This is a genomic window from Palleniella muris, assembly GCF_004792655.1.
Classification (GTDB): Bacteria; Bacteroidota; Bacteroidia; order Bacteroidales; family Bacteroidaceae; genus Prevotella; species Prevotella muris_A.
On record NZ_SRZC01000006.1, the window covers coordinates 1 to 57,671 of the forward strand.

The window sequence follows — 57,671 nt, forward strand, 5'->3', positions numbered from 1 at the left end:
TTTTTTGTATTTTAGCGAATAATTAACGAATATAAATTAGTTTGAACAAGTTCATAGGAACATGACACCGGAAGAAAAAGCAAGAGTCAAGATTGACCGCTGGTTTGAGGATGCAGGTTGGGAGGTCACCGACCGCGACCATTATACCCCGGCATCAACTGCTGTTGCCATACGGGAGGGATTGCTTGAGAATAATCTTGAAGCCGACTATTTCCTCTTTATAAACGGGAAAGCGGTTGGTGTGCTTGAAGCCAAACGCAAAGAGGTGGATATAACTGCTGATTACGTGGCAGAACAAGCCGAGCACTACACTCGTGCCGTCCCCTGCTGTTACCAGACCCATTCTAATCCCTTGCCTCTCGTTTATCTGTCAAACGGCGAATCAGTACTTTTCAAAAATCAAGAAAAGGAGGATGCTGCCTACGATGAGATAAACCGCATCCACTCTCCCAAAGAGATAGTCAAGATGCTTGGCATCGAAGACCAGTTTGCAGGTCTCCCGGTGGTGAAGAAACGCGGATTGCGTGACTGTCAGTTTGAAGCAGTTACCGAACTTGAAAAATCGTTCCGCACCGGTCAGAATCGCGCTCTTATGGTATTGGCAACAGGAGCAGGAAAGACATATACTGCCGTTACCGCAGCCTATCGCTTTTTGAATTATGCCAAAATGCGCAGAGTGCTTTTCCTCGTTGACCGTAATAACCTTGGTAAACAGGCTGAAGGAGAATTTGGCACTTACCGATTGACGGAGACGGGAGACCCGTTTAATACAATCTTTGGTGTGTCCCGCCTTAAATCTGCGGTCATACCAAAAGATGCCAATGTTGTAATCTCTACCATTCAGCGACTTTTTGCTTTCCTGAAAGGTGAGCCGATTACGACCGACAATGACGATGACGAAGAATCCGGCACCAATGAAGAAATAGTCCTTCCTCCGAATCCGGCTTTGCCGCAGGATTATTTCGACCTAATCGTTATAGACGAATGTCACAGGTCGATTTATGGCAACTGGAAGAAAGTGCTGGAATATTTCAATACCGCACGGTTGATTGGCCTGACAGCAACCCCCGTGCCCGAAACCAAGGCATTCTTCAACAACAATATCGTTGTCAACTACACTCTTGAAAAGTCAATAGTCGATGGTGTCAATGTAGGCGCAAGAATCTATCGCATCAAGACTCAGGAAACCGAAAACGGAGGAGCGATCCGTGTCGGCGACAAACTGCGTCAGGTGACGCGCTACACGGGAAAGGTAGAGACTATCACCAACCGCGAATCGCAGAACTATACAAAGGAGGAACTGAACCGCTCCATTATCAATCCGGCACAGATTAAGCTTATTCTCCAGACGTTTAAGGATGCCGTTTATTCTGAATTGTTTATTGAGCCGCAGCGAGAACCTAATTTTGACTATCTTCCCAAGACACTGATTTTCGCCCTTAACGAGGCTCATGCCAACAACATTGTCAAGATTGTCAAAGAGGTGTTCGGCAAGGAAGATGATGATAAGTTCGTACAGAAAATAACGTATTCCTCCGGCGACAGCGATGCTCTTATCCGCTCTTTCCGAAACGACAAGGAGTTCCGCATTGCCGTTACCTGTACTCTCGTTGCCACCAGCACGGATGTAAAGCCGCTTGAAGTCCTGATTTTCATGCGTGATGTCCGCTCAGAACCACTGTATATCCAGATGAAGGGACGAGGCACACGCACCATCGGTGATGATGTGCTGCGAAACGTGACCCCGAATGCTTTCAGCAAGGACTGCTTCTTTCTGGTGGATGCTGTCGGCGTTACTGAATCTGAAAAGACAGTTCCGGCTCCCGGAGAAGATGAAGGCCCGACCGAGACAATAACATTCAAGAAACTCCTTGAACGTATGACGCACGGCGAACTTCCTGACGGTTATTTCAAACTTCTGGCAGCTCGATTGGCTCGTATTTCTTCCAAATCTACCGAGGGACAGCGCAATGAATTTACTGAACTGACCCACGGCATAACTATGGCCGATCTTTCGGAAAGGATGTTCAAGGCAATCGACCCCGAAACGTCTCCATCGTTGCCTCCGTATCGCAATGTCAATGAGCCTAATTTAGATCGTAAAGGTCTGTTTGCGCCGTTGGCAAATAATCCGAAGGCGCGTGAGCTTCTGCTTACTCTCAACGCAGGTTTCATCAAAACCTTGATGCCCGGTGAGGATACCCTTATATCCAAAGGATTCTCTATGGAGGAAGCACAGGAAACGACTTCCGCATTTGAGGATTACTGCAAGACACATGCTGATGAGATTGAAGCATTGCGCATAATCTATAATAACTCCGGCGAACCGTTGACCTATTCAATGCTTCGCGACCTCTCAGTCCAGCTTCGCAGGGCAAACTCCCAGTTCAATGTCTCTCAACTCTGGAATTGTTATTCTCTTCTCAATCGCGAGAAGGTAAAGCCACGCTCAACACAAGAGGAGAAGGAGGCATTGACAAATATAATCCAGCTTGTGCGTTATGCCCTCGGTCAGATTGACCGCCTCGACTCGCTCTGTTCGTCGGCCAACCAGTATTTCAACCTCTGGTACGGTCAGCTTCAGCGTAATATCTCCGACAAGCAGATTGAGGTCATCAAGCAGGTTGTAAGGTATATAGCATCAAATGGAGCTGTAACTATAAAGGATATCAGAGAGGAAGACAAATCTCAGGCGGCTCAGCTTGTTAAAGCATTTGGCAATCTCACAGAAGCGAACAAGGCTCTTTTGTCTCTCGCCGGATTCATAATCTATCACAGAAATGTAGCCTAAAATTTAACTCGGCAATGGCAAACAATACAGAACAATCAATCATAAAAAAAGTATGGACCCTCGCCACGACCCTTTCAGGTCAGGGTGTAGGCTTTACTGACTACATAACTCAATTGACATATCTCCTTTTTCTGAAAATGGATAAGGAGAACCGTGAACTCGGCGAGGAATCGGCCATACCGGAGGGGTATCAGTGGGAAGAACTGACTGCTCTCGACGGAACAGACCTTCTAATGCAATATGAAGAAACGCTCGATTTTTTGAGTCGTCAGGATAATCTTATCGGCACAATCTTCACAAAAGCTCAGAACAAGATTGACAAACCGGTCTATCTCAAAAAGGTCATCACGATGATAGATGAGGAAGACTGGCTTCTCGAAGGCGACGTGAAGGGTGCTATTTACGAAAGCATTTTGGAACGTAACGGTCAGGACAAGAAGAGCGGTGCTGGTCAATATTTTACACCTCGCCCCCTTATCAAGGCAATGGTTGATTGCGCCCGCCCTAAAATAACCGAAACAGTCTGTGACCCGGCTTGTGGCACCGGCGGCTTCCTCCTTGCCGCATTCGATTATATGAAAAATCAGAGTCAGGACAAGGAGAAACGGGAGTTTCTGCGAAACGAGGCATTGAGCGGAACTGATAACACCGCACTTGTTGTCACCCTCGCTTCAATGAACCTCTATCTGCATGGTATCGGCACTGACCGCAGTCCTATCATTTGTGCAGACTCTCTCGAAAAGCAGCCCGAGAAACTTTTTGATGTCATACTCGCAAATCCACCGTTCGGCACACGCCCTGCCGGTTCGGTCGATATTCAGCGCGATGACTTCATCACTGAGACAAAGAACAATCAGCTCAACTTTCTGCAACATATCATGATGTCGCTCCGCAATGGCGGTCGTGCCGCTGTCGTGCTGCCTGACAATGTTCTTTTCGAGGGTTCAGGCGAAGCGATACGCCGCAAATTGCTGACAGATTTCAATCTCCACACAATTCTGCGTCTTCCCACCGGTATATTTTATGCTCAGGGAGTTAAGGCAAACGTACTGTTCTTTACCAAAGGTGAGCCTACACGCGATGTATGGTTCTACGACTACCGCACCGGAGTGAAACATACTCTCGCCAACAACAAGCTCGAACGCCGCCACCTTAACGATTTCGTGTCCTGTTATAATCCCGACAACATTTCGGCACGAACGGAAACGTACAACGCCGAGACCGAACCAAACGGACGCTGGCGCAAATATCCGGCTGAAGATCTGCTCAAACGCGACAAGACCTCGCTTGACATCACATGGATGAAAATCGAGGACACCGACGACCGCACCCTTGCCGAGCTAATGGCTGACATTGAAACAAAAAGCAACAACATAGCCTCTGCGGTCGCTCAGTTAAAGGAATTGTTTTCCGAGCTTAACCTTAACGAAGTCAACGAATAAGCCATGGGTAAGACAGTAACTACATACCTCGTGGACGGAGATCCCAAAGGAACCCGCTATGCTTTTATCAGCAATAAGATATGCCAGATGTTTGTCGTGCCACGTTCAAATCTTGACTATCTCGACAAACAGAAGAAACTACACAAGCCGGCATTCTATATTCTTATTGGCGAAGATGAAATGGCAAAACCGCAGGCTTATATTGGAGAAACCGAAAACTTCAGGGAGAGGGTAAAAGACCATGACCAAAAGAAAACCTTTTGGCAGAAAGCTCTTATATTCGTTTCAAAAGATGCGGATATGACCAAAACAGATGTGCAATATCTGGAATATCTTGCCGTGCAACAGGCAAAGAATATCAACCGATATGGTCTTCAGGAAAACAAGCAGACTCCGAAAGAACCGAACCTTCCGGAATATCAGAAAGATGCTATGGATGAGTTCTTCGAGGACATCAAATTCCTGACATCTTTTATTGGGATAAGCATTTTTGAAACAGCTTCGGTTAATCAACTACCCGTTTTCCATTTTAAGCGTAGAGGCGCAAATGCAAAAGGTGTGTATGATGGAAATGGCTTTACTGTATTGCGAGGGAGTATATTATCCAAAGATACTGTAAACTCTTGCCATACCATCGAAAGACGGGAAATGATTATCAAGGATTACTCTCAGACAAATGAAAATGGCAACCCGGTTTTGACATCCGATATTTCATTTTCAAGTCCAAGTACAGCTGCGAGCATTTGCGGAGGATGCAGCTCAAATGGCTGGGTAGAATGGAAAAACGATAAGGGACAGACCCTTGATGAGATTTATCGTAATAAGTGACAATTATGGATACTCAGAAACTACGCCAGCGCATACTCGACCTCGCCATCCGTGGTAAACTCCTGCCACAAGACCCCAATGACGAACCGGCATCCGTCCTTCTCGACCGCATCCGCGCCGAGAAGGAACGTCTCATAGCCGAGGGCAAACTCAAACGCCCCAAAGCAAAAAAATCTACCGATAAATCCCACTATCAGAACTTCACCCCGCCTTTCGACATCCCCGAATCATGGCAGTGGGTAAGATTAGGTGATTATGTTATAAATCGAGATGGCGAAAGAGTTCCAATCGCTTCGACGATAAGGAGCAAACAAAGTAATAAAATTTATGATTATTACGGAGCGGCAGGAGCCATTGATAAAGTGGATAACTACATCTTTGATGAACGTCTTTTATTGATTGGTGAAGATGGTGCTAATTTATTGAGCCGCACAAAGGATAATGCGTTCTTTGCGGATGGTAAGTATTGGGTTAATAATCACGCACATGTTTTAGATTCCAGTGATAAATTCCTTTTAGAATTTGTTGCCCTTTATATCAATACCATACCATTAGACGATTATATAACAGGCTCTGCACAGCCTAAACTATCGCAAGACAATCTGAATAATATACATTTGCCAATTCCCCCGATAGAAGAACAAAGGCGTATCTTAACAATGATAGAATCGTTGATGTCTATTATTTGTGAAATTAGGGAATCTAAACAGCAATTATCTCAGTCTATAGCATTAACGAAATCCAAGATCCTTGACCTCGCGATGCAGGGAAAGCTCGTGCCGCAAGACCCGGCGGACGAACCTGCCGCCGAGATGCTCCGTCGCGTCAATCCAAAGGCAAAGATAATAACGGATAACCCACATTCTTGGAACATTCCAAATACCTGGACTTGGTGTCAGCTCGGAGATATTTTTCAGCATAACACAGGAAAGGCACTTAATTCCTCGAATCGCGATGGCATAGAGTATGAGTATATTACAACTTCCAATGTTTATTGGAATAGGTTTGAACTTGATGATTTGAAGAAAATGCCTTTCAAGAAGAATGAACTTGAAAAATGTACTGTACGTCATGGTGATTTACTCGTTTGTGAAGGTGGTGATGTTGGTAGAGCAGCGATATGGAATCTTGATAGAAATATTATGATTCAAAATCATTTACATAGACTGCGCCCGATTGCCAATGAAATTCATATTCCACTTTATTATCATGTGTTTAGGCATTATAAAGATAAGGATTTGATTGGAGGTAAGGGAATTGCTTTACAAGGATTTTCGTCAAAATCATTGCACCAATTAGCGATACCTCTTCCGCCATATAATGAGCAGAAGCGTATCGTTGCAAAAATTGAGGAGCTATATTCCGTTCTTGATCAGATAGAAGCGTCTTTGCAATCTTGAATGGTCAAGAGGGCAAAGACGCTTGTGAAAGGGAGTTGGTTACCAGTTGACTATCTTGTCAACTATGGCTTGCTGTTCGGTAGCGGTACGGCGGAGGTAGATGCGCGTGGTCTCAATGCTTTCATGACCCATAAGATCAGCGAGCAGAGCAAGATCGTTGAAGCGGTCAAGGAAGTTTTTGGCGAAGCGGTGACGGAATGAGTGGGGATAGACTACTGCTGTATTGATACCATACTTCTGGGCGAACAGTTTGAGTTGCTGGGCTATGCCTCGGGCTGTTATTCGTTCGCCGAAACGGTTGAGGAAGATATAGCCCGATTCGAGGTTTCGCTCTTTGAGCCACACTAATGCCTCGGCGCGGAGGCTCTTTGGAATGTAAAGCCTACGTAATTTCCCACCTTTGGAGTAGATGTCGAGATAGCCCTGCTGGACGTGCTCGGCTTTGATTTGCAGGAGTTCACTGACGCGGGCTCCAGTGGCTGTAAGGAACCACACCACGAAATACCATGAGGTGTGACCGTCTCGTTTCAGTCGGGTTTTGAGGAATTTATAATCAGCATCGCTGATTACGTTTTCGAGAAAGTTTTTCTGCTGCACTTTTACGAAGCGCATTTTGAGTTTCTCCTTTCTGATAAACTCCAGATACTTGTTGATGGCCTGTAGGCGCAGGTTGACGGTCTGAGGCTTGTGGTTCTCCACCAGATAGCCTTTATAGGCGAGCAGATTCTCGCGTGTCACCTCCTTGTATTTTTCAAGGAAGTGTGTCACCGTCCACACATACGAGCGGACAGTGTTCGCCGCCAAATCTTGGCGCGAAAGGAATGATTTGTACTTGGTTATCATATCACATTCAATTTAAGTTGAACATGATAATAAGATAACGCAACCCACATTATCCGCAATTGCCGGATAACTGGGTGCTGACCACCATTGATTCGGTCTGTGATTATGGCTATTCAGAGAATGTTAACGTTGATGAAATTGCCCTTTCTGAGTGGATACTTGAATTGGAAGATATCGAAAAAGATAGTGGGTGCGTTGTTGCTCAGAGGTCTAAGAAAGATAGAACAGTCAATGGAGTTCGACATAGATTCGTCAAGGGCGATGTTCTATACTCAAAACTCCGAACCTATCTCAACAAAGTATTGGTAGCTCCGACAGATGGTTATTGCACCACAGAGATAATCCCGGTAAAATCCTACGATTGTGTTATACCTGAATATCTCTGCGCATGGCTACGTTCGCCATTCTTTCTCTCTTATACTGCTGAATGTTGTTATGGAGTTAAGATGCCTCGATTAAGCACCACCGATGCTCGTAAAGGTATTATACCCATTCCTCCTATAAATGAACAGAAGCGTATCACTCAGAAATTAAGCAAAATTTCAGAATTATTATCAAATCTCTCTATTTCAATAGACTAACGATAATATTATCCAAACAATTAAACCACCCTTGAACACGTTCAATAATAGCACGCTGTGTGTTCAATGGTGGTATCGGGATATGTATATCCTCAACGATTGATTTTCCAACTCTTTGTTGGCCAACAACTCCATTAAAAGTTCCCGTACAACATTTAATGAAGTTATCTGACTTGAAGAATAGTAATGAGAACTCAGGAATCAATATTGTGCTTCTGAATATGAGCAGTTCTGTTGTTCCTGCGCCAATCCCATTTGGGAGATCTCGTAGAATCATAGATTTTCGATTCTCCAAACATGGTGATATTTTGGCTACCGCAATATCTCCGTCTGCAAAATGTGTGAATCCTGATTTTATTTCACCCCACTGTTTTACATCATAATGAAATTTGTTAGAGTAGCCGTCATGGATTGACGCCATCGGAACAAAGCCTGCTTGAATATTATCCGAAGCCTTGTTCTTCGGATTGATTTCAAATACATCTTTGATTCTGGTCAGCACCCAGTTATCCGGCAATTGCGGATAATGTGGGTTATCCGTTATTATCTTTGCCTTTGGATTGACGCGACGGAGCATCTCGGCGGCAGGCTCGTCCGCCGGGTCTTGCGGCACGAGTTTGCCCTGCATCGCAAGATCAAGGATCTTGGACTTCAGATTGGCAATACTTTCACTCAGATTTTTTTTACTTTGGTCGATACCATCTATAACACCTACGATAGAATGAAATGCTGAAATTATTCGACTTTGTTCTTCTTTTGGCGGTAAAGGTAAGATAAAGTCTAATAGCATCTTTTGCGTAATTTGATTGATAGCTGTAGAGTTAGATTCATCCAAATAGCTATTAAAATACGCAGAATCCAATAAAAGCTTTATCCACGGATTATAACAACTACGACATACAGCCATGAAAGCACCAAATGAAGTGGGACGTTCTAAATTTTCAATGATAACATTTTTCCCGACTAATCTTCTGCTGCCATTTCGAGCGCATATTAAAAGGTCTCCGTTGTTAAGATATTGTTTCTCAAGTATAGGGCAAGACACATAAACAATATCGTCCAAACAGATTTTGTTATCCCTGATATTATTAGAACGATAAACAGGGACACCATCATCTACGATGTCCTGAGGCGAGTATGTTAATCCAATATTCGATGATGCTATTTCATCTATTTTAACCCACTGCCATGATTCGGGGATGTCGAAAGGCGGGGTGAAGTTCTGATAGTGGGATTTATCACAATACAACAAATGGATACAACTCAATGAGTCATATCCATTTGTATATATTTTAGGGGACGTAAAGAGCTGCAAACTCCTGACAGCGACGTTTATATAGACCCTTATGGAATTTGCCTTTATATTTGCAGTGGGCAGTGTATGACTTGAAAATATTACGGTCACCGGCTTTTAGTTTACGAAAGACCGAACTTTTCATAACTGCCCCCGGACCGATATTGTATGACAACACACCTAAAAGGAGCGCATCCATCGGTTTGAATCCGGCAAAAAGTGCGATGAACTTGTTGAGGTCTTTGCGCAGAAGCGCATCAGCCTCCCGTTCATTCATCTTATAACCACGAAAGTATTTTTCTCCGGGGAGTTTTCTATGACCATATCCGAGGTAGGGCCAATGTTTCCGGGAGTCATGCAAGGTTTCATGGTGCTTGATGATTAGAACTGCTCTCTCGTATGGAGGTAAATCCATTATGCTTCGCTTTGCGGCGAAGGCTGGCGTAGTGACCGAGAGGGTCACTAACGCCATGAGGAATATCAGTAGTTTTTTCATAAGCCGATGGGTGTTATGGTTCCGGGATTGACAGGGTTGATGATGCCAGGTGTCTTGCCGCCGTCATTGTCACCACTGTCTTTGCTGTTGAACTCGAAGGTCTGCTGCCACGGGGTCGAATTGAACGAATCTTCTACGACTATTAGGAATTTGTGAGCCTCGGAAGACTGGGCGGTGTAGTTCAGGCGGAAGGTCTTGCTTTCGAGGAGCACGCGGTCGTTGTTGACCAGCACGGGACCGTCAACAAGTTTGAGCGTGCCTTCGCCGTCATACTGGAAGTAGCGGATGGTATAGAGGGTGTTGGCATAGTTTCCTTCGGGCTTTATCTCGAAGCGCAGTTCTACGGTCTGCCCTTTGGTAATTTTGTCGCCGTATGGCATGACTTCCACCGTGAACGGATAGGACTGCTGCACGTCGAGGTCGTCGGAGCAGGAAGTGAGAGCGAGAACGAGAGTGAAGAGGATTGCCCAGAAGCCGAAGAAACGGGCGGGAGTGACGCGGGTTGCGCCGATTTTATTCAGTATTGTATTCATTGTTTTTCAGAGTTTTAATTTTGAGTTGTTAGAAATTTTGGGTTGGGTAGCCACAAGGTAGTCGTTGAGATCCTTGTGGTCGGGATAGAGAGCTGACTTATCCATAATCTTATCGCCGAACTCCCTGCGGAGTCTGGCAAGGGCGGATCGTCCAGCCTCGTCGTTATCGAGGTAACAGGCGATTACGGAATAGTCCGGGAAGATGGTCAGGGCTTTGCCGACATTGGCAACGGAGTTGAGAACAACCGAGTCGGAACCGTCATTGAGTCCGAGGCGTTCCGCTGAAAGGAAGTCAATGAAGCCTTCAAACACGTTGCACCGGGTGTTACCATCGGCGATGTGGGTTATGTGCTTGGGTGGGTATGACCCCTTGTAGAAGGAGTTGCGAAGCTCAAAACCATGTGCGTTGTTCTCGAAACCGATGGCATAGTAGTCTTTGCCGTGAAGTCGGTAATCCACCTGCACACACCACCGCTGGGCGATGTTACGGGGAATACCTCTGTCGGCAAGATATTTCAGCAATGCCGGAGATTCCAGTTTTGAGACTTTCATATCTTCAAAGGTCGGTTGCTCGATGAACGGCTCAGGCTTATAGGGCATTGCTATAGGCATCTGCATCTTCTCGGCGATGAACTCCGCCTGTCTGATGAAGTCGCTGGAGTTGCACAGTTCTCCGGCAAGAGTGAAGATGTCGCCTCCGGCACCACTGCCAAAATCGAACCATACATCTTTGCGGGGATTGACGTGGAACGATGGCTTACGCTCACTTCGACATGGGGAGTAAAACCATAGACCTTTGCTGTCGCGTCCGGTAGGCTGATAGCCCAACTGATTGAGGAACTCGACAAGCGAGATTTTCTTGATGTCATCAATGTTCATAAGCGCATCCTCCGTTTGGGTTTGTCAGGCTCCTGTTCCTGTTTGGGCGGCTCTATCTTCTGTTCCTTGTCTTTGGTCTTATCCAAAGCCGACATTTCAGAGGCGATATATCGGTTAAGTTCCGACATATTACACGAGCCGGTCAACTCATAGGCGAGGTCATAGATTCCGCCGTATGCGCCGGACTTGGTATCACGCCAGAGATTAGTCTCGATGTTGATTACCATTGTCGGACCGAGTTTGTCATCGTAGGGAGCATTGTAAATACGGAGATTACCGTCAGCCGCCACCGGGTGTTCCTGACCGAGAGCTTTCATAAAGTCAGTGAGTTTCACTTTCCTTATGTCGAGGCTGATAACTATCGGCTCCTGCGGACGACGTGCCATTGCCGAAAGCTCCTTGCTTTGCTCATATTCATTCATATACTTCAAGATGAAGTCGCGTGGATCCGTGTAGAGGTTAGGGTTCATCTTCAAGGCGGCGAGGTCGATGATGTCGCCACTCTGGTCTGTGGCATGGTCATACCATCGGTTTGTATTGGTATCTACCACTAACATCGGTTCGGAGTCATCGCGCTGGGGAGCATAGTATAGTTTCATGTCCCCGAAAGCCTTGACAGGCTTTTCGCCGAGAGCGGCCATAAACTCTGTCAGCGGGATATTCCTGATGTCATTTTTTGTATATCTCATAGGCTATTCAATTATGAATTTGACACCGACACCATAGGTTGTATGGTATATCTGAACATCGCTTCCGAAAGTAAACCGGCCTTTGACATTGGCGGTCAGGGCTACTTTATCCGAGAGATAAAACTCCGCCTGCAAGTTGAGCGCACCGCCATAGATAAAGTTGTCGCCGTCATGTAGCGTAGAGCCGTCGGACAGCACATCCTTACCCCAGTTGACTGTCTCATACCCGGCAAGTGCGGAAATGCCGCCGTAGAGGTGGAATGTCATCGAGTAGTCGCTGAGGATATGGAGATTATATCCAGCCTCGCCAGTGAATTGAGCCACCGGGATGCGACCTTTCTCGCCGTATGGCTTGAAGGTCTGGAGATACTCGCCACCGAAAGACCATGTATTGCCATGACTTCCTGTGAATACTGAATAGATTACTCCGAGGTCATAACCGCAGTCGCGGGACTTTCCGGTGTAGAAACCGTCTGCCATGTTCGCCTTTATTTCAACCGCAGACATTCCGGGGAGGCATCGCTGGGCAAATGCCTTCCCTCCGAGGAGGGAAAACACTGCCACAGCGAAGATTGCAAAAATCTTCTTCATGGGATACTGTATTTACTGAATTGATAACTCGTCGATTACATTGGCCCTCACGATGTCCTCGTTATCCACCACGAAGAACTGATGGCGGCCGCCTTCCTTTTCGGCGACCTCGATAACGAGCTGCTTGTCGTCGGGGATGGTGAATTTCTCCAAAGCGAAGACCGTACGCTCCGACTGCTTGCCGTGTACCACAGTCACGTAATTCTGGGCGCGGAGCGGTTCGAGTACCTGCTCCTGCATGGCGGTTCGCTTGATAACCTTCTTATCCACAATCTTGAACGATACGTAGTCGATGTCGAAAGCGATATTGGAGGTGTTCTTCAGCTCTGTGTGGAAGTAGAGCATCCCGTTGTTGGTGTAAATGGATTTCAGGAGGAACTGCACCCCGAAACGCTTTGAGCCGATATGCTTGATCTCGCGCTTGTTCTGCTTGTAGATTGACTTCATAATCAGCTTGACAAGCATCGGCGACTCACTGCCCAATTTTTCGAGATATATCTCCTGAGCGTTATTTGGGCGATTGACAGCCTCGCCGTCATGGAGAAAATCGGTCATCTCAATGCTCAGAAGCAGAGGCTCTTTCGCAAATTTGACATTGAACGTGTAGTAGCTCCCATCATCGGTGATTACTGACAGATTCGTTTCGGTTTTGAAACGCTTAAACGCTGATTTAACGCGAAGTACATTCTTCGCTCCATCAGCGAGACCTGCCACAAGGTTTTCGTTTCCGAGGTCCACATAAATTATCTCCGCAGGGAAGATAATATGCGTGGTTTTCTCGTAGCAGACCTCCAGTGCGTGGGGCGGAATCATACGGTCGAAACCGACCTTTCGGGTCAGACCGTCGAACTTGTCGCCGTCGGTGTAGTTGGCTCCGTACACGTTCATGTCGTGTTCGGCGACTTGTTCAGTATCAGACGACACATTGTTATCGGTGTTTTTGGGTGCCTTGTCTTTTGCAAAGGCGGGGGTTGCCATGCCGATAACGGCAATGGCTGAGAGAATAATTGTTTTCAGTTTCATAAAAATTTACGTTGGATTTAAGTGGTTTTAGTTGTTTTCGGGCTGGTAAAGCATCACCCTGTACCCAGATTTAAGATGCACCTTGACAGTACGCATCTTCTTTGTGAGATACTGGCTCACACCGTTGATGAGGCCTCGACCCACATCGGATGCAATCTGCGCTCCGGCGTCGGTGGAGATATTTATTGAGCTGCCCATTGTTGACCCCATATTGGCGCCAATCTCGTGCAGCGCGTCAGTCTCCATTGAGTTGGGGATATTGATACCCTCCTGACCGTCGGAATCATAGACTTTCAGTTCTACATCATAAATTGAGCCTTGACACTCAATAGAGGAAATCTCAATCTCCAGACGCTCGTCCTGCAATCTCGCTGCACCGACAAGGACGGTGTTACGGGGTATGAGCCTGTTGCCTATCCACATCGGTTCGGTGGTTCTCAACTTCACTGACTGCCCGTTGGTAACGGACTGGTTGCCGGCAATGACGGCGGCGATTGTATTCTTGCCGACCGACCTTTTCATGCCGACCGATGTGTTGAAGCCTCTCTCGTTTGTGGCGGCACTCAACGTCGATACGACATTGTGGGTAACATTCTGCACCGGCTGGACATTCCGCTTTCCTTTCTCATCGACTTGTGGAGGCGGGACATTGCCAGCATTTCCATTACCCATATACTGCGCCGCCAACTGATACGACCTTTCAAGCAACTCCATTTCATTGGGTTGTTGCGACTGTTGCTGTGCCATAGAGTTCTGCATCTCCAGCTCATCGAGCCGTGCCTGCAACTTCGCTACCTGTGCCGATTCGTTGTACTCCGGGACATAGAAATCCTGCAACGATGCCTGAGCCTGTTGGTATGCCGCAGCCGAGTTCTGAATCTCATCGGGCAATGTCGGTTCCGCCGGAGCTGTAACGGTGTCGAGTTGTAGCGTCACGGCATTTATCGTGCTGTCATTACGCGCCTTGTCTTTCTGCGCCGCCTCCTGTTCGTATGCCTTCAGCTTGGTGTCGGGCATACCTGCGGAAGTCTGGTCTGGAAGTTCCATGTTCGCCTTTCCCTTGACGGCATCGTCATCGCCGCTTGGAGCGAAGATAATCCAGAAGCATACGAGGCACGAGAGAACCAGCAGCGTATAGACAGTTATCCGTTTCAACCGCTCACGTTCTGCCAGAGTTTTCGGGGCGAATTTCGCTTTGAGGTCATCGAGCAGTTTCATCTTCTACCGTTTTAGGTGAGACATCGGAGGTACTTTGGGTCGGGAGTTCAAGTTGTCGGATATGCTCTATCTCAATTGCCTGCCGAGCATGACCGGCGCCCATCTTGTAACAGGAGTGACCGAACACGAAGAAGGCTACAAGAATAAATGCCGATAAAAGAATGGTAACGACCATTAGGCGTTGCTTGTGGGGCATATCTTCACAGGCTTGTTTCACCCGTTCTTTGATTTTCCCTTTCGGGCCGTGCCACACCTTATTATATAAGGGCGACACGAGGTTGTGGATTTTCTGTTTTACACTCATTGGGACAATGTTCGTTTTGTGGTTATCAAATCTTTGTTTTCCAGAATCGTCAGACCCTCGATCATGAATCCGTTGGGGTTATCGTCGGAACGGCCGGTGTTAACCAGACGACAATTCGTGATAAGCGACCTTTCGGTCACGTTGCTCTGGCGGATGATCATCTGCCGGGCGTAGGTTCTGACCTGATAGGGGTAGTCGTTGAAATCGGCGACAATGCTGTCCACCTGAAGCACCTGCGTTATGTTTCCGGCTATGATGCGGTTGTAGTAGCCTTTCTCCACATAGTCGGAATAATAGTTGTAGGCACTTCTGTCGGCCAGCGACATGGCGCGGTTGATGTTGTGCTCAATCGCCGATTTGTCGGGCGACAGGGTGAAGAACAGCTCATGGAAGCGTCGCACGTGTTCCCGTGCCTCTGCCGGGCGGTTCTGCTCCATATCCTGCGACAAGGCTAGCATCAGGCTCTTGCCGTTGTCAAGGACATAGATTTTCTCCCTCTGTTTCTCGGCGAAGTTCAGCGACAGCACCACGGCACCGATTGCGATGAAGGCGCAGAGCGATACCATAACAATGCCGAACAGCCTTATCTGCCGAAAGGAGGTCTCGATGTTTTTTAATGACTTAAATTCCATTTGAATACTATTTTAAGAGTTTACCGGCACGACCTGCGACATTACCCGCTACTCCTCCGGCTATGCTGCCGGCCCATGAGCCTCCGGTCATGGCGGTGTTGTTGATCGAGCGGTTGTAGCTGCCCATGCCTCCGGCCTGTATAATCCAGCCTGCGACGGTCGGAATCGTGAAGTATCCGATGATGCCGATGATCATGAACACCGTGTAAGCGGTGTTGCTCCCGTCGAGATCAACATTCGGGTTATTCGCCAGCTCCGAAATGTCATTCTGCAACATCAGGACTTGGATTTTGGCAAGGATTGTGGAGAATAAATCAGCCACAGGCAACCATAGATAGGTCTGAATGTATCGGCATATCCACTGGACAAGGGTGTTCTGGAAACCATCCCAGACGGATATGGCAAACGCTATCGGTCCCAATATCGCCAGCACTATCAGGAAGAATGTCCTTATCGTGTCTATCGTGAGCGAGGCAGCCTGAAAGAGCATTTCCAATAATTCGCGGAAGAAATTCTGGATAGCCTTCTTGACCTTATACATACCTCTCTCGATATACATTCCGGCGGCTGTGCCAATCTCTGTCACACCGAGTTCATCAATCTGCCTGTCAAACTCTGCATCGTCAACGAGATAAGCAGTGGACGGGTCGTTCATCATCTGTTCGTATTCCAGCCTGTCCTTTTCCTCCCGGTACTTCTTCATGTCGAGGGTCTGCCCTTCGAGCATCGAGGCGGTACCTTGAACGATGGGCGACATTACCGAGTTGATGGTGCCAAGCACCACCGAGGGAAAGAACATTATACAGAAACCGATGACGAAGGGACGGAGCAGCGGGAACACATCAATCGGTTCGGCCCTCGCCAGCGACTGCCAGATGCGGTAAGCCACATAGAACAGGGCACCGAGACCGGCTATGCCCTGAGCCACTCCAGCCATGTCGCCGCACAGAGGCATCATCTCGTCGTAGAGCGACCGGAGTATGGAGTGGAGGTTTGAAAAATCTATCGCGCAGAGCATGGCTTACCAGTATTTTTCGGAGCCGTCACCATAGAGGTTCACAACACGCTGTGTGTCGGCTTTCTTCTTGGCGCGGAGATACGACACAGAGATGTTCTTGTTTGTATAATATGCCGTCAGGTTCTTCAGACGCTTCATCTCCTTGTGGCAACTGTCCACGATATCCATGCGATCCTTGTCGGTCATACTGAGCGTCGTGATGTTGACCACCTGCTTCAAGTCGCCCAGCACGCCGTTGGCTTCTTCGAGGATGCGGGTGTAGCCGGAGGCTATGGCCGATAGTTCGGAACTCGTGAAATTGGGGTCGGTCAGCATCTTCTTGAAGTTGTTGACGTAATAACCGGATATGTCGCCGAGCATCAGGACTGTCTGCTGCACCTTTCGGGCGTCGCGGACGAGGTTGTTCACCGATTGCAGGGCATCGTAATATTTCTTTGCCTGCTGGTAAATCTTGACCGTCTCCTTGAAGTTGTTAATCATATTTTGGGCGGTCGTTGATTCCTGCACGAGTGATTTTGAGGAATTTACGATAGACTGGGCAATGTTTGACGGGTCGATTACCGTCCATTGGGCGTTTGCCCTGCCCGTGCCTAACAGAAGGCACAGGGCGATAAGTGGAAATAGATATTTCAGTTGTCTCATTTTTGCTTTGGATTTTAGTTGATTATGTCTGTCGCACTGTTGTTCACCATCTGGGACTCAGCATTGTTGATGCTGATAGTCTGCGGCTTGCAACCGATTTGACCATAGGGATACAGGAATACTCCGATTGGAGAGAGAAACAGTTCTTCGCCGGTAGATGAAATGCCAACGGTGAATCGCCCATTGGGAGTGTCAAAAGCGAATACTTCGCTTTCAAGAGTGGGAAGCAGCAGGTACATGTGCTCTGATCTGTTATCTCCGCGTTCACGTACCTTTACCATGGAAAGACCTTTGTTGTCTTGGAAGATGAGCTGGATTTTCTCATCAGTGGTCAGCCATAATGAATGGCGTAGTTTTTTTATTTCTTCGTACATTTTTACTTTTGGTTTTGTGGTTAACGGATTGAGGTGGCTGCGCCGCCTATAATTTTGATTAGTGCGAAGGTGAACAGCAGCGGCAGCAGGAGCATGACTGCAAGTCCGGCTATCAGTCCGAAAGTGATTGCCATTAGTACCTTCACGATAGTTATTGCAATTTTCATAACGACAATATTCTGTGGATTAGAAGATGGAAACCTTTAACGAACTCCGCAAAGTATGGTGCGGCGTAATTGGCGGCCTTGACCATTCCGACAAAGACTATCGTCAGAATTGCAATACCGGCGAGGAAGAGAATAAAGCCTGTCAGCACTCCGAGAATCGGATGAAAGAATTTGGGTATCTTCATATGGCACCCTCCCTTCTTTCATTGGCGAGCAATCGAATTGCCGCCTCTACGCTGCCACCGAGTTGCCGGGCTTTGTTCAACACCTGCACTTTCTCCGTTTCCTCGGTTGTATAGCAGAGATATTCCTCCATCGACACCTCCGTGGCATAGACGGCGGATTGAGTGCCGCCTAAACCAATCCACACCTCTTTATAGAGGCGGTTCGGATTGTTAGCCATGTTTATGGAGAGTATCTGAGCCTTCTCCTTGTCGGTCAGACCGAGCAGCTCCTGAATCTGGTCGAAACGGTTCATGTACTTGCGCTGGTCAAGGAGAATCTTGCAGTCGGAGTTGTTGATGATGGTTTCCTTGACAATCGGCGACGATATTATGTCGTCAACCTCCTGCGTAACCACCACAGCCTCACCGAAATACTTTCTGACCGTCTTAAACATATACTTCATGTATTCAGCCATGTTAGCGGTCGAAAGTGCCTTCCATGCTTCCTCGCAGATAAGTACTTTGCGGATACCTTTGAGCCTTCGCATCTTGTTGATGAAAGCCTCCATGATGATAATCGTTACCACAGGGAAAAGGTCTTTATTGTCGCGGATAGCATCAATTTCAAAGACTACAAACCGCTTGTTGAGCAGGTCGATATTCTCTTTGGAATTGAGCAGGAAGTCGAAACGACCGCCGTGATAATACTGGCGCAGCGTAGTCAGGAAATTATCTATATCGAAGTCCTGTTTATAGATAGGGATAGGACGCTGTGCCATTTCAGCACGGTATTCATCACGCATGAACTCGTAGAACGAGTTGAAGCATGGAACAATATCAGGGTCGTTTCGCATCTTGTCAAGGAACATTGACAATGCCGAGCCAAGCTCACCGCTCTCCGTTTTTGTTACTCTGTCGTCCTCTGACTTCCAGAGCGTCAAGAGCAACGTCTTGATACTGTCCTTTTTCTCGACATCGAAAACACCGTCATCCGTGTAGAACGGATTGAAAGATATGGGGTTGTCTTCTGTGTAGGTGTAGTAGATTCCATCCTCACCGTGAGTACGGTTGTGGATAAGGTTGCAAAGACCTTCGTATGAATTACCCGTATCAATCAGCAACACATGGGCACCTTGTTCATAATACTGGCGCACCAGATGGTTGGTAAAGAACGACTTTCCGCTACCTGACGGCCCAAGTATGAACTTGTTGCGGTTGGTAGTAATACCGCGCTTCATAGGCTCGTCGCTAATATCCAGATGGATAGGCTTACCTGTCAATCTATCGACCATCTTTATTCCGAAGGGCGATAGCGAAGAACGATAGTTCGTTTCCGCTGTGAAGAAACAGGCCGCAGGCTCGATGAAAGTGTAGAAACTTTCCTCGGCAGGAAAATCAGCCTCGTTGCCGGGCATCGCCGACCAGAACAGTGTCGGGCAGTCAATAGTGTTATGCCGTGGCATACATCCCATTGTCGCCAGTTGGCCGCCGACATCATTCTTGACTCGCCGCAGTTCCTCGGTGTCATCACTCCATGTCATGACATTGAAATGGGCCCGTACTGAGGTCAGTCCGTATGAATGTGCCTCGTTGAGATAGCGGTCTATCCACTCCTTGTTAATGGCATTGCTACGGCTATACCGTGAGAGACTGTTCATGTTGCGGGCAGTCTTCTCGAACTTCACTAAGTTCTCGTCATGGTCGTCAATCAGGATATACTGGTTGTAGATGTGGTTGCATGGCAACAACAATCCGACGGGACTTGCAAACGAGAGGCGGCTGTCGCTTCGGTCAGTCGATAGACGCTCGTACCGGTTGTCAGTGCTGACCTTTGCGGGCAGATCTTCCGTGTCTGACAGTGTATGCAGACAGAGCATCTTGTCGCCGATTCTCATCTGCTGTGCCGAAAGGTCTATGTCCTCCAGACAGGTAACATCCTCCATAGAGAGCGACATATATTTCTCAATAAGACCGGAAGACTTTTCTGTACCGACAAGTTCATCATCGGAAAGACGGCGCAGCCTGATATAGCCGGTATCGTTGATGATACGCTCGAACTGCTCAACAGACTCCATGAACTTGACAACCATCTCGTGATTGAGTTCCTTCGGGGTTATCCTGCCTCGGCAGAGCGTCGAAAAGTTGCTCTGCTGACGCGCCCTTTCCTTCGTGGTCTTTGTCAGGAACAGATAACACTTGTGGGCGAGATACGGACGCTCGTTGAAATGACGCTCAAAGCTCCTGTCCAAAAAGGATAAATCATCCTTCTGGAGTTCCGGCTTATATCGCTCCGACACAAACCAGTCCTGCTTATGAAGCACCGAGAAGTGAGGCAGAACCTTGATTGCCTTGCACCATGCTCCGTGCATCGCCTCATATTCGGCAGAAGTAACGGTGAAAAGCTCCGGTAGGCAGACCTCAAAGGCAACCGTAATGTCGGCGTCTTTGCTGATGATGCAGCCATGTTCCACTGCCAACAAGGGCAGTTTCGATTCCAGTGTTGTGGCTTTTAGCGTGTTTCTCATTTTGTTCTTCCTTTAATCAGTCGGTTAAGGCGCGGACGGTTGATGATATAGCGGGGATGGTATTTGACAGCAGCTAACTTCATCAGACCGTATTGCCCATACTTGGCGTTGAGATGGAAGGTGAGCCAGACAAGGGCTGAGGCGGCAGTAACGCCGAATCCGATACATATCCATTGGGATACTCCGGCGATATACATGATGACGAACACCACGAACAGGGCGAGAAGCCCGCCGGCGAAAATGAACAGATACTGCGCCTTCAGTCCCTTGTACTCCACCGACCGTCCTATACCTTTGTTGATAGCATACTCGGCCATGTCGTCGAATTAGAGGAAGAACGAGCGGAGGATTGTGGCTGCCACGATGAGAAAGATACAGGCACCGAACCATGACGCGGCGGTCTTGCTGGTGTCGGGATCGCCCGACGACCACTTGGAATAGACCTTGATGCCGCCGATGAGACCCACCACGGCACCGATGGCGTAGATGAGCTTGGTGCCGGGGTCAAAATAACTGGTAACCATAGAGGTAGCCTCGTTGATACCGCTGAGGCCGTTACCTGCGGCGTATGCACGTATGCCCGTTGCAAGTGCCATGACAAAAAGCATGGCGAACTGGAAGCCACGGCTTCCGACGAGTTTACAGATAGTCTTGTTGAGATTCTTGATAGTCATTTTCATGTTTTTGTTTCAGTTTTTGAAGCATGGACAGCCCCGACCGCTCCACGGACGGGAGCAGCCACACTTCGGGTTGATAAATTGGGGTTGGGAATTTTGCCCTTTCGGACGTGGAATTTAGTGGAGTCTCAGAGAGACATGGATTCAGTGAATGGAGGAATTATCCTACGAACTCATCGAGATCGAAATCATCGGAATTCAATTTGTTGAAATCATATCCTGATTGTTTTGCCCTCTCTTCCGATTCAGTCTTTAGCTGGGTTGTCTGCTTATCCGATTCAGTTGGTGTAACTTTTTTTTTCTCGTTATTAGAATCGGCTTTGGAAGAAATGGGTTTCATTGATAATTCCGCTCGAAGAGCGAGTGTAAGACAGAGTTCTATCCGACGGTCTATTTCCTCGTTGGTCGTTATCGCGTCGAAGAGTTTCGTCACAGTAAAAGGCTCAATAACCTTACCGGCCTCGGCCAGCTCTTCCTCTGATGATTTATTATCCATAGCTACATCCATAGCTTTTTCCAATTCATCCATAGAAGTTCCGGTTGCAACAGGCTCTGAAGGAGGCGTGTCATCAATGTTTCGCAAATCAGTGCTGAAAGCGTCATCGGTTTCATCCGAGTTCAGAGCCTTGAATTTTCTTGGGACAAACTCTTCATCGGGTTCGGAGTCATCTTCAAAGCCGTCTTCAAATTTGACATCCGAAATCCTGACATCGCCAATAGCCTGCCTCAGTATTGTCGGAAGTTCTTTCCGAACATCGGAAATGACTTCCGATGAAATTTGAGCCATAAACTCGTCTACATTGAATTTGCTGGGTGCCACCACGTGAATGTTGTCGGATGCCGCTTCTTCTTTTGGAGGCAACTCCTCAGTCTTTTCTTCACTTGGCTTTTGAGATACAGGCTTGATGACGCCGGTCAAGAACAGCAGACAGAAAATCGCAGTCAGCAGAAATCCGCCACAGAAGAATATTTCAATACCGGTCATATCCTCTGAGCATTTTTTCAGTTCCCCGTTCAGTCAAAATGTTTATTTCCTCTGAATGGGAATTGAGGTGGTCATTGAGGATATTGAATGCGACAGCACTTATCGAAAGCGGCTCGATGTTCTGGCTACCGCTGGCATTGGCATACGCCAGTGACTGAATGGTATCCCACAACTGAGGGGGAATTGAAATGCGCTTGACACCGATATTGTTGAGGCAGATACCGGGCCGCTTAAGGAATTTCTCGGAGTAATCCTCTACCTTGTCGTTACTCACTTTCTTGACCGTTTCTTCAATCTTGCCCTCATCCAATGCCGCTTGGAATGCTTCATCCAAATCCTGAAAGCCAATTGGTTTGCTTTGTCCATCAGACATTCTGGCAAGGTAATCGTCTAGATTAAACGGCACGGGGTCTTGATTCTCGCATTGAGCCAAATCGTCAACCGGCTCCAAAAACTCAATATCCGAATAATCCTTTTTAACATTGCATTTCACACATTCCTTGATTGTCTGTTGGATTTCATACATGACAACCTTCTGAAAATCGGGAAGAATCTTGTCATTAAAATCAGCAAGACGCTCAGATATACATGACAGAATCCTCTTTACGTCGCCATAAGTAAATTGTTCTTTTACCTCCGCCATATCTTTTGCCGTTTTCTTACTCCACACCCGACATCTGTCGAGTACAAGGAAGATAAGAAATAGAAGTATCGGCATTATCAAGAGCGAGCCATAGAATATGTAAGCGTATATCGAGGGACTCATACCAGAACAGTTTTTGCGCCACGATCAGTCAGTTCATTGATGACATCGCGATTTGCCACGAGGTGGGTAATCAGGATATTTGTCACGAAAGCACCGATTGTAAGATCGGGATTGCCGAAAAGCGATACCGTCTTCGCCAGTTTGTCGACCAGTTCCCTCGGTACGAAGATGCCTTTTCTTGATCCTACGGTATAGGGGGCGAGATATTTGGCGCGATAGGCGGCAATATCTTTGTCTATGGGTTGGCCGGATTCGACCTCTTGGGCGACTTTTACACCACAGGCGTTCAAGTCGCAGAATCTTGGATTGTTCATGTTCTTTTTGGGGGAATTTAGCGGTTGTTTAGTTTGGTGTTCTTGTTGAGAAGGCCGGTTATTTCGGCTTCATGCAGGTCAAAATGTTCCTTCAGCATATTGTTGATTATGCCTCCGATTGTCACATTATTCCCATGCAAAGCCCGAAGTATCGTGATCAGTGAATGATATTCCACATCAATCGGTACTTGTTTTCCCGACCTCCCGAAACCTATATCTACATTGTCGACAAGAAAGGTTTCTACGTAATCAGCCTCCTTGTCGTTCAAAGGCGAGATTACAGTCGGTTTGTTTCTTCGTCGGCTTCCTCGTCTGCCACCGGAAGTTCTCTCTTCGACAGCGGAGGCACTCGTGTCGGCTGATGTCTCCTCCGGAGTGTCGACCTGGGGAGTCGCGCTTTGCGGCTCCCTCTTGCCGCCAATACTCGGAGAGAGATTGTCCTCGTACTCATCGAGGAACTTCTGGGGATCAAATTTTGACTTTTCATCTTTGGGCATAGATTTCAGACTTTGATTACTTCACGAATTTCCTTAATCAGCTCAGGGAGATTGCTGTCTTTGAGCAGCCGTCTGTCCGGCGGGAGCAAAGTGGAGCGGAAAATTGTCGGCGACGCACCGGCTATGACTCCGTCCTTGAAATACTTGGTCGCATAAGTCATGACAGTTTTCAGAGACGACAGTTGGAACTCCGACAGGTAGTTGTCAATCAGCTCGCAGATTTTCGTCTTCTGCCTTCCGGGGACTCTGTTCCAGACAAGTTTCATGTCTTTGATAGAGGTGTCACCGGAGTCGATCATCCGTTCCTTGACATTGACCGCAAAGCGTAGAGAACTTTTCAAGTCACCGGTATCCGGGGAGATGGGAACCAGCAGGTAGTGCATAGACGATATGAGATTTACAATCTCAAGGTCATTGATTGTTCCCGTGATGTCAAAGAGCACAACCTTGATTTCCGGATTCTGTCTTACATATTCTTCCGCGTCATCAACAGCAGCTCCCGGAGTTGAATAGATTATCTTGTAAGGCCGTTTGTTGAATTTCGTGTAGAATTTAGTGAATGTTTTGTTGATTGCAGGATTCTCCTTGGTAACGCGTTTATCGTTATCCCTGTAATCCTTTTGAGTGTGCTGACGAGGGTCACAGTCCATGACAAGCACGTCCACCCCGTCAAGGTAATAGAGGTAGCTTGCCGCGAGTGCCGTCAGCGTCGATTTGCCAGAGCCTCCCTTCTGGGAAGCAAAGGCGACGAATACGGTGTCGCTCATTTGAAGAATTTGAGGGTAAATAAAATGATGATTTGCAGGGCCGATGCCATTGGGTGTCTTCGGTCTCAGATTACCGACAGACAGGCTCATCACCGTCACGAGTGGGTCGGAGAATGTGACTTTGGAATGATGTAGCAAAAATAATCGCTTTCAATTCAATATATCCGAGAATTTCAGAACCGCTATACCATACACCAAAAATGCGGCTCATTTGATCTCATCAAGTATTTGATTTACTTGCGCTGTTCGCTTGATGGGCGTTTGTTAGGGAAACATAGCCGTTTGCGAAAAAGTTTATAATTTGATTCAGATTGTCATCCATAGCCAAAAGTAGTTCATGAGCGGTCATTTGAACGACTTTTCATTCATACGATTGAATGTTTGAATTATCAGTAATTCGATTGATTGACCGATAATCCGTCTGAACGTCTGAACAACTGAACGTCTGAACAACTGAACGTCTGAACAACTGAACGCTTGAACGTCTGAACCTTTGTTCAACTGAACGTCTGAACACTTGAACTGATGAACGGCAGAACATTCAACTGTATGTTCATTCGTAAAGTCAGACAGACATTCAGTCTTGCGAACACGGTTTTGAAACATTGTCTGTCTGAGAAAAGTTTAATTTTCATTCTCGATTTTCATCCATAGCCAAAAATAGTTCATGTCCGTGCATGTCAGCATTTTGCAGTGAACAATTTTCTGGGTATGCAGTTATTACTTTCACAAAGGAGATGCTCCCTTCGGGGCTTAAATAAAGCTTTTCAGATCTTCAATTACAACGCTCCATATCCAATTCAGTCATGGGTCGGACTGATTTCATTGTGAAAATCTTTCATTAAAGATGTGTTTTCGGAGACCGGAGTATTGTAATTATTCCCACAACGATTTTTCTATCGAACAGGATGCACAAACGTGCATTGCAAGGTATGGTTTACGCTGCATGAAACTCATTTTGCAGCATAAACCGCCTTGCCATTGCATGGGGCTTGCGATTACTCCAAAGTCGTAATCGCCGAAGGTCTCCCTGCGGGGCAGTATCTCTATTTACCCACTAAATTCCATCCAATTTATGAAACAAGTGAACTACCGTGGAGGGCGGCACAAGAAGGCCGACCCCTCCACAGCATTCCGTTGTTCGGTAAACTTTACCGCATCGGAACAGGCGAGATTACTCGAAATGCAGGAAAAAACCGGCATCGCATCTCTCTCGGCATTCATAAAAATGCAGCTCTTTGGAAAAACTTTCAAGGTACATTATATTGATGACAACAGCCGTATCTTCATCAGCAACCTTTCCGATTTCAATAATCAGTATCGTCAGATTGTGAACGATTACGACCTATTGGTGCAGACATTGAAAGAGAATTTCACCGAAAAGAAAGCCTTGAAATGCCTTTATGCACTGGAGCAGGAGACTATCAAACTGGTAAAGCTAAACCGTGAGATTGTCGCTCTCGCCAAAGACTTCGACGAGCAATGGTTGCAAAAATCTCAGTAGGAAATTCTCTTTACGGGAGTCTGGTATATAACGGCGAGAAAATCAACAAGGAGAAGGGCAAGGTGCTTGCCACTAATAAAATCTACAATGACGGCAGCGGCACCATCAACATCCACCGCGCTTTTGAAGACTTCAAGATGTGGATGCCTCAATCCACCAAAGCGGAGAAACCGATGATGCACATATCCTTGAATCCGCATCCAGACGACCGTCTTAGTGATGCCGAATATGCTCAATTGGCACACGAGTATATGGAAAAGATGGGCTTTGCAGATATGCCATATCTCATCGTCAAGCACGAAGACATTGATCGCCACCACATTCACATTGTTGCTCTTAGGGTACGACCGGACGGCACGGCAATATCTACCAAGAACAACTTTTACAAGAGTAAGGAGATAACCCGCGAACTTGAAAAGAAGTATGGTCTTCATTCTGCCGAACGTCAGAAGGTTACGCCGGATATGCCAATCAACAAGGTTGATCCGAATGGAGATGTCAAGCGTCAGGTGGCTATGGCTGTAAAGCTGGTCGGGATGCGCTATAAGTTCCAGACATTAGGCGAATACAATGCTGTCCTCTCCTTATATAATATAAGGTGTGAGGAAGCCGACGGCCGATATAACGGTCGTGAGTATCATGGTCTGGTCTATTTCGCAATGGACGATGACGGCAAAACTATCTCAACTCCGCTGAAGGCTTCACGACTTGGTAAGTTTGCCGGTCGTGAGGCTGTTGACCAGCGTTATCAGAATGCCAAAGAGAAGATAGATGTCAGACCCACGAAAAGAAAAGTCGCAGCGGTCATGGCGCAGTCATCCGGCAAGGACGATTTCATTGCCCGTCTGAAAACGGAGAATATAGACCTTGTGCTTCGATACACCGATGATGGCCGGATATATGGGGCCACCTATATCGACCACAATACCCGGACAGTTCTCAACGGCTCCCGTCTCGGCAAGGAGTTTTCTGCCAACGCCCTTGAAAAGTGGTTCAATAATCCGGCTGAGAAACCGATTGTCCAGACGCATAGTAACACTAAGGACAACGGAACGGCTCCTGACAATAGTCAGCATCAGTATCAGCATCAGGGTGGAGACAGCCAATCCGACGGCACAGCATCCGACAATCAATCCAACCGGCACGGGCATACTGCACAATCAACATCCGCTCAAAGCCAATCCCACGGATATGATGACACTTCCATGTTCGAGGGGCTGGGCGGTTTGTTCTCTGTCGGCCCGGCTTTCGATGCACAGGAAGAAGCCTTCTATCGCGAGATGCAACGGCGTAAGAAGAAAAAACGTCGTGGTCCGAAACTCTAATTCTAAATTTCTAAATCAAAACAAGTATGTCACAACAAGAAGATGACCTGCGGTCGCTTGCCAAAATCATGGATATGCTTCGTGGCGTAGCCATGATACTTGTGGTCGCTAATATCTATTGGTTCTGCCAGTCGCTTATAGGCGGCTGGCGGTTCCACGCCGAGACAATGAAGGTGCTCGGCAATCTCAATGAGGCCGGCGGACTGTTCAACAATCCGTGGAACGCCAAATGGTGGGCGCTACTTTTTCTTGCCCTTTCGTGCTTCGGCACGAAGGGTGTCAAGAATGAGAAAATCCAATGGCGCCAAATCTGGATTATCCTGTCGGTTGGTGTCTCTCTGTTCTTCCTCAATTGGTGGATGCTCTATATCCCTTTGACGGTTCTCTATATTATTACTACAGTGGCAGGTTTTATCTGTCTCTTGTTGGGAGGTGTATGGATAAGCCGTTTGTTGAAGAACAATATGATGGACGACCGCTTCAACGAGGAAAATGAATCGTTCATGCAGGAGACCGAGAAGAAGACAAATGAATATTCCATCAACCTCCCCACAAAATTCTTTTACAAAAAGAAGTGGAACAGAGGCTGGATTAACGTCGTAAACCCATTCAGGGCTACAATAGTGCTTGGCACCCCCGGCTCCGGCAAGTCATACGCGGTAGTCAATAACTTCATCAAGCAGCAGATTGAGAAGGGGTTCAGCTTGTACGTCTATGATTACAAAAGTCCTGATTTAACGATGATTGCATACAATCACATGTTGAACAACATGGATAAATATGGCCAATACCCGCCTCGGTTCTGCTTCATCAACTTCGATGACCCTGAACACTCTCACCGCTGCAATCCTATTCATCCCGATTTCATGACGGATATTGCCGACGCTTACGAGTCGGCATATACCATCATGATGAACTTGAACCGCACGTGGCTGCAAAAGCAGGGAGACTTCTTCGTCGAGTCGCCAATCGTCCTGTTCGCCGCTATCATCTGGTATTTGAAGCGATTTGAGAATGGTAAATATTGCACGTTCCCTCATGCGATAGAATTTCTTTGCCGGCCATACGAACAGATATTCCCGATTCTGACAAGCTATCCGGAACTGGAAAACTATCTTTCGCCATTCATCGACGCATGGCAGGGCAACGCGCAGGAACAGCTTCAGGGACAGATAGCATCGGCAAAGATTCCTCTTACCCGCATGATTTCGCCGCAGTTATACTGGATTATGACCGGGGATGATTTCACTCTCGACATCAACGATCCGAAAGAGCCGAAGATACTGTGTGTCGGCAATAATCCCGACCGTCAGAATATTTACGGGGCGGCTCTCGGTCTGTATAACAGCCGAATTGTCAAACTCATCAACAAGAAGGGAATGTTGAAGTCTGGAGTGATAATTGACGAATTACCAACTATTTACTTCAAGGGACTCGACAATCTCATAGCAACGGCACGAAGCAATAAGGTTGCCGTCTGCCTCGGCTTTCAAGATTTCTCACAGCTCAAACGCGACTATGGCGACAAGGAGGCGGCGGTGGTGATGAATACTGTCGGAAACATCTTCTCCGGACAGGTCGTTGGCGAAACCGCCAAGACACTTTCCGAAAGGTTCGGCAAGGTGTTGCAGAAGCGTCAGTCCATGAGCATCAACCGCAATGATGTGAGCCACTCGTTCAACACCCAGATGGACAGTCTGATTCCGCAGAGCAAAATCTCGACACTGACACAGGGTATGTTTGTAGGCTCCGTGTCCGATAATATCGACCAGCGTATTGACCAGAAAATCTTTCATGCCGAGATAGTGGTGGACTCCGAGAAAGTCAAGGCGGATGAAGCAAGATACCGGCCGATTCCGATTCTTACAGACTTCAAGGATGACACAGAGGACAAATCAAAAATGAAATTTGTGATTCAGAAGAATTACGAGCAGGTTAAGAAAGATGTCCGCGACCTTGTAGAACGAGAAATAGAACGCATCAAGGAAGATCCGGTTCTATGTAGATTGCTCCCCAAAGGTATATAAACAGCAATCCCGACTCATTCAGTTACTGAATGGGCCGGGATTATCATTTCATTGCGCTTTCACATAGTGATTTATGCGCTCAGGCTTTCATATTCTTCATATTGGTCGTATTCATCGAAGTCGTCATATTCGTCGAAATCATCTTCGATATATTCGATGTCGTCCTCCTCGTCATCCGGGTCGAAACCCTCGTAGTGACCGGTGGAGGTGATTGATTTGAACACTTCATCTTCGGGGCTGTCTGTGGTGACAGCGTCTGCGAAGATTCTTACGAGTTCTTCCTGCGGAATCTCTTCATTGAAGCATCCGTCTTCTTTCAGAGCGTGATACAGTTCGGCAAACTGTGCTCTGTTAAATTGTATAGATTCTTTCATACTGGGAATTTCGGATTTAGTGGATGGACATCAGGCTCTATCGTCTTCATTGTCAAGTCTGCGCTGCACGTCTTCTTCGACGCCCTTTTTGAGGCCGTCAAGAAATTCCGTAACGCTCTTGCTTGAATCCTTTGATTTGAGCGATGATATTATGTTGTTGACGTAGTGGACTGTTACATCGAGGTTGAGTGCTGCCGCCATGTTGCGTACCAGCTCTGAGAACGAATCATCGTCCATGATGCAGCCGCCTACCTTTATGGCATGGCACAGGTGGGCGAAGTGTGATTTGGGTTTGCGCCAGCGGAGGGTGCTTTTGATGTCCGGCACACCGGTTTCAGGGGTGAATCCGGTCATGGCAGAGAGCGACTGGAGCTTTCGCGACACATAACTGTGTGCGGTATTGAAGGCTGATGCCAACGCCTCGTTGACCTGATTGAGCATCATACGGCTCTTGATTTCCGATAACTGGATGTCGGCGATAGTAAGCAGTTCCAGCGCGTAGTTGTGCATGGGTGAGCCTGTTGCTGTGACCTCATGGATGGTTATGATGAGGTCTGTGAGTTGTGCAGGAAGCTCTGCTGAGAAAAGGCCCTGACGCAGATTCTTAAATACTTCAAGATTTGTCAGGTGGAACAGATCCAAACGTCTTGTTTCCATAAACAAATAGTTTTTTGTGGTTTCGAGGCATTCAACCGTGAATGCAGAATCATAACAAGCTGAATAGTCAATTTTGTTCGTTGTCGTCTATTAGTCAATGCGTTGAATTGCTGTGTTTTATGTAGTTGAGTGTATTCAGAATGTATTTTGAACTGTCTTTCTACATTCAAAAATGTCTAAAGTGTTTTCAACCAAAAGAACTTTATCTGCTGATAGAATGTTTCTTAATGTGTATTTGAGATTTCAAGACTTCATTTTCTCCCCCAAAATTGGATATATCGAAGAAAAAATGAAAAAACGACCGAAAAAGATGCCTTTATCCGAATGGAAGGTGCTCCTTTTTGCCTCAAAGGATGCGCCACTCGCGCTGCTGCTGGACTCAATCCCGGCAATGAGGTCACGTGTTACCATAACCCATGACTTCAAAAAAGCAATAGCGGAGATTAACGGCGGCAACTATACTCACGTTATGTCTGATGTCACTCAACAAGACCCGGTCGCCAGAAGAATCATGACGTGGGTTCATATAAACCATTCCGAGATCGAAACCTGTTTTCTTGGAGTAAATGGTCATCCAAGTGGGGAGATTGATATATGGGAACTCTCTAACGGTAAGATTTTCACTCACTCAATAACTGGAGTGGACCCGCTGACCGAGCCGTTGAGTGTCCTGTATTCCGAAGAAACGCCTCTGAAATGGCTCAGTCATGCAAAATGTGAGTGTCTGCAAGTCCGTGAAAGGCTGAATCCCCGAAAGAATAATGTGGTTTTGATAATGGGTGCCGGAGGAACCGGTAAGGCAGTCCTCGCGCAGATTGCCCATTTCAGTAGCCCGCGATGCGAAGGGTTGTTTGTATTTGCCAACTGTAGCTCAGACAGTAATATCCCCAATGATACTGTATGGACGGTGGAGTGTGAGAACCGATTCCGGAAAAGCGTCAGGCACATGTTCGACCAAGCCGACAAGGGCACCTTATATATTCATGACATTGACAAACTCGATCGGGTTGCTCAAAAAATTATGTATGAGGAAATCAATAAAGTTGTGGATGCTCCTGTCGCTGACAAGAATCCCCGTCTTATAATCTGCGCCACAAACAAATACCTTGAACACGAGGTAGGCAACGGAGACTTCTCCGCTGAGTTATACGCGCTTATCAGCGACTTTATCATCAACGTTCCTTCTTTAAGCCAGTTTAAGGAGGAATTGCCGATGCTGGCAGACAATCTATTGAGGGCATATTGCCTTACGGCAAAAATTTCAGAACGGAAATTCACTAAAGATGCACTGGAGACTATTCGCGCCCATGTGTGGGATGAGAATCTTCGAGGTCTTTATCAAGCTCTCAAACAAAGTTATATGATGGCTGACTCCATGTATATCAAGCCCTCTCACATGAACCTTACGCCACATCTTGACAGGAATGACTCGCTGATTGACCAGAGCCATAGCATCAAAACAGCTTTGCTGAATAACAAAGGGGTTGTTATAAGAGCCGCAAAAGAGCTTGGCATATCAAGAAGCCATTTGTATAATCTCATGACGTTATTAGAAATCACGCATGGATTTGGCTTGCCCCCTCTAAAGAAAAAACAACGACTGGAAATGAAAAAGAATAAAAACTCCGGAGAAAATAAATAGAAATCGCCGAGACCACGACCGCGCCTGGCGGCAGCTTCGCCACCTCGACTTTTGCCGCCTCCATCTTATCAACGGCAATCGGCTCGTATCCGGCTCGCGTGAGCAGGCCCGACATAAGCCGACGGTCGGATTCGGAGGCTTCTACAATGAGAATCTTGTTCATTGTTAGATAATTTTTGAATTATTAAAATACACAGTCAGATACGTTCCATGAAAGAGCATGAAACGTATCTGATTTTTTGTAGTTATTTGTCAGAATATCACATAAGTCATGTGTTATTTGGTGCGGTTTACTATATGGACCGTTTTGCCATCCTTATCAAGCATATTCAGTCTGAGATTATTTTTATCGGCGGTTAGGACTGAAAATCCGGGAGAATCATTGCAGAAAACAGTGCCATCAATTTTTTGCGGAGTCCTCGTGAGGGAGCTGGATGTATTGACCACATAGTCGATTTTTGAATCCGGGCGGCGGATGTGCTGGTAATTGTGGATATGGCCGCAGATATACATGTCCACATTGTGCTTCCGCAGAATTGTGTCAACTTTCTTCTGCATATCTGTTCGCTCAGATTCCGACTTGTCGGTATAGGCATAGATGGGATGATGACCGACCACAACGATCCAGTCTTCCGTCGCCTCTGTCAAAGTCTTTTCGAGCCATTGCAACTGGGCTTCGGTATCCTGATTCACAGCATCGGGATATGTGTCGGTCTTTTTCCTGTATTTGTCAATCAAAGGAGTGGTGTCGAGAAATACCACCTTGACAGTTGTCCCGTCATCTTCAAATGTTTTGGTGTAATATCTTGCAGGCATCTCCCAACGGCGGGATATGCCGGAATAGTCAATAACCGCCTGAGTGTTACCGCGATATTCATGGTTGCCGCAGACGGGATACCAGTTCACCATAAGCTCCGGGTGGTCGTAGATAAGCTCATAGTTGGTCATCCACAACGGGTCTGTCACACTTTCCACTCCGCCGTAGTGATGTGTGTCGCCAAGAGCAAGAATAGCATCGGGTCCTATTTGTTCTGCAATTCTGCCCATTGTCGCGGCAACAGGCTTCTGGTCATAGTGACCGTTGCGTCCGAGGTCTGACACTACCATCAGGTTCACATCGCCTTTGGCGATTTCAGTCTGGGCAATGGCTCCAAAAGAGGGGATGAGAGCCAAAGCCACGATAAGTAATTTACGAATCATTGTTTTGTATTTTTAGAATGTTACTTTTACACCGCCGTTGATTTTCACTCCGTAATATTCCTGCTGCATCGTGTAGTCCTTGCTACCTTGATAATAGCGCAGAGGCTGGTTGAGGAGATTATTGCAGTCGGCATATACTGTTATTTTTGTTTTACGCCCGAATGTGTAGCTGACGTTAAGGTCCAGATATTTCACGGCATCATAGTATCGGTCGTAGAACGAACTTGCGCCCATTTCGTCGATAAATGCCGAGGCATAGTTGAATGAGGCTCTTGCGGAGAAACCGCACTTGTCGAAATATAGCGAGAGATTGGCTGTATGCTCGGGAGAACCGGGCAAGCTAAGGCCCTTCTCGTTTTCACGACCCTCGAAGTTGAAGTCGGTAATGCGTGAGTGGGTATAGGTGTATGTAGCGTAAAGTCCGAGACACTTCATCGCCGGTGTGATGAAACTGAAATCGCGCTGCCATGCCATTTCCACTCCGAAAAGATTAGCGTTGCCACCGTTTTTAGGTTGTGTGAACTTAGTCCAGACAGTACCCTGATACTCCTTGTTATAAGCCACCTCATCAACGATGAATCCTTCTATTCTTTTATAGAAAATTCCGGCGGACACAAGTCCGATTGACTTCCAGTAATATTCAGCGTTGAGGTCGATATTGTGAGATGTCGTTGCTTTCAGACCGGGATTCCCGATCCTTATCTCATTGTCGCCACGTTTGATATTCATGCCGGGAACGAGTGCGGAATATTTTGGCCGGGATATGGACTGGTTATAACCGGCACGCAGCATGAAATCCTTGTTGATGTCCCATTTCAATAATAATGAGGGGAGGAAATTTATATAATTTGAGGTCTCAGGCTCGGTCTTGGAGACGCTGTTGGATTCATCATCGTAATTTCTGCCTATGTAACGCAGTGATGTGTTCTCGACACGCAGACCGCCCATAAAGTTAAGGTGGTCGGAAAGTCTGGAATCAATACGCACATAACCTGATGCCACATTCTCCCTCGCATGGAAATTGCCCGCAAGTTCCTCCGCAATCTGCTCTCGCTCAAACAAATTGGAATCGTCAAGATTGAGGGAGCCAAGAAATTTCTTGTCAACGAATGTGCCGGCCTGATATTTTGAGGAAGGCATGAATTTGTCGGTACTTTGGTCTGTGGTATGTGCAAGCGCATCTGCGTTAAATGCCTTTTTGTCAAGCGGAGTGTATTCGTAATAGTCTATCTCCTTATCTTTTGTCTTGTTCACGAACTTGAATCCGAACTTGATTTTTGAGCGTTCGCTAAGTCGGGCCTTGAAATCCAGTGCCGCCTTGAAGTCCTGCTCCACAATATCCTCCTGCTGCTGTGTAAGCTCTTTGAGCGAAAAGTCATCATTCAAGGTCATTGTATATCCTTCGTCGGGAGTGGCAAATGGCTCTCTCGGATTACTCAGGTCGAAGCTGAACCTCTGCGATTTGAGACGGTAGTCGATGTATCTCTCATTCGGGCGTTTCTCCGTAGCCCGTGCATATCCCAGTTTCCAGTCCATGCCAAGGATACCTAAACGGTTTTCACCTCCCAAAGTGAAATCCATTGTCCGTTGGCGTTCAAGACGGGCGTTTCGTTCGTCACCCGAACCTCCTTTTGTCTGGACACGCACATCGGCTTTCCCTTCGGGCGTAATGTCTTTGAGTGTTGTCCTGTAACGGTTTTCCCAATCATTGCGGTTGTTGAAAATACCCTTGAACCAGACCTTGTTGAAGTCATTGAACTTCCAGTCGAGCGACAATGAGTAGCTCTGTCGCTCTCGTGTGACATAATACTGCCTTATCTGATAGTCGTTGACATAGATTTTGCCGTCGTCATCCTTTTCCCATATAAATTCTGTATTATATGATCCGGCTGGCGCATTATTATAGGAGGCCGCAAGCATCACTCCGAAGCGGTCATTGAAGAAACGGTTACCGAGAGTGAGTCCGAAATTCATCTGCGCCTTACGGCTTATCCAGTTGTAGCCTGTTCCCGCTACGGCTCCGACAGTAAATCTGTGTGGCGAATTTTTCGTAACGAGGTTGATAGAACCGCCGATGGCATCGCCGTCCTGATCCGGCATAAGTGTCTTGCTGACCTCTATTGTCTGAATCATATCGGACGGTATAAGGTCAAGCTGAATATTGCGAATGTCTCCCTCGGCTGATGGCAGTCTTGACCCGTTGATTGTCACTGAACTGAACTCAGCCGGAGTGCCGCGTACCTGACCGAAGCGGGCCTCGCCCTGATCATACTGCACATTGATACCGCTTATACGTTTCAGAGCGTCTCCGATATTCGAGTCGGGGAATTTGCCAATCTGGTCGGCAGACACCACATTGGTTATATTGATATTATTCTTCTGGGCATTTATGGCTCTCTGCTGCCCGGAGAAAACGCCGGTCACTACAACTTCATTCAGATCCTGTGATGTATCCGACATTACAATGTCGTCAACCGTCGATTCTTCCGAAACCACGATTGTTTTACTGACCGGAAGAAAACCGATATACGTTACTTTCAGATTATGATTCCCGGATGAAAGGTTGGCAAACGAGAAAAAGCCGTCGAGATCCGTAACCGCCGACAGCTTGTTGCCGTCGATGATAACCACCGCTCCCGGCAGCGGGTTCTTCTCATTGTCAAGGATGCGGCCTTTAAGTTGTCCGTATTTCGGACTGTCAGCCGCCATAATGGTCAGACTTGAAGCAAGTGCGACCAAAAAAGTTGATATTACTTTTTTCATTGTGATTGTTTTTTTGTTTCTGATTCACGCTGCAAAATTCGCTAAATAATATTTCATGGGTTTATCAGATTTGTTTAGATTTTATGAAATAAATTGTGTCATTAAACTTTTATTAAACTTTTGAGCATTAGGACAGTATTTAACCGATTATTAGTAATTTTGCGGTATGGAAACAAAAAAGAAGATACTTGTTGTCGATGATGAGGAAGCCCTGTGTGACGGCCTTGGATTCAATCTTGAAGCGGAAGGCTATCAGGTCGACATGGCGTATAGCGCGGAGGAGGCTCTTGCCCTCAACCTTGCCGCCTATGACTTGATACTCCTCGATATTATGATGGGGGAAATATCCGGGACTCAACTGGCACGCATAATGAAGTCAAATCCGGCAACGGCCTCCATTCCCATCATATTCTGCACAGCAAAAGACACTGAGGAGGATATGATTTCGGGACTTGATCTCGGGGCTGACGACTATATAATGAAGCCTTATTCTCTTAAAGCTGTACTTGCCCGAATAAGGACTGTGCTTCGCCGTACGGCGGCTTCTGTCGCACTTGCCAAGGCTGATTCTGACCTTGTTTCATACAAGGGGCTGGTCCTGTCTGCAAAAAACAAGACCTGCACGGTTGACGGGACGGAGGTGAAAATGCCTAAAAAGGAGTTTGAGATACTGCTCAAACTAATCTCCAACCAGGGGCGGGTTTTCACCCGCGCGGATTTGCTTAACGAGATATGGCCTGACGAGGTTGTAGTGCTCGACAGGGTTGTAGATGTGAACATAACCCGTATCCGCCAGAAAATCGGCATCTACGGCAAGAATATTGTAACTCGCTCGGGGTACGGTTATGGGTTCATTGAATAAGCTCTCCTATCCGCAGCGGCTGTTCGTGTGGCTTCTTGGATATTCCTTGCTGATGGTAGGCTGCTTTGTCGTGTTTCAGTATCATAGGGAAAAGGAATTCAAAGCGGAAGAGATTGACAAGCAGCTCCAGCTTATCAATACATATATTCTTACAGAACTAAGAGAGGGACACTATGTCCCGGATATCAGACTCGACGATTTCAAACCGTTTGACGATATCCGTGTCAGCGTAATTTCCGACAAAGGACATATAATATATGACAACACACTTGATTCCCTGCCTAAAACCAACCACCTTGACCGTCAGGAAATACGGGATGCAATGCTGAATGGCTCCGGCTATGCTGTAAGACGGCACAGCGAGAGTACAGGCAACTATTATTTTTACTCGGCGAGAAAGAGCAATGACGGCAATATTGTCCGTACCGCAGTGCCGTATTCCATATCGTTCAGCGGACTATTGCAAGCAGATTACGGTTTTTTATGGATTATGGGGATTATTACATTGATTATGTGCATCCTGGGCTATTTCGCAACCCGGAGGGTAGGTCTCCACATAATCAGGCTTAACAAATTTGCCGAGAACGTGGAAAACGGGGCACAGATTTCCGATACAGAACCGTTTCCCCACGATGAGCTTGGCGAGATTTCAAACCACATAGTCCGTCTATATGCCCGTCTGCAACAGGCGGTGGCAGACAGGGACAGCGAGCATCGTGCCGCTCTTCATGAGCAGCTTGAAAAGGAACGCATCAAAAAGCAACTCACGAACAATATAAATCACGAACTGAAAACTCCCGTAGCGTCAATCAGGGTCAGCGTGGAAACGATGCTGGCACACAGGAATATGAGCGATGAAAAGCAAACGTTGTTCCTGCAACGCTGCCTTACGAACACGGAAAGGCTACAGCGGCTTCTGACCGATGTGTCACTCCTTACGCGCATGGATGACGGAAGCACCTCCATCATAAAGGAACAGGTCAATCTCACTGATATAATAAATGACGTGGTTGAGGACCGACAGATACTTGCCGCCACAAAAGGGATAACAATCGAGAATTTTGTTTCCCGCGACATCGTTATGGCCGGAAATTCGCCGTTGCTTGAAGCGGTGTTCAACAACCTTATCGACAACGCCATTGTTTATAGTGGAGGAACAAGGATAAAAATAGGATTAACCGGTTTGGATAGCGACAAGGTGACGTTAACATTGTCAGACAACGGTTGCGGTGTACCATCCGAACACCTTCCAAGGCTGTTTGAAAGGTTTTATCGCATCGACAAGGGTCGGTCGCGTGCGGCGGGAGGAACAGGACTCGGCCTTTCAATAGTGAAAAACGCCGTGATTATGCATGGTGGCGAGATTATCGCCGAAAATAAATGCTCTGGAGGATTATTATTCAAAATAACATTTTCAAGGAACTCAAAATGAAGACAAAACTGAAAATTGCGCTTGTCGCTCACGACCAACGCAAAGCCGATATGGTAGATTGGGTAAAATTCAACGCCCAATATCTTTCCCAACATGAGCTGGTATGTACCGGCACGACCGGAGGGCTTATAAAGAATGCTTTCTCAGAAGCAGGAATAGATGCTCAAGTCGAATGTATGAACTCGGGTCCGATGGGCGGTGATGCCGAAATAGCCGCAATGGTGGTAAGAAACGAGATTGACCTCGCTGTTTTCCTGATAGACGACCTTAATGCGCAGCCCCACGAGGCGGACATTCAGATGCTTTTGCGTCAATGTCGTCTCCACAACGTGCCGATTGCCTGCAACCGTATAAGTGCCGACCTGATGATTTCAAGCCGCCTGTGGGATGACCCCACATATAAACCCATCGAACAGAGCTATATACGGTTTGACCGCAATTAAACTCTCTGACTGTTCGGTAGTTTTAATAAATGGTTAAGGATTTTGAAATATTCATGAAATGTTTTCTTAGTTACTTTGCAGCAGAATAAGTAATTAAGACAACAATGGAAATACTGTTTCTTTGCGTAGTAATTTTTCTGTTTCTGCTGGCTGTGTTTGACCTGTCAGTAGGTGTGAGTAACGATGCTGTCAACTTCCTGAATTCGGCAATCGGGTCTAAGGCGGCATCATTCAAAAGAGTCCTGATTGTCGCTTCCATCGGTGTTTTTATCGGTGCGGCGATGAGCAACGGTATGATGGAGATTGCCCGGCACGGAATTTTCCGTCCCGAGCATTTTTCATTTTATGACCTTATCTGCATTTTCATGGCGGTAATGGTCACAGACATCATCCTTCTCGACATCTTCAACTCGCTGGGTATGCCGACATCGACAACCGTGTCAATGGTTTTCGAGCTTTTGGGTGCTACATTCGTTGTAGCTCTTATCAAAATGGCGGGAGGCATCGGTCTCGGTTTTGATGACTTGCTTAACACAGAGAAAGCCTTGTCGGTTATTCTCGGAATATTCCTGTCTGTTGCGATAGCCTTTTTCTTCGGTACGGTGGTGCAGTTCATATCCCGCATGGTGTTCTCGTTCAATTACCGGAGCAATCTGAAATGGAAGATAGGGATATTCGGCGGTATCTGCGCCACTGCGATTGTTTACTTCCTCCTGATTAAAGGGGCAAAGGATCTTTCTTTTATGACCCCTGAACTGAAAGCGTGGATAAAAAACAATACAGCGTTAATTATACTGTCCTGTTTCGCAGTTTTTACAGTGCTGATGCAACTGCTCCATATCTGCAAGGTCAATGTGCTGAAAGTGATTGTGCTGATGGGTACATTCTCGCTTGCCGTGGCATTTGCCGGAAATGACCTTGTGAACTTCATAGGTGTTCCCTTGAGCGGTCTGGCTTCATATCAGGATTTTATAGCCAACGGCGGCGGAGATTCCAAAGGCTTCCTTATGGATTCGCTCAACGGCCCGGCAAACACCCCGATATATTTCCTAATCGGTGCCGGTGTCATAATGGTGGTGTCACTTGCAACGTCAAAAAAAGCCCGGAATGTGACCAAGACTGAAATCGGACTCGGAAGCCAGCAGGGTGGCGATGAGATGTTCGGTTCATCCCGCATCGCCAGAAGATTGGTTAGATGGACTTTATCATTTCTATCTTGGGTGCGCCGTGTGACACCGATAAAAGTACGCCGTTGGTTCAACCGCCGTTTTAATGTGGATGAGACCATTATGGATCAAGGGGCGGCTTTCGACCTCATACGCGGCTCTGTAAATCTGGTACTTGCCGGCGCGCTTATTGCCTTCGGTACTTCACTAAAACTGCCCCTGTCAACTACTTTCGTCACATTCATGGTCGCTATGGGTACTTCTCTCGCTGACAGAGCATGGGGTCGTGAAAGTGCGGTATTCCGCATCACCGGTGTGATTTCAGTAATTGGTGGTTGGTTCCTGACTGCGGGAGCGGCGTTTATCGGTGCGGGAATGATTGTCGCTGCTATGCACTATGGCGGACAATGGGTTATGCTTCTGTTGGCGGCTCTGACGATATTCATAATTATCAACAGCAATCGGAGATTTAGAAAGAAGACTGAGGAAGACAATGGCGATGCACTGTTCCAGACCATAATATCCACTCAGGATAAAACGCAGACATGGCCGTTGCTTATGATGTATATCACGGAACAACAGGAGAAATTCATGACCTATGCCGAGGAAAAATACCGGGATATAACATCAGCTTTCATAACTGAAAGTTCCGGGGTGCTGAGCAAAACAGAGTCAAGCCTTGCACGTCAGAAAACGATACTTAAAAATGCTCGCCGCAAAGAGACTCTGTGCTTCCGTCACCTGACCCGAGAGATGTCGATAGAAAAAAGCACATGGTTCTATCTCAGTAATAACTGCTGCATGGGTATACTATATAACCTGCGACGCATCAACGAAGTGTGCAAGGAACACATCGACAATAACTTCCTCCCGTTGCCGCCCCGATATGCCACTGAATACGAGTTAATCAGAACCCAAATAAGCACTCTTTTCAACGATACTCTCGGACTTATGAGAAGTGGTGACACCGAGACAATAGGCAATCTTCGCCGACACTGCGACGAAATCAAGGATACCGTTTCCGATACATATCACCGTGTGCATGACCAGCTTCGCGACGGGGACACATCGGCAATGTCTGTTCTGTATGTATATGTCAATATGCTTCAGGAGACGCAGGAAATGGTATCGTCAATCCGTAAATACCTTCGTGCGTTTGCTAAACTGCGCGACTCGGAGTTCCGTACCCGCCCGGCAAAAATCGTGATGCCGACAGTATAAAGTCTAAGGTAAGAAAGATTGTTCCTAAGGTTGAGATGGAAGATTTATTCTTCCATCTTTTTTGTATTGCAATCGTCTGAGCGATTTAATATTTATCTAATATTTCCGATATAAACGTGAAATAAAAATGAGGTTACTTTGCAACAAAGAAAACTTATAAATCATGTGCATAACAGTTATCTCCATCATATCTCTGGCAGGAATCATTGTCATGTTGCAAAGACATATCAGCAGACGAAAAATAAAGGAAAGATTTTGTCTTGTCTCTTCTGGTCGGCCTGTTGGAAAGTCGTGTTTGATTATGACGATGCAGTCATGTGGCCCGATTATCGACAAAGCATTGGAATGTCTTTCAAGCAATGACAATATTGAGGTTTGTAAGAACCATCGAACAGGATCTCAGACCATTGATATAATCAGCGATAAAGTCCGGGATTGTTCGGCAGACACAGAAGGAAAGATCGGTAAGACCTCACTATATTGCGAATATATGCTTGAGGCCACTGACAAGATAGCCGAAACGACACGGCATCTTGTCACTTCCCCCGACAGTTATATCCCGATTTCATACAAATGCGAGATTGAGACAATCCGTGGAGGAATTGTCAGGCTATCTCGATTGGCTGACGGCATCCTCGGTGTTGATGACGATATAATAAAGATTGCCGGAGACACAGGTCTGGAGAAGGATTTTATAGAACACAGCATAGCCGTACATTCCAAAGGGATGACCCATGAAGACTTTGATGAAGGAGCACCCGCATATTCCTATCTTATGCTCCTGTATTATCTTCATTCCTTTGTCAGCTCCTTTTCACAGGCACTCAGAAACATCGAAACCAACAATAAATTAAAGACAGCATGAAACAAATTTTAATTATGACGGCGGTGTTGTCCGTAATTGCAATGTCTGCCGTGGCTCAGAATAAAAATCCATTCATTCCTGAAATACACGGAACAATCCGTGCCAAATATGAATATGAACCTCAGATAGACAAGGGACGCTTCGAGATACGCAATGCACGGCTGAGCGTGGAAGGCAAGGTGATTCCCATTGTGAGATACAAGGCAGAGATAGACCTTTCTGACGAGGGAACAATAAAGATGCTCGACGCATACGTGCGACTGCAACCAAAGGATGCGTTAAAATTCACCTTCGGTCAGATGAGAGTGCCGTTTACCATTGACGCTCATCGTTCACCACATCTACAGTATTTCGCCAACCGATCCTTCATAGCAAAGCAGGTCGGCAATGTGCGCGATGTCGGAGCATCAGCGTCATGGACGTTCAATGACCGTATGCCCATTACTCTTGAAGGGGGTATATTCAACGGCTCGGGACTTACAAATCAAAAAAAATTCTGGACCGACAACTATAATTTCTCGTTCAAGGCGAATACTATGATTGCCCGGCAATTCAATATAACACTCAGTTGCCAAAAGGCAAATGCCGGGGATGTGAACGTGATGATGTACGATGCAGGAGCCTATTGGCAAAATCAGAGATGGCACATTGAGGCTGAGTACCTCCGCAAGCATTATGCCCACGGCTCTTTCGCTCCTGTAAATGCTGTTGACGCATTTGCCGCATATCGACTTCCGTTGAAAAAGGGGCTGACGTCCATATCATTCCTCGGTAGATATGACTATATGTCAGACCATAGCAAAGGTACGAAAGATGAATCCGGCAATCTAAAAATAGATGATCCTGAAAGACACAGACTGACCGGTGGTGTTACATTCAGCATGGGAAAGAAATCATTGCAGGCGGATATTCGCTTCAACTATGAGCAATATTTTTACAACGAAGGTGTAACTCCGGCAATTTCAGAACAAAATAAGATAGTCTTGGAATTTGTAGCCCATTTTTGACAATAAAGTGCAAAAAACAAAACCGACAGCATTGAATCCAATTCAGTAGCTGTCGGCTTTGCCATCTATCGTAATCCAGTGAAAGTACGCCGTGAGGCATACATATAAATAGGTTCAGCCACCATCGACTCCTTTGAGCCGGAGGATTGTGCCGGGTTCTCGACCCGCTGTGATTGCTGTGGCTGCTCATCCCGCTTGACTTCCTCGCCGTCTTTTTCATCGTGTTTAGGGGCAAGTTCGGCGGTAATCTTGCGGTCGAGGGCGGCAAGTTCGGATTTCAACGCCTTTAACTCATCCTCTTTGCCCCATGTCTTGGCGACGATGCCTTCGAGAACTGGAACATCGGCCTTGAGTTTGGCCGTGCGTTCCTCGTACTGGGCGATTATGCCGGGGATTTTCTCCAGAGCGTTGACGAAGTTCATGCAGGCGGCATGTGTGTCGCTCATGGCAATGAAGCCGTTGTTGAACTTGTATTTGTAGTTGCCTTCGACAACAAAACGGTTCTGGATGCCTTCTCTGCCGTCAACGACCGTCCGCTCCGATATTATGCTTATCGGGAAGCCATAGACCTCGCCGACACGGACGTATTTACCGTGGGTGTCGGTCGTGCGAGCCAATCCTTGCAGGTAGATGCCCATGTTCTGCTCATCCTTATACTTACAGTCGTCAAGGACAAGACTGTTGACCGGATTGCCGTCCTTGTCTCGCTGAACAGCAGACTGATACTTGGCAGCGTCTTCCTTCATCCGTGCGATAGCCGCCTCATTGTTGGCGATGTCGTGGCTGATGGTCTGGAGTCTGAAACGGGAGTCTCCGATGCCCTTGTTGAAGGATTTGCGCTCACTCTCCAATGCCGCTATGCGCTTTTCGAGTTTCGCTTTATCCAACAGGTCGGTGTTACCGCTGAGTATAGCCATGTATTCCGAGAAGTTCATGCCGTTCTTCTCATCCATCGAACCCTCGTCAATGGTTCTGGCTCCCATAGCACCGGATTTCAACTGGGCAATGAAAGTAGCCTTGCAGTGAAGAAGATTGAACTTGTAGGAGTCCAGCGACTTCTCGACAGCATAGATGATTACATCCACCTTGTTATCAGCATACAACTTGGCAATCTCGTTGCCGGCTCGTATCGCACGGCCCTCACGTTGTTCAAGGTCACTCGGTCGCCAGGGGCATTCGAGTTCATGGACCGCAACCGCTCTGCGCTGGGCGTTCACGCCTGTGCCGAGCATGGTTGTCGAACCGAACAAAACTCTGACATCACCGCTGTTCATAGCCTCGATGACAGCCTTTCGGCTACGTTCCGTCTTACACTCCTGAATGAAACGTATCTCATGCGCCGGGATACCATAATCCTCAATCAGCTTGCGCTTGATTTCGGAATAGACATTCCATTCGCCGGGCTTGTATGTGCCGAGGTCGCTGAAAACAAACTGTGTACCTTTCTGCGCGTCGTATTTGCGGTAGTATTCGGCAATCATCTTGGCGCAATGGCTGGCCTTGTTGTTCGGATCGTCGCCGTATGAAGGGTCAACGAGCCGGAGGTCAAGAGCCATCTTGCGGGCATAGTCCGTGGCAATGAGCATCTTCGCTTTTTCCTCGGTGTCAGACAATGGCGCCCTGCCGAGTATCGTGGCATCGCCACTCTCGGCAAACTTCATCAGTTTCTCGATGAAAGCCTCCTGCGCCGGTGTCGGAGGGATGTTGTGAAGAATCTCACGTTTCTCCGGCCGGTCAACACCTACATCCTCGGCGGTACGATAGTCCGTTATCTCGTTGTAGAATGCCGCCAGTTCCGGCACCTTGATGAAGTAGCGGAAACGCTCCTTCTGAATCAAGTTGTTGGTGACGGAAAACTCGAAGTCGGTTGTCTTCTTGGCGAAGATAGCCGCCCATGCGTCAAAACTGCGGATTTCCTGCCGCTCCAGCTCATTCGGTCGTAGATACTTGAAGAGCAAATACAGTTCAGTCAAAGAATTGGAGATTGTCGTGCCACTGAGAAAGGTCGCCCCTAGGTCTTTGCCTGTACGTTCCTGAATGGTGCGTATAGCATAGAGAAGATTGAGGGAGCGTTGGCTTCCGTCGGCGTTGCCGAGACCGGCGACACGGGTGTGACGGGTGTTGAACATCAAATTTTTATAGTTCTGAGATTCGTCAACGAATATGTGGTCGATACCCATCTGTTTGAAGTCCACCACGTTGTCGCGGTTCTGCTCCATCTGATACTGGATGGTGGCAATCTTGGCGGTAAGATTCTCCTTGCGCTTGATAAGACCTTTCAGCATGGCGCGTGACACGTCATGCCCCTGCTGCCTGACAACTTCAAGGTTCTCCTCCACGCTGTCAAGTTCCGCCTGAAGAATCTCCTGCTGGATTTCGGGCGACTGCGGTATCTTGCCGAACTGGTCGTGCGACATTATAATGCAGTCATAGTCGTTGTTCTTCATTTTATTGAAGAACGCCACACGGTTGTCCGCCTTGAAACTCTTTTCATCGGCATAGAGAATCCTCGCGTTGGGATAGGCACTATGGTATGTCATGGCAATTTCTGCCACATTCGCCTTCATTCCGATAATCATCGGCTTGTGGGCAAGTCCGAGACGTTTCATCTCATGTGCCGCCATACACATTATCAGTGTCTTGCCGGTCCCGACTTGATGGTCACAGATGCCGCCGCCGTTCTGCAACAGCATCCACACACAATCCTTCTGCGACTGATACACGGAGTGTATGCCGTAGCGGTCTCCGAGCATCTTCATATTGAGGTCGGGGAACGTCTGGTGGCTGCCGTCATACTGCGGACGCACAAAGCAGTTGAACTTGCGGTTGTAGAGGTCAGAGAGTTTCTCCTTGAACTCAGGCGACTGCGCTTCGAGCCAGTCGGCAAAACCGTTGCGGATTTCGTCGATTTTGGTATTGGCAAGCTGAATCGCCTCGCTGTCAGGCACCTTGATATCGTGGCCGTTCTCATCCTTTCCGGCAGACTTCTTGATGTCGGGGACGGTGTTGTGCAGGGCGTGTTTCAGAAGGCTTATGCCGTCGTATGTGCGGTAATAGCCTCTGACGCAGAATTCCTCCCATATCTTCATGTTCTTGCGTGGCGCGTCACATGAATACTCGTCCATCGAGGATGAATAGGCAATCTTTATGTCGGTGCCATACAGATTGCTCATGTAAGCGGAGTATATGCCGGTGGGTATCCACCTCTCGCCGAAATTGAAGTCAAGTTCGGCGAAAGTGATTTTTCGCGGGGTGGCTTCTTCAAGTGCTTTGAGAGAATCCTGCGCCATAGCGATATATGGCTCGATGCCGTCATATCCGGGGAAGTTTTTGATACGTTCTTCTTCGCGGTCAATCCATGCCTTGACATCCTCGGCTTTCTGCACCACGTTTCCGGCGATAAACCTGTCCTTGATTTCATAATTCTCCACCAGAGGGTTATAATATATGTGTCCCTCCAGACTCTGAATCAGATTTTCCTCGGACATATCCACTAATCCGGTCATATAGTCCAGATTGACGGCACCGAACTTGTTGAGCGATGCAGATAACGCCTCCATAGGAGTATCGACACTTGTCAGTTCATCCACAGCGAATGAAACAGGATGATCGAAGATGTCAGCCTTGACAAATCTTCCGTTCTCGCCTCGCTCCAGTGCCAACGCATCTCGTCCGTTGGCATCCATGAGGATGAATTTGACATTCTGTTTCTCATTGAGATTGCCATATTTCTCCACGAACTCATCATAATACTGATTGAGGTGTTCGCGCAGATGTTCCGACGGCTCATGTGTTTCTGCCTCGTAGTTGTAGAGCTGCTGATAAGTCTCCGACAGCGTTACATACAACATGGCGCGTTTCGCCTGTTCCGGTTTGAGGGACAGCGGATTGAACGTAGCACCGTTCTTGCGGACTTCCGAAAGGAAACCGACAAGACCGTCCTGAACGACCATACTGCCGTTATGGTGGAAGAACTGAATGTCCTCCGAGAAAGGACGGGGAGACATATCCCTTTCGACAGGCTCCGGCTTTTGTGGAACCACTCTTGGCTGTCTGCCGGGTATGAAGTCGCCTTCGGTTCTTTCAATGACGGTGCCGCTTTCGTTGATAGTCTCGCCATTTGCAGCGGCTTGTTTGGCGGCTTCTTCCGCCTCACGTTCCAGACGCATTTCTTCAAGCTGGCGGTGGGCAATAGACATCATGGTTTCGTAGAATCCATTGATGGGCGGATTGTCCTCCCAGTTAAGAGAGCCATAAAACTCCAGCTCCTTTTCATTGAGCGGACGGAATTTCTTTACGGGTATGTCCTTGACTTCGACACTCGGTTTCGGCTTGGGGGCATCCTCAGCCTGTTTCGGCTGACGGCGGGGTTTGCCGATAGGCTCCAATTCGCCGAAGAGATTGTAGGCAAACAGGCGAGGGTCGGGATTATCGGTGTAATCAGGACTGCCGTCGGTCTCTATATCCTTGGCTGGTTCCATTTTTGATGAATCAACAGGAGCGGGGGCAGGCTTTGGTTCCGGCTCAGGCTCCGCTTTTGGAGGCTGATTGGGTGTAACCGTTTCAACCACCTTCTGCTTAGGTGTCTTTTTCAGCTTCGGGTCTTCCAACTGTTCGCAGATTGCCACACGTTTGCTGGCCCGCACAAGTTTGGGCAGATATGTGTCAAGAGCATGATGCGGAAAGCCAGCCAATTCAATATAATTGTCCCTGCCGTTGGCTCTGCGGGTCAAAGTTATACCTAATATTTCCGAGGCTGTCACGGCATCCTTGCCGAATATTTCATAGAAATCACCCACACGGAAAAGAAGTACAGCATCAGGATGTTTCTTTTTCATCTCCTGATACTGTTGCATCAGAGGTGTATTGGTATGGCTCGACTTTTTTTCAGCTCTTGGAACTTCCACCTTCGCATCCTGCTTGGGTGTAGGAGTTGGCGTAACAGGGTCAGGTGTAGGCGGCTTAATGCCTTTGGAATTATACAATTCCAGATTCAGGCGCAGGTGCAACGACTCGTCGAGTGCCTTACGCAAGTCTTGTGCAATGCCATCGACACCTCCGTCATGGTGGTACACGATAGCAGGTTTGCCATACTGGTCATTGCCAACCTTGGCGTCGGTGCATATAACATTCTGCGGAAACGCCTGAAAGAACTTGTTGCCTGGCACTTTTGTACCCCGGTCAACTACCGATTGAATGAAAAACTCTTCATCAGCCGACAAAGACTTCTTATAATCCGCAAAACGAAATGTTCCGAAAAAATAAAACGAAAAGCTCCGTCCGTAAAACGAAATGTTTCTTTTTCGTGTTCCCTCCAATGCAAAAACGCCTCAGATTTATCTGGGGCGTTTCATTTTTTCCTTGTCGGGTATTTATACGTTCAAGTCGAACTTCACGTTCTCGTCACCATCAAGCAGCTGCTGTGTCTGCTCAATGTTGTTCTCGTAAATGTGGACATTACCGAGATTCAGAGTGATAGACTTCAACGGCAGGTCTATTTGCCGTGACATCAAGTACAGATGGTAAATATCAGCCGGCAATCCCAGATTGGCATCACTGCTTCGCTGGTAAGCAGAAAGGACCAGCTCGCCTTCATCAATCTGGAACTGCACGAGGCTGAGGCACGGTGCCTGGTTGCTTTCCGCACCAGTCTCGCCCAAGAAGAGGACATAGTTCTTGCTGTTCCTTTTCTCTTTGTTGATTTTTTCAATCAGCCTTGGCAGTTTCTCAAAATAAGTCGGATAGCTGTTCACAAGGATTGGACCGCAATAGTCCCACCAGCTGATTCCTGCTTCCCTGTATTTTTCCGTCTGCCGCTCGCCCTGCATGAACAGCTGTAACTCGTTCCTCAGCTTTTTCCGTGCTATCCCGTGGCTCTCGAAAATGTCCAACAGGTCAGCGGGTGACAGTGACAACTGCTCGTTCAGCAGGTAGCGTATATTGCCTTTGTTGTTATGTTGCTCTTTGCCTCCTGCAAGGATTTTGCTTAGTATTTTGTGGTATTTATTCATGTTTGAACAGGTTTTGAATGTTGTTTTAATTACGTTTGAACAGCATCATATCCGTATATCTGGAACTATAGTTCATCTGTGCGTTAACCTCAACTTTCCTGCAGTTCTCAAACGGGTTGCCTACCGTACGGTTCTTTCCCATCCAGTCGCACAGTTCCAGTATGGAGGACTTGTTTGATGTAAAGTATATGAACCGGTGTCCCTTCAGCACTGTCAGCACATCGAGGTAGTCTGCAAGTTTCCAGTACATTTTGTATGTGCCTGCGTCCGTGCTAAGATATGGCGGGTCAACAAAGAACACTACGTTTGGAACATCCTTGTATTGTCCGAACAGTTCCTTATAGTCACAGGATGTGACAGTCAGGCCTTCCAGATAGTCCCTGCATTGCGGATAGTCCGTAGCCCTGACATTATTGTACAGCGTGCTTTTCTGCAAATCCGCAAAGCATGTGGCGTATTTCATTGAGAACATTATTGACGAGGATAGTGTTATGTAGTCGACATATCCTTTACGCTCGTACTTGTTTATGCAGGACAGCACACGATCCCTTGCCTTTCCACGTATAGGCTTGTTGCGCGGAATGTCTGCGGTTATCTCCCGCAGTTCCGCAAGTATGAGGTTTGTCACCGGCAGCGCCTCCAGCCGTTGGCGGTAGCCGTCAAAGTCATTGTACACGACCTTGGAGTTCGGCTTCCGGTATTTTGCTATATGCGAGAGTAGTCCGCTTCCTCCAAACAGGTCAACGAATGTCGTGCCGTCAGGGAATTCCTCAAGCACCTTTATGAACTCTTTTGCAAGCATGCGCTTCTGTCCCTGGAACGGAAGCGGTGCAGATAGATACTGTTTTCTCATTTTTCATTACTTTTTTTATCATTACTGATGTTATTCAAAAATATTTTCTTACCTTTGCATCGCCAATCATTTATATAACCGAAAAACCGAATCAGCATGAAAGAGGGTCTATGCCCCCAGTCACGTGCTTATTCGGTTCGTAGTTAATAAATGATTGGCGTCTATATTAACAGGCTGGGGGCTTTTTTATTCCCGCCCCCTTGGGAACTTTCAGGCTTATTCTGTCATGTTATTCCATTTTCATTTTTAGTATTTCCAATTAAGGGTTATCCCATGTGATGATTCCTGTGCTGTTGCTGCGGTTTCCGTTAATTGTGATGATTGAGGGTTCGACGCCTCCGCATGCTTCTCCAACCCCGGCACCCATGAGTGTAAGATAGTAGTCGAAGCCGTTGACGATACATTGGTAGGTGCCGTATACGGATCCGGAGAATGTTCCGAATATGATTACCAGCCCGGAGGAGGCAAGCGGCACGACGTTATCTGTGACGAATTGGTTCCATGTAGGGTTTATGCCGTAAAATGTGCTTGGCTTGCCTCCTCCGATGACGAAGTCGGGCCCGAAAAGTATTCTGTCGGCTTTTGCCTTGTCGTCGGCAGTCATTACTCCGGCCTTTTTGCTTGTGGCTCCGTCTATATCAAAATCTATTTCTTGTGTGTCGCCGTTCCGTATAGAGATGAAATATGGGTTTGCTTCTTGCACACATGTCGTGCCTAACAGGTCTTCCAGCTCTCTTTTTGTGTAGAAGGTCTGCTTGATTTTTCTCCATAGTGCGGATATGCTGTTAAGGTCTGCGATTTTTGCCATTTTGGATAATTGTTTTCGGGTTCGACATGTACATAATCCAACATCAGATAGTCATAATTTCCAAATTCCTTGATATATCGTTTGTTGTACCTCTTTGCCCAATATCTCAGGAATGGAGGGTATTTCACGAAGCCAAGCCACCAGGGAAACCTTGCGTCCTTCATCTTCTCCTTCACCCACCATGTCGCCCAATATACCTCTTTCCCGGAAATGGGGATGCGGGTGTCATACTTCCCTCCGTTCGCCTCGTCCCACACCACTTGCAGCTTCAGGTTGCCATAGAGCAGGCGCACCCTGCTCACGAGAATGTCGAATTCTAATGGGGAGGCGGAATGACGAAAGTTCCTGTCATTGACAAGCTGCACGAAGACGGTTTCCTTATCTTTCCGTGCAGCGTTGTCAAGAAATGCAAGTACATTGTCAAGAGTGACATCATAGAGTGCTATTCCATGCGAGCCACACCATTTGCCGCCTCTTTTCGTTACTTGGAGATTAAACCATCTTATGCCATCATTGTACTGTTGTTCTATGGTATACCCTTTCCTCTGGCACCTGCACACGATGTTTATCAGTGCGCCGAAAGGTCTGAGATACCACACCAAAGGGTATGATGTCAGTGAGTTATGTGTGCCTAATGTCATGCTCTTTTACAGATTTTATGGCTTCCCCACGGATGACAAACGCGGGGAAGCCGGATGTTAACATTGCCTTAGGCGAGCAGAGCCTCAACCTCTGCAACAGAGGCAATGCTCAGACCGTCAAGTTTTACCTTGTCTACAGCGGACATGAGACCGTCAGCAGCGCTCGTTGCCTTGTTGTAGGTGGTGTTTGCCCATGGTACGTTGACATAGGCTTTGCCGTTTTCGTCAAGAGCCACCGGGTAGTTCTTGTTGTTTGCTGTGTAGCCTGTCTTGATACCACCGAGTTCTCCTGCTGCCGCCTGTTTGAGGTTCAAATCTCCGTTGGGGTCTATCTCGAGTCCTTCAAGAGGCGAGAGAATTGGGACTTGTACATAGAGTTTGCCATCGGATCCGATGTAGGCTTTTTCCCATTTGTTTTCATTTGGGAGTTCGGCAAGTGTCTTGTCCTCAGCCTTTATACCACCGGTCGTTGTGTCTGTCGCGAGCGGGACGGATGTCATGCCAGGCTTGAATTCCCTCCATCTGCCTGTTATGGTGTCAACGGAGTTTGATGCCCGGAACTCGTATCGCTTGTTGTCCTCGAGACAGAAGGCTAGGTGTCCCTCGTCAATGGATGCCTCCGGGTAGGCTTTCATTGCCGCCTTTGTTGCGAACTGGTCACGTTCGAAATTGCCTTTTTTCCCCTGGTAGGAAAGGTTGTCGATATACTGTACTGCCATGGTCGTTTACTTGAATTGGAGTGAGTAGTTTGTTACTGATGACGCGTCGTTGAGGAGGTAGACATAGTAAGCCTCGCCGTTGAGTGTGACCTCAGAGCGTGTGTATGAGTTGATGAACTCGTTCTTTCCGTCCGTGATGGATGTCAGTGCCCCGAATGCTTTCGGATAGGCATACATGTTCTTCTGTGCAGTCTGTGTGAATGCGGCAGTGGTGTATGCCTTCGAGTTCTGCACTGCCTCTGTCTTTCCAGCAAGCCCTGTGATGTTTGCAGCGTTGGCGACGAAGTCTGCCGGGACGACGGAGAAGTACTTCGGATTTACGAAGGTTGCGGATGTGGAGCCGGACTTCTTCACGCCCTTGTTTGTCACCTCTACGGTGTAGGTGGTGTTGGCTGTGACGCCGGAGAAAGCCTTGCTCGTGGTTGTGTTGGTGACTTCCGTTCCGTTGACCTTTACGGTTTCCGGCGTGATGACCTTGTCGCCCTCCTTGACCGTCCAGCGCACTGTCACGGTCTGTGTGGTGCCTTTCTTGTAGACGGAACCGCCTGAGACAGAGATGGAGAGTGGGAACACCTTGTCCTGCAGCTGCTTGATGGCGTCGATATGGCTTTCGAGGGTTTCCTTGTCTTCAGCGGACATGACGCCTGCCTTTTCGGTCGTTGCGGAAGGTATGCGTACGGCTTCGTCATACATCTCATCGCCTTCCCCTATGATGCACTGTCCAAGTGTGACATCATCGGTGCTTGTCTCCAGTGTCCCTCCATTGTACAGGCGGAGGAAGCTTTCCTTTGCTGCGTTATAGTCTTCAGCCGTTTCCTTAAGGTCGTTGACCTCTTTGGTGATGACCTTGTTCTTAACCGGGTTCTCGGATGTTTCGGAGAGTGCGTCGTCAACAGCGATTTTTATTCCGTCCGGACCGATTTTCTCATACTTTTTTGTTGATTCGATGTAGACGTACTCGTCGTAGACATTACCTTTCTCACTCTCCGCCTTCGGCACGAGGTAGAGGCATTTCGGGTCACCTGTTGCCGGTAATGTCTCAACGATTTTGTAGATTGACACATCAAGTTTCGCGACTTCCTTGACAAGAGCGTCGAACTCAGTCTTGGATGCGAACCCCGCCTTGATTTTTGACCACAGGGCTGAAATGCCGTCAAGGGTCACAAGTTTGTTGTTTGCCATAAAAATGAAATTTGGTTAATAAATAAGTTTTTCTCGTATTGTTCGAGGGGTGGGATATGTCATTTGTTGATGACCTCCAGGACTTCGGATGCTGTCGCGAATGCGCATGGTGCGATTTTTGTCAATGTGACCGCGCCGTCAGCGAGCTTGCGTGTTGTCACGGAGCCGTCAGCGAGTTCTCCGCCACAGTCGTTGGTGATGGGAGTCAGTGTCTGTTCCTCCTCATTCCAGAGGTAGAGATGCCTGCCCTGTATGTAGATTTTGTCTTTGTAGGGCAGCGGTAGGTTTTTCTCTGTCCGGTGGTTGTACAGCTCTTCCGTTGTCCATGATGTGAAGACAATAGAGCCGTACAAGCCTCGGAAGCAGCGGTGGCTTGGCACATAGAATATTCTTTCCGGTGACAGGTCAGCGGTTTCGGTCTCGTATTCACAGTCCTCTGGCGGTTCTTTTATGCCTGCGAAGCGCGCTGTGGCTCCCTGCAGGGCGTTGGCGGCCTTCCCTGCCACTTTGTCGACATATCTTTTGGGCACAGCGTGGTCGTCTTCGGTAGGTTCGTTGATGACATGAATATCTTTTTTCTCATCAATGATGATTCCGCCTTGGCATCCAAGGGAGGTTATGTTGAGCGGTTTGAGGATTGTGCCTCCTTGGGATTTCATGAGGGCATCGTCGCTGATACCTTTGAGTTCCGCTTTCAGGACTGCGATGACATCCTCCCATGGTTCCCATACCCCTTTACTGCAATTGCGCCTGAGTATGGCGAACTCTGCACCGGAAGCGAGACTGCCCCCGGCAACGCTTACCGGACCGGAGATGACCTGCGTCCAGTCATTGTTGGCGTAGCCACGCTCGAACACACGCACATCAAACGGCGCCCCGTTGAGCAGGCCGCGGTACCATCCCGACCTGTTCGCGTCATCCGCTCCTCCGTTGAGCTTGTCGAGAGCTGCAGAGACAAGCTCCCAGTCGCTGAAATTCCCCGGTGTCTCTGTGTCCCATCCCGGCAGGAAGCGGTAAGGGAGGTTGCGGTCAGCCCCCAAGCCCACAATGCCTTTACCAAGTCCATCAATGTCCTTTCTGTTGTCCTCTATCCATGTACGCAGGCTGTCTATATTGTTCTGCAATGTAGATATGTTGCTGATGTTGCCGATAAGAAGCCATCCGGGGTTCTGGAATGCATAGATGTCTCCGCTGTCCGGTGCAGTGGGATTGTTGTTGTCATATATACATACAAGCTGTCCAAACCGCAGTTCCTTACCGTTTGTCCCCACTGGTGTGGTGTCCGGCTCCATTTCCGCACAACTCCTGTATACCTTGCGTATTCCGAGACTGCCGGCATTCTGCTCCATGGTGGCGATATATGCGAGTGTGTCGTACTGCAGCCCTCCCACATCCTCCGGTGTGATGCTGTCTGTATCGGTCTGTCTTCTCAGCGTGCCGGCACGCTTCTGCAGGTTGTATATTGATTCCATAACAGATTTATTTTGGTAGTTCAAAAACTATTCTCACAGGCACATCAGCCGGGCAGGACGCGTCATCAAACGGCAGCTGGATGTCAAGCCGCACATTTCCCTCAAAACCAAGCAGCTGTCCACCAATCACACCATTTCCTGTGCGCACGTATGCCTCGCATGACGAGCGGAAATATTGCAGGAATGTCTTGTCTGTGGCGAACAATAGGATGCTGCCATCTATAGTAGCCTTACTGTTGCTTCTGATGTCTACGCGGACACGGTAGCAGTCACCGAGCTCCTTATATTTGATTGTGCCGGAATATCCATTGAAAAAATGAGCTGTTATCTGTTGCCATGACTCAGGTTCTTTTATCCCCACCATTTGTTTGACAAGGTCAGAGAGTACCGGTAGCTCAAGATAATTGTAATATTCTGCAGCACCGGTGTTATCCTGGCTTATATGCACTTTCCTGGCGATACGGCACGGACGTTCCTGACCATCGTCAAACTGCCGCCTGTCCGCCTCCACTGTATTTATGCAAAGATATACAGGTTCCTCCATCATATTGTAAGGGACTTGCAGATTGGTGTCTTCCCATGACAAGAACTCCCCATTGGCAATAACCGTCCCTGCCTTTATAAGTACAGTCACACCGGACTCATCTTGTTCAATGACATCCCAACCTCCCTTTTGAAACAGAAACACGTTTTCCCCGTTTCCGAGCATCTTCACCAACGCCGCCATGGCGGATGTGTCATTATCCTGCAAGAGCTGCAGGTCATCAAGGTACACAGGCTGTCCGCCCTCGCTGAATTTGATTTTATTCATAGTCATATAGTTCTATGCCGAACGTGCGTCCGGCCGGTTTGTATGCGTCAAGGATATTGCGTATTGCAAGGTAGTGCTCCCACCCGAACTTATCCTCCTCCCTGGATTCTGTCGATGTGCAGAGGAAGGTCGGCACTCTCACGATGAAGTTCAGTGTCTGGAAATACTCGTTTTTCAGCCCGAACACGAGGCCGTTCCCTTCTTCATGCGTGAACAGGCATGCCGGAGGCTGCGCTTCCTTCCTGAAATAGAACGCCCTCCTTTTTGTGACCTCGTCAGGCGTCACGATGTATATCTGCCGCCCGGTCAGGCAGAATGCATCGTTCAGGGCTTTTTCAAGGTACTGCACATTGCCTGTTATGTCCAGTCTGTCATCCGTTTTCTCTTTCAGGCTGTAGAACTTGTCATATATGTACCGCAAAGGCATTACCATGACTTTCAGCAAAGCCACAAGGAAGACGCTCCTCAGCACAGGAGGCAGCATGTATACCGCGAATCTCGCAAAATCAATCTTATACCACATAGCTCAGTGTGTTTGGAAGTCCCTCCGGAATGTAGCTTCCGCTCAGACCTGCATAATTGTTCCCCTTTATCTCCGTCCAGGCGGCCGATGCGTCCGTCCTGTAGCGGCATATTCCCAGCTCAACATCCTCCACGCCCTCCACCGCCTGTATGGCATCCACAAGGCGTGTCTTGTTGAATGTGCCTCCATAGACAATGTTCTTCAGATATTCCTCTATTGCCCGTTCCACAGGCTTCCCTCCGCCCTTCAGCAGTGTTCCGGAACTGTCAAGTATCAACGGATCTGCCGTTATCACCGCGTTGATTGTCACACGGTCGCTCTCATGGCTGTTGATGTTCAGGATGACACCGGCTATCTTGACCCTGTCCATATATTGTTTGAACACTGTCAGAACATCATTTGAAAGGGCGACAGGACGGTTGTCTTTCTCCCCGCTGACAAGAATCTGCACGCTTGTGCCCCTGTCCCTCACAGCCGCAAACCTCACGACACGCTTCGACTCGTCAGCCTCCGCATATCCATACCTGCATGTCTTATCATCAAAGACAAGCGCATCGCCATATTGGAAGGCAAGCGCTGTTTTGTGGTACCACGGCACGCTTGCCACCACAGCCGATGCCACCTTCTCCTCTACATCCGCCTTGTGCCTGTCGAAAATGACCTCAAGCACATGGCATCCTGCCGCGACTATGAAGAACAGGATGTTCTCCAGGCTGACGCTCGAGAAGCGCCCGTGCCATGTGTCGCCCTCCCCCAGTCCGTATTTCTCGCGGATAGCCGGGTCCGCCATGAAAGCGTCCGTCATCGTCTTCTTTATCTCTGCTGTACTACGTGCCATAATATGATTATGAAAATTCCTCTGTGAATTCTTCCGTGAACACTTTCATGCGCACTCCGCCCTCATTGCGTGCTGTCGCCGGGCTCACCTCATTGTCCCTGCACCAGCCTTCCATCGTGCGGTTCCATACCGCATCAGGCAAGGACAGGACTATGCCGGCTTTCAGCTCTGCCGTCATGCTTGCATTGTTGAGCCGCGCAATCTCCGTCATGGCCTCCCATGCGCCGAAGCACTCTATCGCGACATCCGCCATTGTCTGTCCGTCCTTTACCGTGTATCTCATTTCACTTTTTTCCTTAAAATAATGACAATAACAACTATTGCCGACAATGCAGCATACAGGAGCAGTCCGCGCATGGAGTGTCCGGAACTGCTTTTGACATGGTGTCGGGCATCTGACTTGGACTGTGTATCACGGCATGCCGCTGTCTGTATGTTCGCAATGGCGGACGACTGTGCCGAGTGTGTGCCGGAACATGAGGCTTTCTTCCTGCCTGTCCCTTTGTACCTTTCCTGCGACAGAACCTTCTCACGCATGACTATACGTCCGCATGAATCCGTGACAATGCGCTCACATAATCTCTGCACGATGCTGTCCATCCCGCTCTCAGTCTCTGCCACGCAGGACTGTCTCGTTGAATCCTGCATGACCGTCACACTTTCCATTCCTGCATTCTGGATATAGCTTGTGTGCAGCAGTTCCCTGCTGCCGGTTTCCGCTTTTTCCTTTGTCGCGCAGCCCGAAAGGCTCAGCGCAAACAGAATAATGACAAACGCTTTCATGCTCAAATGTTTTTGTATTCGTCCTTGGCGTCGAAGCATGGACACTCCTTAATGCGTTCCCATGGGTCTATGATGCCGTTCTTGTTCTTGTCCGGGGATATG

The 57,671-nt window shown here is 47.7% G+C and carries 56 protein-coding genes and 1 pseudogene (1 of these 57 running past the window's edge); 15 read left to right on the top strand and 42 right to left on the bottom strand.

Annotated elements, in window-relative coordinates; genetic code table 11:
- The first annotated feature begins 61 nt into the window (after positions 1-61).
- From E5358_RS04525 to E5358_RS04540, 4 genes are read left to right on the top strand one after another with little or no spacing between them, the layout of a single operon-like run.
- Entirely contained in the window at positions 62-2,791 is a 2,730-nt protein-coding gene (locus E5358_RS04525; protein ID WP_135939101.1) for a type I restriction endonuclease subunit R, read from the top strand.
- Between the two features lie 14 nt (positions 2,792-2,805).
- The gene (locus E5358_RS04530) at positions 2,806-4,233 is read left to right on the top strand and encodes a type I restriction-modification system subunit M (protein WP_123486517.1); all 1,428 of its coding nucleotides are present in this window, start codon (positions 2,806-2,808) and stop codon (positions 4,231-4,233) included.
- 3 nt (positions 4,234-4,236) lie between these two features.
- Positions 4,237-5,061, top strand: a complete 825-nt coding sequence (locus E5358_RS04535; protein ID WP_107036520.1) for a GIY-YIG nuclease family protein — start codon at positions 4,237-4,239, stop codon at positions 5,059-5,061.
- Between the two features lie 5 nt (positions 5,062-5,066).
- On the top strand, positions 5,067-6,461 hold the full coding sequence (locus tag E5358_RS04540; RefSeq protein WP_123486516.1) for a restriction endonuclease subunit S: 1,395 nt from the start codon (positions 5,067-5,069) through the stop codon (positions 6,459-6,461).
- A 39-nt stretch (positions 6,462-6,500) separates the two neighbouring features.
- On the opposite strand, the gene E5358_RS04545 is transcribed toward E5358_RS04540, so the two are convergent.
- Positions 6,501-7,304, bottom strand: coding sequence for a tyrosine-type recombinase/integrase (locus E5358_RS04545; protein WP_123486515.1), 804 nt, complete (start codon positions 7,302-7,304; stop codon positions 6,501-6,503).
- A gap of 59 nt (positions 7,305-7,363) precedes the next feature.
- Between E5358_RS04545 and E5358_RS04550 the strand changes: the two genes are divergently transcribed.
- Positions 7,364-7,885: a restriction endonuclease subunit S gene (locus E5358_RS04550; RefSeq protein WP_135939102.1), complete on the top strand. Its 522-nt coding sequence runs from the start codon at positions 7,364-7,366 to the stop codon at positions 7,883-7,885.
- Here E5358_RS04550 and E5358_RS04555 read toward each other — a convergent pair.
- The 23 genes and pseudogenes from E5358_RS04555 to E5358_RS04660 form a co-directional block, all read right to left on the bottom strand.
- Positions 7,869-9,290, bottom strand: a complete 1,422-nt coding sequence (locus E5358_RS04555; RefSeq protein WP_123486513.1) for a restriction endonuclease subunit S — start codon at positions 9,288-9,290, stop codon at positions 7,869-7,871. The two genes, E5358_RS04550 and E5358_RS04555, sit on opposite strands and share 17 nt — an antisense overlap.
- Complete coding sequence (locus E5358_RS04560) at positions 9,178-9,675, bottom strand: glycoside hydrolase family protein (RefSeq protein ID WP_123486512.1); 498 nt, start codon at positions 9,673-9,675, stop codon at positions 9,178-9,180. The genes E5358_RS04555 and E5358_RS04560 overlap by 113 nt, the downstream gene beginning before the upstream one ends.
- On the bottom strand, positions 9,672-10,208 hold the full coding sequence (locus tag E5358_RS04565; RefSeq protein ID WP_135939103.1) for a DUF3872 domain-containing protein: 537 nt from the start codon (positions 10,206-10,208) through the stop codon (positions 9,672-9,674). The genes E5358_RS04560 and E5358_RS04565 overlap by 4 nt, the downstream gene beginning before the upstream one ends.
- A gap of 6 nt (positions 10,209-10,214) precedes the next feature.
- Positions 10,215-11,087: a toprim domain-containing protein gene (locus E5358_RS04570; protein WP_135939104.1), complete on the bottom strand. Its 873-nt coding sequence runs from the start codon at positions 11,085-11,087 to the stop codon at positions 10,215-10,217.
- Positions 11,084-11,776: a hypothetical protein gene (locus tag E5358_RS04575; RefSeq protein WP_123486074.1), complete on the bottom strand. Its 693-nt coding sequence runs from the start codon at positions 11,774-11,776 to the stop codon at positions 11,084-11,086. Before E5358_RS04575 ends, E5358_RS04570 begins: the two co-directional genes overlap by 4 nt.
- A gap of 3 nt (positions 11,777-11,779) precedes the next feature.
- Positions 11,780-12,367, bottom strand: a complete 588-nt coding sequence (locus tag E5358_RS04580) for a conjugal transfer protein TraO (protein WP_135939105.1) — start codon at positions 12,365-12,367, stop codon at positions 11,780-11,782.
- Positions 12,368-12,379: 12 nt separating this feature from the next.
- Positions 12,380-13,231, bottom strand: a pseudogene (traN, locus tag E5358_RS04585) (conjugative transposon protein TraN); the annotation flags it as partial.
- Positions 13,232-13,417: 186 nt separating this feature from the next.
- Positions 13,418-14,608, bottom strand: a complete 1,191-nt coding sequence (gene traM, locus E5358_RS04590; RefSeq protein ID WP_135939106.1) for a conjugative transposon protein TraM — start codon at positions 14,606-14,608, stop codon at positions 13,418-13,420.
- Positions 14,592-14,912 (bottom strand): TraL conjugative transposon family protein, encoded by a 321-nt coding sequence (locus E5358_RS04595; protein ID WP_123486077.1) that lies wholly within the window; start codon positions 14,910-14,912, stop codon positions 14,592-14,594. Before E5358_RS04595 ends, traM begins: the two co-directional genes overlap by 17 nt.
- Entirely contained in the window at positions 14,909-15,544 is a 636-nt protein-coding gene (gene traK, locus E5358_RS04600) for a conjugative transposon protein TraK (RefSeq protein ID WP_123486078.1), read from the bottom strand. The genes E5358_RS04595 and traK overlap by 4 nt, the downstream gene beginning before the upstream one ends.
- A 7-nt stretch (positions 15,545-15,551) precedes the next feature.
- Entirely contained in the window at positions 15,552-16,550 is a 999-nt protein-coding gene (traJ, locus tag E5358_RS04605) for a conjugative transposon protein TraJ (protein WP_123486139.1), read from the bottom strand.
- A 15-nt stretch (positions 16,551-16,565) separates the two neighbouring features.
- Positions 16,566-17,204 (bottom strand): DUF4141 domain-containing protein, encoded by a 639-nt coding sequence (locus E5358_RS04610; protein ID WP_123486079.1) that lies wholly within the window; start codon positions 17,202-17,204, stop codon positions 16,566-16,568.
- Between the two features lie 14 nt (positions 17,205-17,218).
- On the bottom strand, positions 17,219-17,578 hold the full coding sequence (locus E5358_RS04615; protein WP_123486080.1) for a hypothetical protein: 360 nt from the start codon (positions 17,576-17,578) through the stop codon (positions 17,219-17,221).
- Positions 17,579-17,598: 20 nt separating this feature from the next.
- A complete protein-coding gene (locus E5358_RS15060) occupies positions 17,599-17,745 on the bottom strand; it encodes a hypothetical protein (protein ID WP_160631262.1) in 147 nt (48 codons plus the stop codon).
- Positions 17,742-17,930 carry a hypothetical protein gene (locus E5358_RS04620; RefSeq protein WP_123486081.1) on the bottom strand — a complete coding sequence of 63 codons (189 nt, stop codon included), beginning with the start codon at positions 17,928-17,930 and terminating at the stop codon, positions 17,742-17,744. Before E5358_RS04620 ends, E5358_RS15060 begins: the two co-directional genes overlap by 4 nt.
- Complete coding sequence (locus tag E5358_RS04625) at positions 17,927-20,434, bottom strand: TraG family conjugative transposon ATPase (RefSeq protein ID WP_123486082.1); 2,508 nt, start codon at positions 20,432-20,434, stop codon at positions 17,927-17,929. The genes E5358_RS04620 and E5358_RS04625 overlap by 4 nt, the downstream gene beginning before the upstream one ends.
- On the bottom strand, positions 20,431-20,751 hold the full coding sequence (locus E5358_RS04630; protein ID WP_123486083.1) for a DUF4133 domain-containing protein: 321 nt from the start codon (positions 20,749-20,751) through the stop codon (positions 20,431-20,433). Before E5358_RS04630 ends, E5358_RS04625 begins: the two co-directional genes overlap by 4 nt.
- A 9-nt stretch (positions 20,752-20,760) precedes the next feature.
- A complete protein-coding gene (locus tag E5358_RS04635) occupies positions 20,761-21,042 on the bottom strand; it encodes a DUF4134 domain-containing protein (RefSeq protein WP_123486140.1) in 282 nt (93 codons plus the stop codon).
- A 229-nt stretch (positions 21,043-21,271) separates the two neighbouring features.
- Positions 21,272-22,096: a hypothetical protein gene (locus tag E5358_RS04640; protein WP_123486084.1), complete on the bottom strand. Its 825-nt coding sequence runs from the start codon at positions 22,094-22,096 to the stop codon at positions 21,272-21,274.
- Positions 22,083-22,862 carry a hypothetical protein gene (locus E5358_RS04645; RefSeq protein WP_135939107.1) on the bottom strand — a complete coding sequence of 260 codons (780 nt, stop codon included), beginning with the start codon at positions 22,860-22,862 and terminating at the stop codon, positions 22,083-22,085. The genes E5358_RS04640 and E5358_RS04645 overlap by 14 nt, the downstream gene beginning before the upstream one ends.
- The gene (locus E5358_RS04650) at positions 22,859-23,176 is read right to left on the bottom strand and encodes a DUF3408 domain-containing protein (protein WP_123486086.1); all 318 of its coding nucleotides are present in this window, start codon (positions 23,174-23,176) and stop codon (positions 22,859-22,861) included. The genes E5358_RS04645 and E5358_RS04650 overlap by 4 nt, the downstream gene beginning before the upstream one ends.
- 17 nt (positions 23,177-23,193) lie before the next feature.
- A complete protein-coding gene (locus tag E5358_RS04655) occupies positions 23,194-23,673 on the bottom strand; it encodes a DUF3408 domain-containing protein (RefSeq protein ID WP_123486087.1) in 480 nt (159 codons plus the stop codon).
- A 5-nt stretch (positions 23,674-23,678) separates the two neighbouring features.
- Positions 23,679-24,578, bottom strand: coding sequence for a ParA family protein (locus E5358_RS04660; RefSeq protein WP_135939108.1), 900 nt, complete (start codon positions 24,576-24,578; stop codon positions 23,679-23,681).
- A 937-nt stretch (positions 24,579-25,515) separates the two neighbouring features.
- Between E5358_RS04660 and E5358_RS04665 the strand changes: the two genes are divergently transcribed.
- From E5358_RS04665 to mobC, 3 genes are read left to right on the top strand one after another with little or no spacing between them, the layout of a single operon-like run.
- Positions 25,516-25,944 (top strand): plasmid mobilization protein, encoded by a 429-nt coding sequence (locus E5358_RS04665; protein WP_135939109.1) that lies wholly within the window; start codon positions 25,516-25,518, stop codon positions 25,942-25,944.
- Positions 25,923-27,269 carry a conjugal transfer protein MobB gene (mobB, locus tag E5358_RS04670; protein WP_135939110.1) on the top strand — a complete coding sequence of 449 codons (1,347 nt, stop codon included), beginning with the start codon at positions 25,923-25,925 and terminating at the stop codon, positions 27,267-27,269. The genes E5358_RS04665 and mobB overlap by 22 nt, the downstream gene beginning before the upstream one ends.
- Positions 27,270-27,295: 26 nt before the next feature.
- Positions 27,296-29,296 (top strand): conjugal transfer protein MobC, encoded by a 2,001-nt coding sequence (gene mobC, locus E5358_RS04675; protein ID WP_135939111.1) that lies wholly within the window; start codon positions 27,296-27,298, stop codon positions 29,294-29,296.
- 71 nt (positions 29,297-29,367) lie between these two features.
- On the opposite strand, the gene E5358_RS04680 is transcribed toward mobC, so the two are convergent.
- Together E5358_RS04680 and E5358_RS04685 are read right to left on the bottom strand one after the other, a co-directional pair.
- Complete coding sequence (locus E5358_RS04680) at positions 29,368-29,670, bottom strand: hypothetical protein (protein ID WP_123486091.1); 303 nt, start codon at positions 29,668-29,670, stop codon at positions 29,368-29,370.
- A 30-nt stretch (positions 29,671-29,700) separates the two neighbouring features.
- Positions 29,701-30,327 (bottom strand): RteC domain-containing protein, encoded by a 627-nt coding sequence (locus tag E5358_RS04685; protein ID WP_123486092.1) that lies wholly within the window; start codon positions 30,325-30,327, stop codon positions 29,701-29,703.
- 172 nt (positions 30,328-30,499) lie between these two features.
- On the opposite strand from E5358_RS04685, the gene E5358_RS04690 reads away from it, so the two are divergent.
- Complete coding sequence (locus E5358_RS04690; RefSeq protein WP_123486093.1) at positions 30,500-31,969, top strand: sigma 54-interacting transcriptional regulator; 1,470 nt, start codon at positions 30,500-30,502, stop codon at positions 31,967-31,969.
- Between the two features lie 276 nt (positions 31,970-32,245).
- Here the strand turns inward: E5358_RS04690 and E5358_RS04695 are convergent, their stop codons facing one another.
- Positions 32,246-33,169, bottom strand: coding sequence for a metallophosphoesterase (locus E5358_RS04695; RefSeq protein WP_135939112.1), 924 nt, complete (start codon positions 33,167-33,169; stop codon positions 32,246-32,248).
- A 12-nt stretch (positions 33,170-33,181) separates the two neighbouring features.
- Positions 33,182-35,932 (bottom strand): TonB-dependent receptor, encoded by a 2,751-nt coding sequence (locus E5358_RS04700; RefSeq protein ID WP_135939113.1) that lies wholly within the window; start codon positions 35,930-35,932, stop codon positions 33,182-33,184.
- Between the two features lie 166 nt (positions 35,933-36,098).
- On the opposite strand from E5358_RS04700, the gene E5358_RS04705 reads away from it, so the two are divergent.
- The 6 genes from E5358_RS04705 to E5358_RS04730 all read left to right on the top strand — a co-directional run bounded on the left by E5358_RS04705 (position 36,099) and on the right by E5358_RS04730 (position 42,928).
- Entirely contained in the window at positions 36,099-36,794 is a 696-nt protein-coding gene (locus tag E5358_RS04705; RefSeq protein ID WP_135939114.1) for a response regulator transcription factor, read from the top strand.
- Positions 36,778-38,226 (top strand): sensor histidine kinase, encoded by a 1,449-nt coding sequence (locus E5358_RS04710; RefSeq protein WP_135939115.1) that lies wholly within the window; start codon positions 36,778-36,780, stop codon positions 38,224-38,226. The genes E5358_RS04705 and E5358_RS04710 overlap by 17 nt, the downstream gene beginning before the upstream one ends.
- Positions 38,223-38,669 (top strand): methylglyoxal synthase, encoded by a 447-nt coding sequence (locus E5358_RS04715; RefSeq protein ID WP_123486096.1) that lies wholly within the window; start codon positions 38,223-38,225, stop codon positions 38,667-38,669. Before E5358_RS04710 ends, E5358_RS04715 begins: the two co-directional genes overlap by 4 nt.
- A gap of 104 nt (positions 38,670-38,773) precedes the next feature.
- Complete coding sequence (locus E5358_RS04720) at positions 38,774-41,056, top strand: inorganic phosphate transporter (protein WP_123486097.1); 2,283 nt, start codon at positions 38,774-38,776, stop codon at positions 41,054-41,056.
- A gap of 301 nt (positions 41,057-41,357) precedes the next feature.
- Positions 41,358-41,921 carry a hypothetical protein gene (locus tag E5358_RS04725; protein WP_135939116.1) on the top strand — a complete coding sequence of 188 codons (564 nt, stop codon included), beginning with the start codon at positions 41,358-41,360 and terminating at the stop codon, positions 41,919-41,921.
- Positions 41,918-42,928: a porin gene (locus E5358_RS04730; RefSeq protein ID WP_135939117.1), complete on the top strand. Its 1,011-nt coding sequence runs from the start codon at positions 41,918-41,920 to the stop codon at positions 42,926-42,928. The genes E5358_RS04725 and E5358_RS04730 overlap by 4 nt, the downstream gene beginning before the upstream one ends.
- A 65-nt stretch (positions 42,929-42,993) precedes the next feature.
- Here the strand turns inward: E5358_RS04730 and E5358_RS04735 are convergent, their stop codons facing one another.
- From E5358_RS04735 to E5358_RS04800, 14 genes are all read right to left on the bottom strand, one after another.
- Complete coding sequence (locus E5358_RS04735) at positions 42,994-48,096, bottom strand: MutS N-terminal domain-containing protein (RefSeq protein ID WP_422121061.1); 5,103 nt, start codon at positions 48,094-48,096, stop codon at positions 42,994-42,996.
- Positions 48,097-48,300: 204 nt separating this feature from the next.
- Positions 48,301-48,939 (bottom strand): thymidylate synthase, encoded by a 639-nt coding sequence (locus E5358_RS04740; RefSeq protein ID WP_135939118.1) that lies wholly within the window; start codon positions 48,937-48,939, stop codon positions 48,301-48,303.
- A gap of 25 nt (positions 48,940-48,964) precedes the next feature.
- A complete protein-coding gene (locus E5358_RS04745) occupies positions 48,965-49,792 on the bottom strand; it encodes a DNA adenine methylase (protein WP_135939119.1) in 828 nt (275 codons plus the stop codon).
- A 259-nt stretch (positions 49,793-50,051) separates the two neighbouring features.
- Positions 50,052-50,600: a hypothetical protein gene (locus E5358_RS04750; RefSeq protein WP_135939120.1), complete on the bottom strand. Its 549-nt coding sequence runs from the start codon at positions 50,598-50,600 to the stop codon at positions 50,052-50,054.
- A complete protein-coding gene (locus E5358_RS04755; RefSeq protein WP_135939121.1) occupies positions 50,507-51,241 on the bottom strand; it encodes a PI-PLC domain-containing protein in 735 nt (244 codons plus the stop codon). Before E5358_RS04755 ends, E5358_RS04750 begins: the two co-directional genes overlap by 94 nt.
- A gap of 68 nt (positions 51,242-51,309) precedes the next feature.
- Complete coding sequence (locus E5358_RS04760; protein ID WP_135939122.1) at positions 51,310-51,960, bottom strand: hypothetical protein; 651 nt, start codon at positions 51,958-51,960, stop codon at positions 51,310-51,312.
- A gap of 6 nt (positions 51,961-51,966) precedes the next feature.
- Positions 51,967-53,142 carry a hypothetical protein gene (locus E5358_RS04765; protein WP_135939123.1) on the bottom strand — a complete coding sequence of 392 codons (1,176 nt, stop codon included), beginning with the start codon at positions 53,140-53,142 and terminating at the stop codon, positions 51,967-51,969.
- Positions 53,143-53,201: 59 nt separating this feature from the next.
- Positions 53,202-54,614, bottom strand: coding sequence for a hypothetical protein (locus E5358_RS04770; RefSeq protein ID WP_135939124.1), 1,413 nt, complete (start codon positions 54,612-54,614; stop codon positions 53,202-53,204).
- A 7-nt stretch (positions 54,615-54,621) separates the two neighbouring features.
- Entirely contained in the window at positions 54,622-55,425 is an 804-nt protein-coding gene (locus E5358_RS04775) for a hypothetical protein (RefSeq protein WP_135939125.1), read from the bottom strand.
- Entirely contained in the window at positions 55,418-55,948 is a 531-nt protein-coding gene (locus E5358_RS04780; protein ID WP_135939126.1) for a hypothetical protein, read from the bottom strand. The genes E5358_RS04775 and E5358_RS04780 overlap by 8 nt, the downstream gene beginning before the upstream one ends.
- Entirely contained in the window at positions 55,938-56,786 is an 849-nt protein-coding gene (locus E5358_RS04785; protein ID WP_135939127.1) for a hypothetical protein, read from the bottom strand. Before E5358_RS04785 ends, E5358_RS04780 begins: the two co-directional genes overlap by 11 nt.
- A 7-nt stretch (positions 56,787-56,793) precedes the next feature.
- Positions 56,794-57,069, bottom strand: coding sequence for a LysM peptidoglycan-binding domain-containing protein (locus E5358_RS04790; RefSeq protein WP_135939128.1), 276 nt, complete (start codon positions 57,067-57,069; stop codon positions 56,794-56,796).
- Positions 57,066-57,569 carry a hypothetical protein gene (locus tag E5358_RS04795; protein WP_135939129.1) on the bottom strand — a complete coding sequence of 168 codons (504 nt, stop codon included), beginning with the start codon at positions 57,567-57,569 and terminating at the stop codon, positions 57,066-57,068. Before E5358_RS04795 ends, E5358_RS04790 begins: the two co-directional genes overlap by 4 nt.
- A gap of 2 nt (positions 57,570-57,571) precedes the next feature.
- Positions 57,572-57,671, bottom strand: the 3' end of a protein-coding gene (locus E5358_RS04800) for an N-acetylmuramoyl-L-alanine amidase (RefSeq protein ID WP_135939130.1). 344 nt of this gene lie beyond the right edge of the window; 100 of the gene's 444 nt are visible here — the last part of the coding sequence; its start codon lies beyond the right edge, outside the window; it ends in the stop codon at positions 57,572-57,574.

Coding starts and splice junctions, on each gene's coding strand:
- E5358_RS04525 (WP_135939101.1), top strand. CDS start 62: ATGACACCGGAAGAAAAAGCAAGAGTCAAGATTGACCGCTGGTTTGAG.
- E5358_RS04530 (WP_123486517.1), top strand. CDS start 2,806: ATGGCAAACAATACAGAACAATCAATCATAAAAAAAGTATGGACCCTC.
- E5358_RS04535 (WP_107036520.1), top strand. CDS start 4,237: ATGGGTAAGACAGTAACTACATACCTCGTGGACGGAGATCCCAAAGGA.
- E5358_RS04540 (WP_123486516.1), top strand. CDS start 5,067: ATGGATACTCAGAAACTACGCCAGCGCATACTCGACCTCGCCATCCGT.
- E5358_RS04545 (WP_123486515.1), bottom strand. CDS start 7,304: ATGATAACCAAGTACAAATCATTCCTTTCGCGCCAAGATTTGGCGGCG.
- E5358_RS04560 (WP_123486512.1), bottom strand. CDS start 9,675: ATGAAAAAACTACTGATATTCCTCATGGCGTTAGTGACCCTCTCGGTC.
- E5358_RS04565 (WP_135939103.1), bottom strand. CDS start 10,208: ATGAATACAATACTGAATAAAATCGGCGCAACCCGCGTCACTCCCGCC.
- E5358_RS04570 (WP_135939104.1), bottom strand. CDS start 11,087: ATGAACATTGATGACATCAAGAAAATCTCGCTTGTCGAGTTCCTCAAT.
- E5358_RS04575 (WP_123486074.1), bottom strand. CDS start 11,776: ATGAGATATACAAAAAATGACATCAGGAATATCCCGCTGACAGAGTTT.
- E5358_RS04580 (WP_135939105.1), bottom strand. CDS start 12,367: ATGAAGAAGATTTTTGCAATCTTCGCTGTGGCAGTGTTTTCCCTCCTC.
- traM (WP_135939106.1), bottom strand. CDS start 14,608: ATGAAACTGCTCGATGACCTCAAAGCGAAATTCGCCCCGAAAACTCTG.
- E5358_RS04595 (WP_123486077.1), bottom strand. CDS start 14,912: ATGAGTGTAAAACAGAAAATCCACAACCTCGTGTCGCCCTTATATAAT.
- traK (WP_123486078.1), bottom strand. CDS start 15,544: ATGGAATTTAAGTCATTAAAAAACATCGAGACCTCCTTTCGGCAGATA.
- E5358_RS04610 (WP_123486079.1), bottom strand. CDS start 17,204: ATGAGACAACTGAAATATCTATTTCCACTTATCGCCCTGTGCCTTCTG.
- E5358_RS04615 (WP_123486080.1), bottom strand. CDS start 17,578: ATGTACGAAGAAATAAAAAAACTACGCCATTCATTATGGCTGACCACT.
- E5358_RS15060 (WP_160631262.1), bottom strand. CDS start 17,745: ATGAAAATTGCAATAACTATCGTGAAGGTACTAATGGCAATCACTTTC.
- E5358_RS04620 (WP_123486081.1), bottom strand. CDS start 17,930: ATGAAGATACCCAAATTCTTTCATCCGATTCTCGGAGTGCTGACAGGC.
- E5358_RS04625 (WP_123486082.1), bottom strand. CDS start 20,434: ATGAGAAACACGCTAAAAGCCACAACACTGGAATCGAAACTGCCCTTG.
- E5358_RS04630 (WP_123486083.1), bottom strand. CDS start 20,751: ATGGCCGAGTATGCTATCAACAAAGGTATAGGACGGTCGGTGGAGTAC.
- E5358_RS04635 (WP_123486140.1), bottom strand. CDS start 21,042: ATGCTTTTTGTCATGGCACTTGCAACGGGCATACGTGCATACGCCGCA.
- E5358_RS04640 (WP_123486084.1), bottom strand. CDS start 22,096: ATGACCGGTATTGAAATATTCTTCTGTGGCGGATTTCTGCTGACTGCG.
- E5358_RS04645 (WP_135939107.1), bottom strand. CDS start 22,862: ATGAGTCCCTCGATATACGCTTACATATTCTATGGCTCGCTCTTGATA.
- E5358_RS04650 (WP_123486086.1), bottom strand. CDS start 23,176: ATGAACAATCCAAGATTCTGCGACTTGAACGCCTGTGGTGTAAAAGTC.
- E5358_RS04655 (WP_123486087.1), bottom strand. CDS start 23,673: ATGCCCAAAGATGAAAAGTCAAAATTTGATCCCCAGAAGTTCCTCGAT.
- E5358_RS04665 (WP_135939109.1), top strand. CDS start 25,516: ATGAAACAAGTGAACTACCGTGGAGGGCGGCACAAGAAGGCCGACCCC.
- mobB (WP_135939110.1), top strand. CDS start 25,923: ATGGTTGCAAAAATCTCAGTAGGAAATTCTCTTTACGGGAGTCTGGTA.
- mobC (WP_135939111.1), top strand. CDS start 27,296: ATGTCACAACAAGAAGATGACCTGCGGTCGCTTGCCAAAATCATGGAT.
- E5358_RS04680 (WP_123486091.1), bottom strand. CDS start 29,670: ATGAAAGAATCTATACAATTTAACAGAGCACAGTTTGCCGAACTGTAT.
- E5358_RS04685 (WP_123486092.1), bottom strand. CDS start 30,327: ATGGAAACAAGACGTTTGGATCTGTTCCACCTGACAAATCTTGAAGTA.
- E5358_RS04690 (WP_123486093.1), top strand. CDS start 30,500: ATGTCTAAAGTGTTTTCAACCAAAAGAACTTTATCTGCTGATAGAATG.
- E5358_RS04695 (WP_135939112.1), bottom strand. CDS start 33,169: ATGATTCGTAAATTACTTATCGTGGCTTTGGCTCTCATCCCCTCTTTT.
- E5358_RS04700 (WP_135939113.1), bottom strand. CDS start 35,932: ATGAAAAAAGTAATATCAACTTTTTTGGTCGCACTTGCTTCAAGTCTG.
- E5358_RS04705 (WP_135939114.1), top strand. CDS start 36,099: ATGGAAACAAAAAAGAAGATACTTGTTGTCGATGATGAGGAAGCCCTG.
- E5358_RS04710 (WP_135939115.1), top strand. CDS start 36,778: ATGGGTTCATTGAATAAGCTCTCCTATCCGCAGCGGCTGTTCGTGTGG.
- E5358_RS04715 (WP_123486096.1), top strand. CDS start 38,223: ATGAAGACAAAACTGAAAATTGCGCTTGTCGCTCACGACCAACGCAAA.
- E5358_RS04720 (WP_123486097.1), top strand. CDS start 38,774: ATGGAAATACTGTTTCTTTGCGTAGTAATTTTTCTGTTTCTGCTGGCT.
- E5358_RS04725 (WP_135939116.1), top strand. CDS start 41,358: ATGACGATGCAGTCATGTGGCCCGATTATCGACAAAGCATTGGAATGT.
- E5358_RS04730 (WP_135939117.1), top strand. CDS start 41,918: ATGAAACAAATTTTAATTATGACGGCGGTGTTGTCCGTAATTGCAATG.
- E5358_RS04740 (WP_135939118.1), bottom strand. CDS start 48,939: ATGAATAAATACCACAAAATACTAAGCAAAATCCTTGCAGGAGGCAAA.
- E5358_RS04745 (WP_135939119.1), bottom strand. CDS start 49,792: ATGAGAAAACAGTATCTATCTGCACCGCTTCCGTTCCAGGGACAGAAG.
- E5358_RS04750 (WP_135939120.1), bottom strand. CDS start 50,600: ATGGCAAAAATCGCAGACCTTAACAGCATATCCGCACTATGGAGAAAA.
- E5358_RS04755 (WP_135939121.1), bottom strand. CDS start 51,241: ATGACATTAGGCACACATAACTCACTGACATCATACCCTTTGGTGTGG.
- E5358_RS04760 (WP_135939122.1), bottom strand. CDS start 51,960: ATGGCAGTACAGTATATCGACAACCTTTCCTACCAGGGGAAAAAAGGC.
- E5358_RS04765 (WP_135939123.1), bottom strand. CDS start 53,142: ATGGCAAACAACAAACTTGTGACCCTTGACGGCATTTCAGCCCTGTGG.
- E5358_RS04770 (WP_135939124.1), bottom strand. CDS start 54,614: ATGGAATCAATATACAACCTGCAGAAGCGTGCCGGCACGCTGAGAAGA.
- E5358_RS04775 (WP_135939125.1), bottom strand. CDS start 55,425: ATGAATAAAATCAAATTCAGCGAGGGCGGACAGCCTGTGTACCTTGAT.
- E5358_RS04780 (WP_135939126.1), bottom strand. CDS start 55,948: ATGTGGTATAAGATTGATTTTGCGAGATTCGCGGTATACATGCTGCCT.
- E5358_RS04785 (WP_135939127.1), bottom strand. CDS start 56,786: ATGGCACGTAGTACAGCAGAGATAAAGAAGACGATGACGGACGCTTTC.
- E5358_RS04790 (WP_135939128.1), bottom strand. CDS start 57,069: ATGAGATACACGGTAAAGGACGGACAGACAATGGCGGATGTCGCGATA.
- E5358_RS04795 (WP_135939129.1), bottom strand. CDS start 57,569: ATGAAAGCGTTTGTCATTATTCTGTTTGCGCTGAGCCTTTCGGGCTGC.